This is a genomic window from Microbacterium insulae (assembly GCF_042677065.1).
Lineage (GTDB): Bacteria > Actinomycetota > Actinomycetes > Actinomycetales > Microbacteriaceae > Microbacterium > Microbacterium insulae.
Genome location: NZ_JBHTII010000001.1, coordinates 1,290,028 through 1,347,698, shown reverse-complemented (window position 1 = coordinate 1,347,698; position 57,671 = coordinate 1,290,028). Strand labels below are relative to the sequence as shown.

Below are 57,671 nucleotides of genomic sequence, written 5' to 3'. Positions count from 1 at the left end.
ACGGCGTGACCCTCACCGACGACCTCTCCGCGGTGCTCGACGACGCGACGTTCGCCGCCGGCTCCGCCGTGCTCGTCATCGACGGCGGGAGCCCGGCCGCCGTGCCCGACCCGGCCGGGACGACGTTGACAGCCGGTCCGTTCACGCTTCCCGCGGGGACGACGGCGACCCTCCGCTACGACGTCGTCGTCGACGACGACGCGTGGTCGAGGACGCTCACCAACGCGGTGACCGGTACCGCCGGTTCGCCCGGCGATCCCCTCGATCCCGAGCCCTGCACCGACGGGTGCACCACCACGCAGGTCACGCCGGCCGTGGTGCGCGTGCTCAAGGTCGGCGAGGACGCGAGCGGTGATGTCGTGCCGATGGACGGGTCGACGTGGGCCCTGTACGACGCGGCGGACGCCACCGTCCCGCTCATCGCCGCACTCGCACCCGCCACCGATGGCGGCTCTCCGCTCACGGGGCTCTTCGAGGACTCCACGCTCGCACCCGGCACGTACTGGCTGGAGGAGACCACCGCGCTCGACGGCTTCGCGCTCCTCGCCGACCGGGTCGAGTTCACCATCGCGACCGACGGCAGCCTCGCTCTTGCAGCCGGATCACCGAATGCGACCGTCACCGAGGTCGACGGCATCCCCACGATCCGCGTCGAAGACGTCCCCGCGCTCGACCTGCCCGAGGCGGGCGGGTCGGGCGCCACCCCGATCCTCCTCGCCGGCGGCGTCCTGCTGACGCTCGGCGCGCTGGCCGCCGCGCTGCGAGTGCTCACGCGGCGCCGGCGAGCGCGGAAGCTGCCCGGCGAGGACCTCCCCGCGGCGTGACCCCGCGCCGATACCGAACCCATCCACCGAGAACAGGAACACCATGAACACCCGAACCACCCGCCGACGCGTCGGCTCCCTCCTCACGGCCGGGCTTGCCGCCGCCGCGCTCGGGCTCGGGCTCGCCGCCCCCGCCCACGCCGCCCCCCTCGTCGACCCCGATGAGATCGGGTCGATCACCGTCCACAAGTTCGAGGCGCCCGACTCGCCCACCGGCCTGCCGAACAACGGCACCCAGGTCGACACGACCGGACTCACCCCGCTCGCGGGGGTCACCTTCGAGGTGCAGCAGGTCGTCGGAGTCGACCTGTCCACCAACGCAGGCTGGGTCGAGGCCGCCGATCTCGCCGACGCCTTCGATGCGGGCGACCCCGCGGGCTCGATCACGGGAGAGGGCTTCACGCTCGCGGCCGGCAGCTCGCTGGTGACGGATGCGGCCGGCGTCGCGGCGTTCACCGGGCTTCCCGTGGGCCTGTACCTCGTGCAGGAGACGGACTTCCCGGCGGGCGTCACCCCCTCCGCGCCGTTCCTGATCACGGTCCCGCTCACCGATCCCGACAACCGCGACGCGTGGCTCTACGACGTGCACGTGTACCCGAAGAACGCCGTCACGACGGCGACCAAGACGGTCGAGGATGCCGACGCCGTGCAGCTCGGCGACGAGGTGACCTTCACGATCACCGCCGACATCCCGAACACCGCCGTCATCGACGGCTACAAGATCGTCGACGTGCTCGACGAGAAGCTCGACTACGTCGCATCGACGGTCACCCTCGAGAACGGCGCGACCATCACCGAAGGCGTCGACTACACGATCACCCACGATGCGGCCACGAACGCCGTCACCGTCGAGTTCACCGCCGCTGGCCGGGCAATCCTCGCCGCCGAGAACACCACGCGGGTCGTCGTCGACATCATCACCACCGTCAACACCGTCGGTGAGATCGTCAACCAGGCCCTCGTCTACCCGAACCTGCCGAGCTTCGACATCGAACCCGGAGAGCCGGGAGGCCCCACCACGACTCCCGAGGTCGAGACGCGCTGGGGCGGCATCACCCTCGAGAAGGTCGGTCCCGACACCACCCCCCTCGTGGGCGCGGTCTTCCAGGTGTTCACGTCCGCCGCCGACGCCGCCGCGCAGACCAACCCGGTCTCGATCGAGGGCGTCACCGAGTTCGAAGTGGTCGCGGCCGACGGGACCCTGACGATCGAGGGCCTGCGCTACAGCGACTTCGCCAACGGCGCCGCCGTCGCTCCCGGGGACGCCGGCTACCTCCAGTACTACCTCGTCGAGATCGAGGCGCCGGACGGCTACGAGCTGCTCGCGGAGCCGATCGAGTTCGAGGTGACGGCCGCGACCAGCGCCGTCGGCATCGACCTGACGGTGACCAACGTGCCGCAGAACGCCGGATTCGAACTGCCCTTCACGGGCGGCTCCGGTCCGGGGCTGCTCTACCTGCTCGGCTTCGGTCTGATCGCCGGGGGCGTGGCCTTCGTGATCCTCACCCGTCGTCGCACAGCGCAGAGTCGCTGACCCGCCATGGGCGGCATCCCCAGTCCGCCCACCGCCAGGGATGGTCATTCCCCTGGCAGCGGATGAATCCCATGTCATCCGCACCGTGTCCGGGCCCGGTTCTCCCGCCGGGTCCGGACACACTTCTCTCCACGTCCTTCCTCCCGGAGCCGACATGACGTCCTCGATCGACACCGCCGGCCCCGCGTTGCGTCGGTGGGCGCCGCTGAACGTCGGCATCGCGCTCGTCATCGCGCTCGGCGCGAGCGTGATCGCCTACCCGTCGACGGCCGCCTGGATCACCGATCTCACCCACGCCGCCACGGTCTCGGGCTACGCGCGATCGACGTCGGAGCGGACCCCGTCCGAACGGGCCGCTCTCCTCGGCGAGGCGCGCACCTTCAACGAGGCGCTCCCGTACGGGCCGTTGCGCGATCCGTACGTCCTCAACGAGGAGGGCGGGTCCGAGGACCTCGGCGTCGCGCGGGACCGCTACGAGTCGCTCCTCGCGGAGCGGCCCGGCGGACCCCTCGCGCGAATCCGCATCCCCTCCATCGGCGTCGACCTGCCGGTGTACCACGGCACGAGCGAGGCGACCCTCGCTCGCGGCATCGGTCACCTCTTCGGCTCGGGGCTGCCGGTCGGCGGCGCGGGCACGCACTCCGTGCTCACGGGTCATTCGGGCTTCGTCGGCGCGACGCTCTTCACCCGGCTGAACGAACTCCAGCGCGGCGACACCTTCGTCGTCGAGGCGGCGGGTGAGAGCTTCGTCTATCGCGTCGACCAGATCGCCGTCGTGCGCCCGGACGAGGGCGACCTGCTCCGCCGCGATCCGGACAGGGACCTCGTGACCCTCCTCACCTGCACCCCGACCGGCGTGAACAGCCATCGGCTCCTGGTGCGCGGCGAGCGGGTCGTGTCGGCCGAGGACGCCGCCGAGCAGATCGCCCTGGCTGAGCGCGGTGCCGCGGCATCCGTTCCCTGGCTCGCCTTCGCGATCCTGCTGGCAGGCGCGTCACTCGCGGTAGGGACCGCGCGGATGCGGGTGGCCCGTCGGGTCAGCTGAACCCGAGGTCGCCCGGGCTGTCGTCCCGCAGCGGCCGCAGCGCGTCGCCGCCTCGGCTGCGCCCCACGCGGGAGAAGAACGCGACGCGATCCGACCTCAGGGCGACCGTCGAGAAGCACAGATGCTCACCGGCCTCGTCGTACATGACCTGCTCGAGGCTCAGCAGGGGCGTCATCGCCGGCACGCTCAACCGATGGGCGAGCGTCTCGTCCGCGGCCATCGCCCCGAGGAGGAACTCCGACGACGACAGGGACAGCCCGCCGTTGTGCAGGAACTGGTAAATGTTGTGCCCGAACGGCGCCGTCTCGAGGCTCGCCGCCTTCGGCAGCACGAAGTAGTTCGTCGACACCGCGCTCGCGAAGTCGGCGGGTGCGGCGAGGTACTCGACACGCAGCACCTCCGGTCCGACGCGCGGCATGCGCGCGCGCGCCACCGGCGGCGTGGGGATGACGGCGCGATCGACCATCCGCGGGTACGTCGACTGCTCGGGGATCACGTCGACGCCGTGGAACTCGTACAGGCCGAACACCGACCCGATGTCGGCGTGGGTGCCCACCCCCTGCTCGCGCGTGACGACGCCCGTGGCGGCCAGCTGCTGGAGCACATCGCGCACGACGCTGCGACTCGCGCCGTAGTCGCGCATCAGCTCGAACTCGCGTGGGAGCTTGCCGTCGGGGAAGTCCCCTCGCACGATCGCCGCGCGCAGCATCAGCGCGAGCCGTCGCCGGTCGGCATTGCCCGGCCGTTCAGCGAACCTCGACGAGGAGTCTCTCTGCACGGGGCTCAGCATAGCGGCGCCGCCGTCTGGGCTCTGGTGATCGCGCGGGCGCAAGGGCGAGTGGATGCCGCGGCCCCAACTAGACTGGCGAGGTCCGGCGTCCCTCGAATTCCTGGAGCTGAGCCGCGTGACCACCCCCTCCCCGAAGGCCCTGGCCGACACCGTCTCGCACGCCGAGGCCACGCCCGAGAAGGAGCAGCCGTACGCCGCTCTCGGACTCAAGCCCGACGAGTACGCGAGGATCCGCGAGATCCTCGGCCGCCGCCCCACCTCGGGCGAGCTGGCGATGTACTCCGTCATGTGGAGCGAGCACTGCTCCTACAAGTCGAGCAAGATCTACCTGCGCAAGTTCGGCGAGAAGGTGTCGGACGAGATGAAGACGCGCCTCATGGTGGGAATGGGGCAGAACGCCGGCGTCGTCGACATCGGCGAGGGATGGGCGGTGACCTTCAAGGTCGAGTCGCACAACCACCCGAGCTACATCGAGCCCTTCCAGGGGGCCGCGACCGGCGTCGGCGGCATCGTCCGCGACATCATCTCGATGGGCGCCCGCCCCGTGGCGGTCATGGACCAGCTGCGCTTCGGCGCCATCGACAACCCCGACACCGCCCGCGTCGTGCACGGCGTCGTGAGCGGCATCTCGTTCTATGGCAACTGCCTGGGCCTGCCCAACATCGGCGGCGAGACCGTGTTCGACGCGGTCTACCAGGGCAATCCGCTCGTGAACGCGCTCGCGGTCGGCGTGCTGCGCCACGAAGACCTGAAGCTCGCCAATGCCTCGGGAGCGGGCAACAAGGTCGTGCTGTTCGGCGCCCGCACCGGCGGCGACGGGATCGGCGGAGCATCCATTCTCGCCTCCGACTCCTTCGACAGCACCGGCCCGACCAAGCGCCCCGCGGTGCAGGTCGGCGACCCGTTCGCCGAGAAGGTGCTCATCGAGTGCTGCCTCGAGCTGTACCAGGGCGAACTCGTCGAGGCCATTCAAGACCTCGGCGCCGCCGGCATCTCGTGCGCGACGAGCGAGCTCGCCGCGAACGGCGGCTCGGGCATGCGCGTCGATCTCGAGAACGTGCTGCTGCGCGACCCCACGCTCACGCCCGAGGAGATCCTCATGAGCGAGAGCCAGGAGCGCATGATGGCGATCGTCGCCCCCGAGAAGCTCGACGCGTTCCTCGAGGTGACGAAGAAGTGGGATGTCGAGACCAGCGTGCTCGGAGAGGTGACCGGCGACGGCCGCCTGCAGATCTTCTGGCACGGCGAGGAGATCGTCAACGTCGACCCCTCGACGGTCGCCGTCGACGGTCCCGTGTACGAGCGGCCGGTCGCCTACCCCACCTGGATCGACGCCCTGCGTGACGACTCGGCCTCGGCCCTCCCGCGCGCGACCGACCCCGACACGCTGCGCCGCCAGTTCACGCAGCTCGTCGCGAGCCCGAACCTCGCCGACACGTCGTGGGTCACCAACCAGTACGACTACTACGTCATGGGCAACACCGCACTGTCGTTCCCCGACGATGCGGGCATGATCCGCGTCGACGAGGCCTCGGGGCTGGGTTTCGCCATCGCGACGGACTGCAACGGCCGGTACTGCCAACTCGACCCGTACCAGGGTGCGAAGCTCGCCCTCGCCGAGGCGTACCGCAACGTCGCCGTGACCGGCGCGGTGCCGACGGCGGTCACCGACTGCCTCAACTTCGGCAGCCCCGAGAACCCCGAGGTGATGTGGCAGTTCTCGCAGGCCGTGGACGGCCTGTCGGACGGATGCCTCGAGCTCGGCGTCCCCGTCACGGGCGGGAACGTGTCGTTCTACAACCAGACCGGCGACCAGCCGATCTTCCCCACCCCGGTCGTGGGCGTGCTCGGGATCATCGACGACGTCGCGCGCCGCATCCCTTCGGGGTGGCAGGACCCGGGCGAGAACATCTACCTGCTCGGCGTCACCTCGACCGAGCTGAGCGGCTCGCAGTGGGCCGGGACGATCCACGGTCACCTCGGCGGACGCCCGCCCGCCGTCGACCTCGCACAGGAGAAGAAGCTGGCCGAGCTGCTCCACGCGGCGTCGCAGCAGTCTCTCGTGTCGTCGGCGCACGACCTGTCGTCGGGCGGCCTCGCGCAGGCCCTCGCCGAGAGCGTCATGCGCTTCGGCGTCGGTGCGCGCGTGTGGCTCAACGAGATCCAGGAGCGCGACGGGGTGGATGCCGCCACCGCCCTCTTCTCGGAGTCCACGGGCCGCGTCATCGTGTCGGTGCCGCGCGAGGACGACGTGAAGTTCCGCGGTCTGTGCGAGGGGCGGGGCTACCCCGTGCTGCGGATCGGCGTGACGGATGCCGCGGCCGACGGCGACGCGCCTTCGCTCGAGGTGCAAGGGCTCTTCACCGTGCCGCTCGCCGAGCTGCGCGATCTGTCGACCTCGACGCTCCCCGACGCCTTCGGCCCGATCGTCGCCGAGCACACGGCATAGGATCGAACCATGGCGGCGGACGACGAAGAATACAGCGGGTTCAACGACACCAGGCAGAAGCGGATCAAGGTCGTCGCCTGGGTCACGATCATCGCCCTCATCCTCGTCGGTGGCGGCGCGACCGTCTTCGCCCTCCTCTTCGGCTGAGCTTTCTTCACGCGTCGATCGCAGAATCGCGCGAGATTCGCAGGTTTTCGGCGCGATCCTGCGAAGCGCGTGCGATTCTGCGAAGCAGATGAGCCGCGGGTGCCCAGCAGACTCCCCGGGACGCCGCGCGCGACCGCGGCTACGATGAACGAGTGGAGCCGATCCTCCTCGTCATCACAAGCTGGTGGTGGATCGCTCCGGCCACCGTGGCGGCCGGAGCCGGCGCGTACGGCGCACTGACCACCGGTCGTCGTCGCGCCCGCCGGCTCGAGCTCGATGCCGCGCGTCACGAGGAGGGCCAGGCGTACCGTGCTCTGGTCGCCGCGAAGGCACAGGTGCGCACCGCGCAGGCCGATGTGCTCGCCGCACGGGCCCGTGCGGGCACCCCCACGGCGCCGATCGAGGCGCGGCGCGCGCTGACCTCGGCCCGCGACGCGGAGAAGTCCGCGGCGTACCTGCTCAGGGCGAGCCGGGCGCGCGTGAGGGCCTCGTACGCGCAGTACCGCGCACGGAGCTCCGCGGAGCCGCTGCCGATCGAGCGGCTGTACGCGCTGCACGACGCGGTGAACGCGCGGTGGCTGTCGTACGAGACGGATGTCGACAAGGCCCTGGCCTATCCGTCGGTGACCGACCCGCAGCATCCGGCCACCGTCGCCTTCCTCCGCGCGCAGCGGGACGCGCAGTTCCTTCGTCCGACGGCCGGCCGGCGTGTGGCGCCCGCCCAGTTCGCGGCCTACCGCGCGGCGGTCGAGACGCTCGACGCAGCCCTCACCGAGGCGGAGCGTCAGGCCGGGGTGCCGGGTGCCCCCCGCGCGCCCCAGACCGGGATGGCCGGCGTGCTCGGCTCGGTGGCCGATGCCATCGACGCAGCGATCCCGGTGATCGAGGGTCTGCGGTCGGTGATCGTGCTCCCGCGCCGCTCGACGCCCAAGACGCCGGACTCGGCAGCGGACTGAACCCCCGACTTCCGAGCAGGCGGCGGCCGACACCGGCACGCGCACGACGGTTAGCATGACAGGGTGGAGCAGATCTTCGACTTCCTCCGCGACTACTGGTGGCTGATCTTCCCCGTCTTCGGACTGGCCAGTGCCATCGGCGGCGCGTGGGAGCGCGCAGCGCGCCGACGCCACAAGCGCCGGCTCGAGGTGCTGCACGCCAAGGCCGAGCTGAAGGCGGCCGCCCGGGGCACGGCCCCGATCCCGGTGGCGGGCTCCACGACGGGCGCGCAGCCCGTGACCGCGTCGCCGAAGACCTCGCCCGTCCCCACGGGCACCCAGCTCGAGCGCCTCTTCGCCGCGCACGACGCGGTCACCGCCCGCTGGCTGGAGTACGAGCTCGACGTCGCGAAGATCATCGCGTTCCCCGCCATGAGCGACGGACGGCAGCCCCTGACGGCGGCCTTCCTCAAGGCGAAGCGCATCGCCGACGGTCTGCGCCCGGCCTCGTCGAAGGCGCGCCTGTCGAAGGAGCAGCTCGCCGAGTACCGCAATGCCGTCGCCGACTACGAGGTCGCGTTCGACGTCGCCGAGCGCGACGCGCGCAGGCTCAAGGACTCGTCCTTCACCGACGTCGAGCGCAAGCGGCTCGACACCGCGAAGCAGCTGCTGACCGTCGCGATCGACCAGGCGGCGACCCCCGCCGAGCGTCAGCTGGCCTACCGGCGCGTCCGCGAGGAGCTCGACGGGCTCATCTCGCTCTCGGACGAGGCGATCGAGGTGCTCGAGACGAAGGTCGCGCTCGAGCTGCCCGCCGCCCCTACCCCGACGGCGACGGATGCCGCGCCCCCGCGCGCCTCGACGACCCCGCCTCCCGCGACCGACGCTGCGCGGCCGGCCGCCCGTCCGGATCCGTGGCCGGTGCCCGCACGCCCCCAGCCGGATCCCGCGCCGGGCCGCGTCATCCGCCCCAAGTCGCACCCCTGAGCTCGCGGGGCTCAGCCGCCGGAAACGCCGAGGGCGGGCACCCGGAGGCACCCGCCCTGAGCAGACCGGTCGACGTCAGCTGGTGAGGCCGTCGACGTACTCCTGGTTGTCGGAGATCCACTGCTCGACGATCGGGGCGTAGTCGTCGCCGTCGTACTGGTTGAACATGGCGTCCTCCAGCGAGTAGAGGAGGTCGCTGGGCATCTCGAAGTCCGAGACCCACTGATGCACCTCGGGGAAGTCGTCGGCGAACGACGTCGCCGCCACCGAGTGGATGCCCTCGGCGTCGCCGAGGAGACCCTGCGGGTCCTCGAGGTCCTTGATCGGGAAGGCGTTGTACGCCCAGTGCGGGCGCCACAGCGTCACGACGATGTTCTCGCCCGCGTCGGTGGCCGACTGCAGCTCGGCGAGCATCGCCGGGGTCGACGACTCGATGAGCGTCATGTCCTCGAGGCCGTAGCCCGGCACGACCTCGTCGCCCGTGATGCGCATGAGCCCGGAGCCGGGCTCGATCCCGACGATCTGGCCGCCGAACTCGTCGGCGTTGGCCGCGAGCTCCTCGAGCGAGTCGATCGGTGCGTCCTCGTTCACCGCGATGGTGAGCGAGGCCTCATCGTTCCACGCGCCGAGGTCTTCGAGGTCGTCGCCGTACTGCTCCATGTAGTCGGCGTGCGTGATCGGCAACCAGGTGTCCAGGACGAGGTCGAAGTCCCCGCCGGCGAGTCCGGCGTAGACCGGCGCCACGTCGGCGTAGGTGAGCTCGACCTCGTAGCCCTGATCGATGAGGATCTGCTGCCACAGGTGCGACGCGGCGATCCCCTCGTCCCAGCCGTTGAACACGGCCAGCTCGATGGCGCGGTCGGCGCCGCCCTCCGACGCACCGGTGTCGTCACCGGAGCCGGTGTCGCCCGACCCGGCGCAGCCCGTGAGCACGAGCGCCGAGACGCCGGCGAGCGCGAGGCCCGAGGCGAGGTGCTTCTTCTTGGTCATCATGTCGACTTCCTCTCCATCCGCGTTGCTGTCCGCGGATCGGTCTTGGTCACGACGCGGCGAATCTCGCGCGCCGCCGGCGGGTTGATGGACCCGCCCGGTCTCAGGGCGAGCGGATGCTGCGGCATCCGCTCGCGTGTTTCACACCGCCGGTGCGCGGCCCGGCGAGGCGGTCACCCGCTCGCGGCCGGCGTCGTCCGCCTTCGCGGCGGCGGGTGCGTCATCGCGGGATGACATGCTCGTCGTCACGACCCGGCGCCGCGGGCGGTCCGTGCTGGCGAACGCCGAGGTGATGCGGTCGAGGATCATGGCGATGATCACGATCGAGATGCCGGCTTCGAATCCCAGGCCGACGTTGATGCGGCCGATCGCCCGGGTGATCTCGCCGCCGAGTCCGCCGGCGCCGACGATGCCGGCGATGACGACCATCGACAGGCTCAGCATGATGATCTGGTTGACGCCGGCCATGATGCTGGGCATCGCGAGAGGCAGCTGGATCTGGCGCAGGATGCGTCCGGGTGTCGCGCCGAAGGCATGACCGGCCTCGACCACCTCCTTGTCGACGCCGCGGATGCCGAGCTCGGTGAGGCGAACACCGGGAGCCAGTGCGAACAGGATGGTGGCGATCATCCCGGGCACCGCGCCGACGCCGAAGAAGATGATCGCGGGGATGAGGTACACGAACGCGGGCATCGTCTGCAGGAAGTCGAGCACCGGACGCACCACGCGTGACACGTGCTCGTTGCGCGCCGCCCAGATGCCGACCGGGATTCCGATCGCGGTGGCCACGACGGAGGCGACGAGCACGAGCGCCAGAGTGTCCATGGCGTTGTCCCACTGGTCCAGCAGCACGATCACGAACAGGCCCAGTGCTGTGCCGACCGCCAGCTTCCAGCCCTTGACCCAGAACGCGAGAGCCGCGAACACGATGATGACCGCCCAGAACGGCGGGGTGACCAGCACCCAGTCGAGGCCGTCGTAGACGATGCCGAGGATGGTGGCGATCGCGTCGAACAGCCAGCCGAACACATCGCCCACGAAGTCGACGACGGCCTCGATCCACTCGCCGAGGGGGAGCCTGAGGTTCTCCATCACACGCCTCCTTCCGTCGCGGCCGTGTCAGGCGCCGCGGTTGTCGCGAGGGCTGCTCCGGCGCTGGCCTGCCCGGCGCTCGAGCCCGTCGCCTCGCCGACGGCGGCGAGGGTCTGGGCGAACTCGGCCGCCGCCACGGTGACGGGCGCTTCGATGATCGGGATCTCGGTGGTCTGCGGGGCGACGTTGCCGAGCGCCGCGAGGAGCGTGACGCGCGGGATCGTGCCGAGCAGCCGGTTCTCGTCGTCGACGACGGCGATCGGGATGGGGCTCTCGACCGAGCGCTCGACCACCTCGGTGAGCGGATCGTCGACCTTCACGACCGGCTGCGCCCGGCCGACGAGGGACTTGAGGTCGGTCGTGCCGGCCTTCACGGCACGAACGACGGCGCGGTCGGTGACCGAGCCGATGTAGCGGCGGCTCTCGAGCACCGCCACCGATCCGACCTGCAGATCGCGCATCACGCGGAGCGCTCCTCGCACGCCGGCGCTCACGGGCGTCGTCGCGACGGGCGGCGCCATGACCGAGCCCGCGGTGAGGACGCGGGCGCGGTCGACGTCCTGCACGAACTGCGCGACGTAGTCGTTGGCGGGATCGGTGAGGATCTCCTCGGGTGTGCCGTTCTGCACGATGCGCCCGTCCCGCATGACGGCGATGCGGTCGCCGAGGAACATCGCCTCGTTGAGATCGTGCGTGATGAAGATGATCGTGCGGCCGAGCTCCTGCTGCAGCTCGACGAGCTGCTCCTGCATCTCGCGCCGGATGAGCGGGTCGAGGGCGGAGAAGGCTTCGTCCATGAGCAGGATGTCGGTGCCGGCGGTGAGCGCCCGGGCGAGGCCCACCCGCTGGCGCATTCCTCCGGAGAGCTCGTCGGGCATCGCCTCCGCGCGGTCGCCGAGACCGACCTTGTCGAGGATCTCGCGCGCGCGGCGCCGCCTCTCGTCCCGACTGACGCCCTGGATCTCCAGCGCGTACGCGGCGTTGTCGAGCACTGTGCGGTGCGGGAGCAGCGCGAAGTGCTGGAACACCATCGAGATGGACGAACGACGGATGTCGCGCAGCTCCTTCGCCGATGCGCGGTCGATGCTGCGTCCTTGGACCAGCACGTCCCCTGCGCTGGGCTCCAGGAGGCCGTTGAGCATGCGGATGATCGTGGACTTGCCCGACCCGGACAGTCCCATGATCACGAAGATCTCACCTGGTTGGACGGTGAAGCTCGCGTCGATGACGGCGGCTGTCCCGGCGTCGGCGACGTCGGCTCGGGAGTCCCCCGCCTGCAGCCGGCGGACGGCGTCTCGCGGGTTGCGTCCGAAGACCTTGTAGAGATTGCGCGCCTCGAGGGCGGGTTCGACGGTCACGTGCTTCACCTCGGAGGGCGCGCGAACACGCCCGGCTCTGGTTACGCCCGGGTGGCGGACGCCCGGTGCCGCCCGGCGTCGCACACACGCGACACAGCAGCACTTCCAGCGATGAACGTCGGGTGCATCGCCCGGTCCGCCGACCATACGTCCGCCGCGCCGGAACCCCCAGGGTCACGGTCGCGCGGCGATCGCGGACTGGTCGTCAGTGGCCCGAAGGCCGCGACCCAGGCTAGCCATCCCCTCGGGTCACGCCAAACCGAGCGTCGGATGGTATTCCAATCGTTATCCGGAGAGCCGGTTGCGAAGCATCCGGTTCTGTGGTTACTTAGTTGAGTAAGTAACCGATATAGCGAGGTCGATGTGATCGAAGAAGGCCGGGCGCTGTTCCTCCAGATCGCCGAGAGCGTGGAGGACTCCATCGTCGACGGGAGTCTGGCCGAGGAGAGCCAGGCGCCGTCCACGAATGAGCTCGCCGCCTTCTACCGCATCAACCCCGCGACCGCTGCGAAGGGAATCGCCATGCTCGTCGAGAAGGACGTGCTCTACAAGCGCCGCGGGATCGGCATGTTCGTCGCCCCCGGCGCGCGGGAGCGGCTGCGGGCCGAACGCCGCGCGGCCTTCGCCGAGCGCTACATCGACCCGCTCGTCGCCGAGGCGCGCACACTCGGCCTCGGCACCGAGGACCTGACCGAACTCATCCGCGACCGGGCGCTCGCGCCGGCCGCCTCCCCCAGCGAAGGAGAAGCCCGATGACCGCCGTGATCGAGGTGAAGGGGCTCACCAAGCGCTACCGCGACACCCTCGCCGTGGACGACGTGAGCTTCACGATCGAGAAGGACACCATCTACGGACTGCTCGGCCGGAACGGCGCCGGCAAGACCACCGTCATGTCCATCCTCACCGCGCAGAACTTCGCCAGCCGCGGAGACGTGCGGGTGTTCGGTGAGAACCCCTACGAGAACGCACGGGTGCTCCGGCGGATGTGCTTCGTGCGCGAGAGCCAGAAGTACCCCGACGACGCCAAGCCGAAGCACGCGTTCACGATCGCGCGCCTGTTCTTCCCGAACTGGGACCAGAAGTTCGCTGACCGGCTGATCGCCGACTTCCAGCTGCCGATGAACCGCCGCATCAAGAAGCTCTCACGCGGCCAGCTGTCTGCGGTCGGGGTCATCATCGGCCTCGCGTCACGAGCCGAGATCACCTTCTTCGACGAGCCCTATCTCGGCCTCGACGCGGTCGCGCGTCAGATCTTCTACGACCGCCTCATCGAGGACTACGCCGAGCACCCCCGCACCGTCATCCTCTCCAGCCACCTGATCGACGAGGTCTCGAATCTGATCGAGCGCGTGCTCGTGATCGACCGCGGCCGGATCGTCATGGACGAAGAGACCGATGCCGTCCGCGGCCGCGCCGCGAACATCGTGGGCGATTCTGCCGCCGTCGAGGCGTTCGTGCAGGGTCGCGAGGTCATCCACCGCGAGAGCCTGGGCCGCGTGTCGTCGGTGACCGTCGTCGGGACCCTCACGCCCGCCGACCGTGAGCAGCTGGCCGCAGCCGGCCTCGAGGTCGGGCCGGTGTCGCTCCAGCAGCTCATCGTCCGCACCAGCCAGAACGCCACCGGGACCTCTGATGCGTCCCCGCTCGAAGAAGGAGCTCTGCGATGAGCCGCACGCTCAACGTCGTCCGCATGCAGCTGGTGAACCGGCAGACGTTCATCTGGGTGCCGCTCATCATCCTCGGCGGCGCCCTCATCGTGTCGCTCATGATCTGGTCGATGCTGCCTCCCGGAGCGAACAAGTACAGCGGCGGGTCCCAGGGGCCGCTCTGGTACTTCGTCGCGGTCGGGGTCATGTCCTTCGCGTACACGTTCCCGTTCTCGCAGGCGATGAGCGTCACCCGACGCGAGTACTTCCTGGGGACGCTGCTGACCGCGGCGCTGACGAGCGGCATCCTCGCGGTGATCTTCGTGATCGGCGGGGCGATCGAGCTCGCCACCGACGGCTGGGGCATGAACGGGCTCTTCTTCTACGTGCCTTGGGTGTGGGAAGCCGGCCCTGCCGCAGCGGGGCTCAGCTACTTCGTGCTCGCGATGCTGCTGTTCGTGCTCGGCATGTGGTGCGCGATCCTTTACAAGCGGTTCGGCACGGTCGTGCTCGTCACCATCCTCGTCGGCCTGGGCGTCCTGCTGGTCGGGGTGATGTGGATCATCGGACGCTTCAACGCGTGGGGAGCCGTCGGGCAGTGGATCGCCGGAAACGGCGCTCTGGGCCTCACCCTGTGGGCGACGGCGGTCGCGGCCGTGCTCGCCGTGATCTCGTACCTCACGCTTCGCCGGACCTCGCCCTGAGGCATCCGTCCCGGTCCCCCTTGCCGAGCGGGCGCGAACGACGAGATGCCTCGTCGGGATCCGGTGATCTGCGCCCTCTCGGCGAGGGGGGCGAGGGGGTTGCGTCGCTCAGAGGCTGTCGGCGGCCTCGGTGTGGTGGCGGATGACCTCGGCCACGACGAAGTTGAACCACTTCTCGGCGAAGGCGGGGTCGAGGTCGGCCTCTTCGGCGAGGCGGCGGAGCCGCGCGACCTGCTGCTCCTCGCGCGCGGGGTCGGATGCCGGCATCCCGTGCTCGGCCTTGAGCCGGCCGACCTGCTTCGTGGCCTTGAAGCGCTCGGCCAGCAAGTACACGAGCGAGGCGTCGATGTTGTCGATGCTGCTGCGCAGACGACGGAGCGTCGCGGTCGGATCCTCGGTCATGCGTGCCTCCTCGGCCTCCGACGATACCCGAGCGTCCGGATGACGCCGGGCGCGGCATCCCTCGCCCCGGCCGGGTGATATCTCCGCGCCTCTCTCGTGAGCCCGCGGCAGCCGGTCATAGAGTGTCTCGCATGACCGAAGCTGCCACCTCCTCGGGCGCGAGCGACGCCGAGACCCTCGCCCCCCTCGCGGTCGATCCGGCCGTCGGCACGGACGCCGCGCATGCGAGCGGAGACGCCGTGCCCGACGCCATCGCCGCCTCCTCGGGTGAGGCGCCCGCCTCCAAGACCTTCTGGGCGAACCTCAACAACCCGTTCAGCGTCGGCCTGCTGCTGACGCTCGGCGGTCTCGTGGCGGCACTGCTGGGCCTCGCGTTCTGGAATCTGTCCACGATCGTCATCTACATCGTGTTCGCGCTGTTCGTGGCGCTGGGCCTGGATCCCGTGGTCCGGTGGTTCGAGCGGCACCACGTCGGCCGGGCATGGGCGATCGTGATCGTCTACTCCGCGTTCGCCGTCGTGCTCGCCGGCGTGCTGCTGCTCGTCGTGCCCGCGCTGGTGCAGCAGATCAGCGCTTTCGTCACCGACCTCCCCGACCTCGTCACCGAGTTCCAGGCGTCGGACTTCTACGGGTGGCTGACCAGCACTTTCGGCGCGCAGGTCGGCGACATGGTGACGCAGTTCAAGACCTTCCTCTCGAACCCCGCGAACCTGGCGGCGATCGGCGGAGGCGTGCTGAACTTCGCCGTCGGCGTCGGCACGGCCATCTCGGGGCTCATCATCGTCGTGGTGCTGAGCCTCTACTTCCTCGCGGGCCTGCCGACGATGAAGAAGGCGTTCATGCAGTTCGCCCCGGCGCGCAACCGTCCGAAGGCGACCGCGATGACCAACCAGATCACCGACTCGATCGGCGCCTACCTCATGGGCATGGTCGTGCTGGCGTTCTGCAACTCGATCGTGGCGTTCCTGCTGCACCTGTTCCTCGGGCTGCCGTTCCCCGCGCTGATGGGTGTGCTGGCTTTCCTGATCACGCTGATCCCCCTGATCGGTTCGGTGCTCTACTGGATCACCGCAACGGTCATCGCCCTCTTTACGGGCTGGCTCCCCGCCCTGATCTTCGCGGTCATCTACCTCATCTACATGCAGCTCGAGGCGTACGTCCTCACGCCCCGCGTGATGAACAAGGCCATCTCGGTGCCCGGGGCGCTGGTCGTCATCGGAGCGATGGTCGGCGGCACCCTGCTCGGCCTGCTCGGCGCGCTCGTCGCGATCCCCGTGACCGCGTCGATCCTGCTCATCATCAAGCAGGTCTTCATCCCGAGGCAGGACGCCAAGCTCTAGCTCACGCGGGAGCGCGCCGCAGTCCCAGGCGGGGGAGCGGAGCGCTGGCCGCCGCGGCGCTGCACTTCCCGACATCCGCTACGTCGCGCGACGGCACGATCGTCGGGAACTGCAGCGCGGCGGCGAAGCACCGGTGCGCGGCGGCTCGGCGCCGAGGCTCAGCGCAGCGGCAGCAAGCAGGTGGGAGAGGGCGCTGAGGTGCGGTGACGCACGCGCCCCGGAACCCCGGTCCGCAGGTCGAGCGACATGGACACGACGTCGTCCGACCGCTGACCGGCGATGAGCAGCGTGTCGCGCACGACGAGGTGGTGGCGCGGCCAGTCCACGCCGGCGTCGACGAGCGCGACCGGGGCCAGGGCCTCGCCCGCGCCGCGCACCCGCAGGGTCGCGATCGTGTTGCTGCCGCGCACGCCCGCGTAGAGGAACTCGCCGTCCCGGGATGCCGCGAGCTCGGCCGCCGAGTCGCCCGGCAGGGTCCCCGCGCCCAGCGCGGTGCCGGCGACGAGCGTCCACGTGCCGTCTGCGGATTCGGCGAGCGCGAAGACCTCGCACGAGTACTCGGTCACGACGTAGACGTGGCCGCTGGGGTGGCGCACCATGTGGCGCGGACCGCTGCCCTTCGGCAGCGCGACCTGATCCACCTGCCGCAGCCCGCCGCGGCCGGCCCGCCAGAAGCGGACCAGGTCGTGGCCGAGGTCCGTCGTGGCCAGCATCCCTCCCGGAAGGAACAGCGTCTCGTGGACGCGGGAGGGGCGAGTGGATGCCTCGGCCTCCGGCTCCGCCACCACGTCGTGGTCGGGCACGAGGTGCGCGAACTCCGCGCCCGCCGCCGAGCGGAGGGCGCGTGCGGCCGCGGCGAGGTCGAGGTCGGGCTCACCGGCGGACGGAGCGTCGGGGCCGTAGGGATCGGCGGATGCCGGGGCGATCACGGGCGCGGACGGGCGGCCCGCGGCATCCAGCGACATGCGCACCACGCGGCCGTCGCCCCAGCACGCCGCGACCAGCGAACCCCCGTCGGGGGCGACGGCGACATGGCAGACCGCGTCACCGGCTTCGACGGGGTCGCCGAGAGGGACGAAGGATGCCTCGCCCGTCCGCGCGAAGGCCTGCACGACCCCCCGGTGCTCGAGTGCGGCGTAGAAGACGTCGAGCGACGGGTGGGCGGCGATCCAGGACGGCGAGTCGGCGGTCGCGACCGTTCCCGCGAAGCCCAGCGGACCGCCGGCGGAGGCCTCGTCGACCGCGCCCGCGTGCAGCATCCCGATTCCGGATGCCGATCCGTCGGCGTCGGCGGTGTACCCGCCCAGCAGGAGACGCACGTCAGTCGAGCAGGTCGTGGCGGACGATCACGGCGTCCCGCGCGGCGCCGACGCCGATGACCGAGATGCGGGTACCGCTCATCGCCTCGAGGGCGAGCACGTACTCCTGCGCCTCGACCGGCAGGTCGTCGAACGAGCGGGCAGTCGAGATGTCCTGCTTCCACCCGGGGAAATACTCGAGGATCGGGGTGGCGTGATGGAAGTCGGACTGGTTCACCGGCACCTCGTCGTACCGCTCCCCGTCGACCTCGTACGCCACGCACACGGGGATCTGGTCGAGACCGGTGAGGATGTCGAGCTTGGTGAGCACCAGATCCGTGATGCCGTTGATGCGGGTCGCGTAGCGCGTGATGGGCGCGTCGTACCAGCCCACCCGGCGCGGGCGGCCGGTCGTGGTGCCGAACTCGAAGCCGCGCGAGCGCAGGAAGTCGCCGTTCTCGTCGAACAGCTCGGTCGGGAACGGACCCGAGCCCACGCGCGTCGTGTAGGCCTTGACGATGCCGACGATCCGGTCGAGGCGGTTGGGCCCGACGCCGGCGCCGGTCGCCGCACCTCCCGCGGTCGCCGAGGAGGACGTCACGAACGGGTAGGTGCCGTGGTCGACGTCGAGCATCGTGGCCTGGCCGCCTTCGAACACGACGACGTCGCCGGCGTCGAGCGCGTCGTTGAGCAGGAGGCCGGTGTCGGCCACCAGCGGGCGCAGACGGTCGGCGTAGGAGAGGAGATCCTCGACGACCTCGTCACACGTGATCGCGCGGCGGTTGAACACCTTCACGAGGAGGTGGTTCTTCTGATCGAGCGCCCCCTCGACCTTCTGCCGGAGGATGTTCTCGTCGAAGAGGTCCTGCACACGGATGCCGACGCGGTTGATCTTGTCGGCGTAGGCCGGGCCGATGCCCCGGCCCGTCGTGCCGATCTGGCGCTTGCCGAGGAACCGCTCCGTCACCTTGTCGAGCGTTCGGTGGTATTGCGTGATGATGTGCGCGTTGGCGCTCACCTTCAGACGCGATGTGTCGACGCCTCGGGCGTGGAGAGCCTCGAGCTCGTAGAAGAGGACCTCGAGATCGACCACGACGCCGTTGCCGATGACGGCGTTCACGCCGGGCGACAGGATGCCGGAGGGCAGCAGGTGCAGAGCGTACTTCTCGTCGCCGATCACCACGGTGTGGCCGGCGTTGTTGCCGCCGTTGAACTTGACGACCCAGTCGGTGCGCTCACCCAGAAGATCGGTGGCCTTGCCCTTGCCCTCGTCTCCCCACTGGACTCCGACGATCACGATGCCTGGCATGGGCTACTCCCCCGTTATCGGACGGTTACACCCCATCCTATCGACGGCCCGCGATCGCCCGACGATATGGTGTCCCCATGCAGACGAAGGCATGGGCTCGCACCTGGTCGGTCATGCGGCTCGCGATGGCCGCACTCATCGTCGCGGCCGTCGTGGCGCAGCTCACCGCGTCGCTCACCACCGCCGCCGATCTCGGCCGCGACGTCGGGACGACCCTGGTCAACTTCTTCAGCTTCTTCACGATCCTCTCCAACACGCTCACCTCGGTCGTCCTCGCGTGGGCGGGGGTGTGGTTCTTCGCACGCGGCCGCCATGCCGTGGCCGAGCCCCCCGCGCTCGCGCTGGCGCTCGCGTGCGTCACGACGTACATGATCATCACGGGCCTGGTCTACAACTCGCTGCTGCGCGGGATCGAGCTGCCGCAGGGCAGCGAGCCGATCCCGTGGTCGAACGAGGTGCTCCACCTGATCGGGCCCCTGTTCCTTCTCGCCGATCTCTTCGTGGGGCCGATGCGCCGCGCGCTGCCGTGGCGCGCGATCTGGGGCGTCGTCGCTTTCCCGATCCTGTGGGTCGTCTACACCATGCTGCGCGGACCGCTGGTCACCAATCCGGTGTCGGGCGATCCGTTCTGGTACCCCTACCCGTTCCTCAACCCGAACAACGAAGGCGGATGGGGCGCAGTGATCTTCTGGATCCTCGTCATCGCGCTCACCTTCCTCGTCGTGGCGTCCCTCGTGGTCTGGTGGGGGCGTCGCGTCGGAGCCGAGCGCGAACTCGACCACCTCACCGGCGACCACGTCGAGGACGAGTGGGAAGAGGCGCGCGAGGCCGAGTCCGAGGACCGCTGAGGCTCGAGAGGCTCAGCTCCGCACGCCCTCCCGTCGCCGCCGGCCGGCGAGCGCGACTCCTGCGCCGATGAGGAGGATCGCGACCATCGCGGCGATCCACGCGGTCCGGGCGTCGAAGCCGGTCGGTGCCAGCGGCGGGTCGAATGTGTTCGTGACGACGACCTCCACGGTCGCCGTGCCCATCACCGTCGTCACCGTCGTCCCTGTGAGCGGCACGCCGTCGACGGTGATGGTCGTCTCGTCCGCCCCGCCGGTGTCGATCTCGGTGATCGTGCACTCGGCACCGGTCGGCAGCAGCGTGACGAGCGGGCCGATCGGACCGCCGATCTCGTACGTCCCGTCGCGCAGGAGCAGACCCGGCGCCGGGTGCGAGGCGTCGATGAGCACGCAGCGCACGTCGAACGTGAACGACCGTCCGCTGAAGTCCGCGGCATCCGCACCGTCGACGACCTTGGACACCACGATCGGCGGGTCGGCATACTCGTTGACGAGCGCGACCGAGGTCTGATCCGGCGCATCCACGCTGGGCAGCGGGTCGAGTGCGGCGACGGTGCCGTTGGCGGTGTCGCCCGTCGATCCGCCCTGGGTGATGGTGACGGTGGTGGCCGTGGCATCCATCGTGTTCGTTTCGGCGATCGAGCACTCCGCCCCCTCGGGGAGCTCGGTCCACGTCACCGTCTCACCGTCGCCGATGACCTGGGTCATCGGCTCTGCGGCGACGACGGGCTCGCCCTCCCACGTGCACGCGAGTTCGACGACGAAGGGGCCGTATTCGACGGGGTCGCCGTCGATGTCGACGGCCGTCGTCGGGGCGACCGTCTTCATCGCCGACACCTGTGCGAAGTTGAACGTGTTTTGCACCTCGAGCGCGGGCTGCGGCTGATCGTCGACGCTCAGGATCGTCTCGTCGGTGTCGACGGTGAATCGATACGGTTCGCCGTCGGATGCCACGACCTCGCCGTTCTCGTCGAGGATCTCCGTCGAGCCGGCACCGCCATCGTCGGTCTCGGTGAGACTGCACTGCGCACCGGTGGGCAGGCTCGTCCACGATGCCGTCGGCGTCGCGCCGCTGACGGTGCGCACCGTCCCGCCCGGGATGTCGACGACTTCGCCGTCGCGCAGGCAGATCAGCCGGAGGTCGAACTCGCCCGTGCCGTACATCTCGGCAGCGCCTCCTGCGAACGTCTTCGTCACCTCGAGCGACCCCGTGAGATACCAGTTCGTCGCCGTGATCGTGACGACTCCTCCCTCCGCCGGGACCACGATGAAGCCGGTCGTCGCGTCGCTCCCGTCGTTCGGTGCGATCACCACCGCGTCCGCGCCCTCGAGATCCGCCTCGACAACCGTGCACTCCGAGCCGGCCACGACCTCGGTCACCGAGGTCGTCCAGCCGTTCGCCGCGCTGAGCACGACCTCGCCTTCGAGCACCACCTCGCCCCCGAACGTGCAGGAGTAGGCGAAGGTGAACGCTTCGTCCGCGCCGAACTGATCCGCTCCTGCCCCCGCGAGTTCCTTCTGGAGGACGAGCGCGGACGTGTCGAAGAGGTTCGTGTAGGTGACGGTGTTGACGACGGCGGTGCTGTCGGGCTGGAGTTCGGGGATGACCACCGTCCGCGTCTCCTGGTCGACTTGGGGGGCGAGTTCTCCCGTCGTGCCCGGCGCATCGGCTTCGACGACGGTGTCGTCCGCGTCGCGGGCGTCGGTCTCGGTCACCGTGCACTCGGAGCGCGCCGGGATGTCGTTGATGAGCTCGGTCTCGTCGGCGTCCAGCGTGAACGTCTCATCGACGACCGTCTCGCCGTTGAACGTGCAGACGACGCTGAACTCGAACTGCGTCGGTATGAACGGCGAGTCCGACTCGACGAGCTTGCCGACCTCGAGCGACGCCCAGTCGTAGACGTTCTCGATCGTGAGTGCGAACGTCTCGCCTTCCGCCGTCACCGTGACCGATTCCGGGCTGACCGCGGCGTCGAGCTGTCCTGCGTCATCCTCTTCGACCGTGCACACCGAGCCGACGGGCACGTCGGGGACGACCACCGGGACCGCGTCGGCCACGATCGTCACGACGCCACCATCGGCGAGCGGCACGTCCGCACCCTGCCAGGTGCACGCCAGCGTCGCGGTGAACTCCTCCGGCACGGGGAAGCCGTCCGGTGCGTCCACGGTCTTCGCGATCGAAACCGCGCCGTTGGCGAACGTGTTGACGACGTCGACGATCACCGGATCGTCCGCCTCGTCGTCACCGATGACCACGGGTTGCGGGGTGCTGATGGTCGAGTCGGTGGCGAATCCGGCGTCGGTCTCGGTCACGGTGCACTCGGCCCCGGTCGGCAGGCCCGCGTATGTCGCCTGCCCGGCGCCGGTGATGATGCGCGTCGCCCCGCCGGGAATCGGTGAGACCTCGACGCTCTCTCCGTCGACCATGTAGCTGCACGCGAGGCTGACCGTGTAGGAGTCCTCTGTCGCGGGCGCGAGACCGGCCGCGGGTTCGCCCTCGAGCGCCTTCTGCACCACGAGAGATCCGACGGTGTACGTGTTCTCGACGGTGAACTGGCGCGAGACGTCCCCCTCTACCGTCCAGAATGTCACCGGGTCGCCGTTCTCATCGAGGATCTGGGACGAATTGGCCCCGCCTGTCACCGTCTCGCTCAGGACGCACAGCGCACCCGCCGGCAGGCGCTCATACGACGCGGTCCAGTCGGAGCCCGCTGTCACCGTCCGGGTCGGGCCGCCGGGGATGTCGACGATCAGCGACCCGCTCGACAGGTCCAAGCAGGTGATCGTGACCTCGTACGCGTCCGCCGCCCATTGCAGGTCGTCGCCGATGAAGGTCTTGACGACATCGACGCTGCCCTCGGCGAAGGTGTTCGTCACGGTGACCGCGGTGACCTCCCCTGACCCGACGGTGACCGGATTCGGGTCGATCGCGACATCCGTCGCCGATCCTGTCGTCGTCTCGTCGAACGTGCACGACGATCCGGCCGCGATGTCGTCGATCTGCGCGACGAGGTCGGTGTCGTCGTCGGGGCTGGCCGGATCGTCGACGTCCGCGGCGAAGGTGAGCTCGCCGTCCCATGTCGTGACATCCCCCGCCGCACAGGTCATGTGGACCACGTACGGCGGGTCGGCGAACGGCGTGTCCACGGGATCGACCACCTTCGTGATCGCGATCGAACCGACCTCGAACGTGTTCGCGACTGCCGCCGAGTTGGTGATCGCCGCCCCCACACCGGCGGTCAGCGTCACCGTGACACTGCCGTCGGGGTTCGGCTCGATCGGTCCATCGCCGTTCTCGGCCTCGATCACGACCGCGTCGGCGCCTCCGTCGTCCGTCTCGCTGATCGTGCACTCGGCGTTCGCGGGCAACCCGGTGAGAGAAACGGTCTCGCCGTCGTCGATCTCGACCACCATCGGGCTCGCGACGAATCCGTCGGCGAGGACGGTCTCGCCGACGAATGTGCAGTCGACGCTGACCTCGTAGGGACCGAAGTCGATCGGCTCGCCCGCCGCGTCGACGGCCTGCGAATCCACGGACTTCGAGATCTCGAGGTCGGCCAGCTCGTAGACGTTGTCAAGTGCAGCCTGGTCGAACGGCTCTTCGCTCACGACGACCCCGCCGGTCCCCGACGTGCTGACCTGGCCGTTGTCGCCCTCGACGAGCACGCAGTCGGCGCCCCAGGGGAGGTTGCCGACGGTCTCCACCTCGTCCGCGGTGAGCGTGAGCTCGATCGGATCGAGCTCCTCTTCGACGGGGGTACCGGCGGCGGAGGTGCAGGCGAGCTCGACAGCGAACTCGTCCGGGGCGAACTCCTGCCCCGGACCGGAGACGGTCTTCAGCACGTCGAGCGATCCGGTCGCCAGGGCCACGCCGGTCTTCGTCCCCTCGACCGGCGACATGTCGAAGCTCCCAGAGCTCTGCGGGTCGATCAGATGGGCACCAGTGGCCACGGTGTTCCAGGCGATGGGGTCGGGCTGATCCATGTTCGGCGCGGTGGCCGGTGTGTAAGTCTGGCCGTCGACGAGGAGCGCATCGCCCGGCGCGAGCTCGGATCCCGGGGCGAAGTCGACGGTGAAGCGCACGCCCGTGACCGACGCGAACTGCGATTCGTCGACCTCAGCCCGGTCGAGCCACGCGTCCGGAGGGCAATCGACACCCCCGGATCCGGTCGTGTCGTCGAGGTCGTCCGCACACACCTCGCCGAGGGAGAGCTCATAGCCCCACGTGGCACCCTCCGAGTGCGAGACCAGCTCGATTCCGCCCCCGAACACGGGCGACCACTGCGATCCCCGGGGGAGGTCGCTGATCGCACCGGTGTCCCCGGGAGTCGGGAGACGGTCCACCAGCACCAGGCGGTCCATCGGGATGTTCCCGATGTTGACGATGACCATGCGCCATTCCACGAGTCCGCCCGGCTTGGAGCGTGGCACGCAGGACGCCCAGGCGAATCCGAGATCGACGGTGTCCGCGATGTCGGGCGTATTCGGTGCGCAGTCCTCGTTCCCCGACAGGACGTCGAACGATCCGAGCTCGTCGTCGATCGCTCGCACGCCCTTGCCGGAGCGCACGGCGCCCGCTGCCACAACGGTGACCTCGGTCGCCGCAGAGCACTCGTCGACGGGCCCCTCGGCTCCGTTGCAGTCGTCGAGGGGACGATCGCCCGAGACGACGGCCGTGTTGCCGACGACTGTATTCCCCGGGAGACCGATGCTGAACCGCAGGTCGAGAGAGATCGTGTAGGTCTGTCCCGGCTCCAGCACGCTCCCGGCCGGGAACGTGAAGGTGAACGCGCCACCGGACTCGTCGACGGTCACGTCGCCGGGCTCGGTCGGCAGCGGCAGGCCGTTGGCCGGCTCGGGGGCCGCACCGACGAGCGCGTAGCGGTAGGTGCCGTCACCCTCGTCGTCGAACGGGTCGACGACGAGCTGCCCGTCCTCGGTCGGATCATCGACGATGACCGGATTCTCGATGGGCCAGTCTCCGGTGTTCGTGACCGAGATGGAATAGGGGATGACCTCGTCGGGTCCGTACGCGTTTCCCTCGGTCGGACTCTTCGTTATCTCGACGGCGGAAATCGCGTGCTCGTAGCGAATCTGATCGCCGGCGGTGTCGCTGGCCGAGCTGGGGTCGTCGGGACTGCAGACGTCGCCGAGGAACGGGCACACGGTGGTCGTCTGCGAGTTTGAGAACTCACCGGCAGCCGATTCACCGGGCGCCGGATCGAGGTCGGCGCGGTCGCTCGGCACCGCTCCGCCGGACCGCAGGTCGGGCCGACGCTGGACCAGCACGGGGACCTCCTGGAGCGGCGTGGTCGGGTTCTCCCATTGCTCGCCGTCCTCGCCGTCGCCGTCATCGTCGTCGAGGAAGTCGAAGCGCACGCCCTGCACCGTCGCCGGGTCGAGGCCGGGGAAGGGATCGCTCCGGAACGCGGTCTGCTGCAGCCACGGCCCGGCGGTCCAGGTTCCGCCGGTCACTTCGACGCCGGCCCCCGTGTCCGTGAACGTCCCGCCGGAGTACACCCACATCCGCACGAGGTTGATGGGGGCGGTGAGGGTGAACGACGGGTCGATCCCGGTGTAGTCGAACGCGTTCCAGAACGTGGGCGCGGAGTCCTCGATGCGCATGGCATACGTCCGCGCCGAACCCGTCGGCTGACCGCTGAGCATCATCGTGACGGGCGCGTCGTCGGGCTCCGTCTGCGTCGCCGGAGCGAACGACTTGTCCGCGACCACGGTGAGTTCGAGGTCCGTGATCTCGACCTCGGCCGCCGCATCGTCGGTCGCGGGATCGTCCGGGGATCCGGCATCCTGAACCGTCACCTCGGCGACGTTCGACACCGGGCTGTCATCCTGGTCGACCCGGGCCCCGCTCGCGTCGCGCACGAACTCGCGCAGCCGCAGATCCATCGTCACGACGGCGGTCGCCTCGGAGTCGATGCGTCCCTCGTGCGCGACGAGCACCCCGACGATGTTGACCATCGCCGATTCGTCCAGGGCGAGTGCCTCATCGATCGAGTAATCGGTCGACCCGTTCGCGATGCCGTCGCCGTCGGAGTCGAGTTGGAGCGTCACCACCGACTGGGCGGGGTCCGCACCTGCCGGCACCGTGATGGCCACGAAGCGTGCCAGGTTGAAGTACGAGAACGGATTCTCGGGAGCGCCGACCGCCGGGTCCTCGATCGCGAGCTGATCGACCTTCGCGGCGGTGACGTTCGTCGCGGTCAGCGTGACGCGTCCGGTCGGGAACTGTTCCTGCGGCGAGCCGTCCGGCGGGACGCCGAACGGGCTGTTGGACCAGGCCTTGTCCAGCGTGACGTTCATCGGGACGTCGACGATCGCGATCTGTGCGTCGTCCTGGGTCTCGGCGATCACCGAGCCGTCGACGACGCCGGCGGCCGAGGCGACATCTCTCACCGTTCCGATCTCGGGGTCCGCGTCGTCGACGTTGTAGTCGAGGTTGCCCATCGCCGGCGCTCCGTCCGAGCGACGGACGTCCCGCAGCTCGACGACGATCTGCACCTGGCGGTCGTTTCCCGACGAGCGGGCGACCCCACTGCCGACCGGGGGTGCGGTCGGCTCGCCGACGATCGTCGCGGCGCGCGTGGGGCTCTCCTCGAACAACAGGCGGATGCCCCAGGCCGCCGCGCGATCCTCGTCGGTCAGCACGACGCCGGGAAAGGTGCCGTCGCAGGCTGCCGGGCACGGGTCGTTCGCGAGTTCGACCCAGTCGGAGCCGTCCCATAGCTGCACCGCCGCCACCTGGTCGTAGATGAGATGCGGGTCCATCGCGGCCGTGATCTCGGGCAGCTCGACGATGTCGAAGGCGTCGTAGAACGATTGAGCGAGCGTCGCGCTCGAGGGCTCGACGGCCTCATCCTGGATCCGGACCTGATCGACGTTCGAGAACCCCTGCGTGGACCAATCGAGGACGATCCCCGCCTGCTGCTGAGAGCGGGAGGTGACGACCGGCTCAGTGATCGACTTCTCGATGAACTCGAGACCGCCGGGTCCGACGTCCGGCGGCAGAAGCGGGATGGTGTCGCAGGCCACCGCATCCGCAGTCTCGGTCGAGTTCACGTCGGGACTGGAGGCGGAACTCGATCCGCAGTTCTGGATCACCTCCGGGGCGCTCGTCTGGGTCGTCGTGTCCCGCTCGGTGGCCCGCTTCGCCACCGAGAAGTGGGGCTCGAACTCCGTGCCCGGTGGGAACGTCGCGCCGTCGTCGGCCGTGTAGACGAACTGCAGTCCGACGATGTCGTCCTGGAGGTCTTCAGGGATGTCCATCGAGAACTCGGGGGCGGTCGTCGGGCCCGCGATATCTTGAGCCCCCGGGAGGGGCACCCAGGCGTCGCCGTCCCAGTAGTTGATCGACAGCGAAGCGTCGGCGGGCACGCTCGTCTGCGTGATCTCGGTGGCGTCGAACTCGTCCCAGAACGTCCCGTCCACGTCGTAGGGCACCGTCTGCGGCTCCTGGATGACGACCTGCGTGGCGTCGGTCGTGGAACGCGGGAACGCGGCCACCTCGGCCGTCAGAGTGACGAGAGCCCATTCGCCGGGGCGATCCAGCAGCTCGTTCGGATAGATCGACTTGCCCGTGACCGTCTCGATATGCCGCTCGAAGACCGCGAGCTCGGCGTCGGCGGTCGCGCTGCTCTGCCCACCGATGGGACCGGTGCCCGTCACCGTGATCTGGTTGGGGATGAGAGCGGGATAGCCGGCCTGATCGGGATCGGTGGTGACGCCGAACGGGATGCTGGTCTGGGCCGTGGGCGCGATCTCGCCGGTGAACGCGATCTCGAAGCGCACGACCGTGCCGCTCGGTGCCGGAGGAGTGGTGCCGTCGGCGAACGGCTCGGTCCCGCTCGTCCCGTCGTCGTAGTAGTAGGTGACTGTGGCTCCGGTCGCGCCGGCCGGGTACTGGATGGGTGCGCTGAACCCGGTGAAGACGAGCGAGTCGTCGAACCCGCCCGCGAAGGGGTCGTCCCCCGTCTGCGTCGGCTCGGCGACGATGATCTCCGTGAGCGGGAACTCGCTGTCGTTGCCGACGGAGAGAGTGGCTGTCGATGAGCCGCCGGCGGGAACATCGGTCGGCGAGAACGATTTTCCGGCTGTGACCTCGACGTCCTCGGCCACGATCTGGTGCGTGGCCGAATCGTCGTCCGTCGCGGAGACGTCGCCGAGGGTCACTTCGCTGCCCGCGCTGTTCGTCACGGTGACGTTGTCGGGACTCGCCTGCACGTCGGGGCCGTGCTCCATGCCGATGACGATGCCCCCCTCGGCATCCTGAGAGATGCCGGACCCGTCGGTGTCGGTGAAGACGACCTGCACGCCCCGCACCAGGTCATCGGGAACGTCGGGCGGCGCGGGGCCGGCAGGGTTCGTCGCGACCGGGCCCGGAACCCAGGCGGTGCCGTCCCACAGCAGGATCTGGGCGGTGTCCGCACCGGCGGGATAGGTGACGGAACCGATGCCGGTGAAGGGGAGCGTCTCGAACGGGTTCGGAGAAGCCGTCGGGTCGACCGGATCCGTGATCACCATCTCGTCGACGTTCGCGTTCGCGTCGTTGGTGGCTGTGATGGTGCTCGTGACCGGAGTTCCGGGGTCGGCGACCGCGCTGGGCGGGTCGATGGTCTTGTCGACCGTGGTCGCGAGCTCGAGCGGCACGGTGGGGGTGACGTCGACCGAGTCCGACAGGGGTCCCGACTGCTGGGTGTCGGCATCGGTCGTGGCGGTGTTCGTGACGGGCACGCCGTCGGCCTCGTAGGGCAGGTCAGCGCGAGCGCGCACCTGGATCGTCACGACGCCGGCCGTCGCCGCAGGCAGTCCCGTCGTGCCGCCGACGATCGGCATGGTGAACACGACATCGACCGTCTGGCCGGTGATCGTCACGTCGCCCTGAAGGCCGGTTCCGACGGTCGCGCCCAGGACCTCGAACTCGCCGGGCACGGTGTCGGTGAGAGTCGCGTTGGTGCAGCCGGCGAGGATCGTCGTGCAGTTGACGGCGATCGTGTAGCTGAAGGTCTGGCCGGGCTGCACGGTCGTGACGCTCGCGGCCTTATCGACCAGTACGTCTCCATCGGCCGCGGCTGCGGGGGTCACACCGACCAGAACGGATGCCGCAGCCAGCGTTGCGACGACAGCCGCCGACATCAACCGGCGAAACCCGCGCCAACTCTCCAAGGATCCTCCTTGCAGCGCGTCGTCGTGACGAGGGAACGCGCGTTCCGTGCCAGCCTAGGGCGGCCGCCCACCGAGCACCACGGTGATCTCCGCCGTCCCGGGACGGCCCCGCTCGCTACGTCGCGGGGCTCGCCTCCTCACCGGGAACGGGCTCCTCCTCCGTGCGCGCGGGTTGCGAGGGGGCGGGCTCCGACCAGGCTGCGTCGTCCGGGGATCCCGCGGGCTCGACGGCTGGCTCGTCCGGGGATCCGGCTGCCTCTTCCGCGGGGCCGGGAGCGGCATCCGTCGGCTCGTCCTCGTCCTCGTGGTGGTTCCCGGTGCGCAGGTCGGCGCGGCGGACGAGGTCGGGCACCTGCCACGAGCCGTCGAGGAACTCGGGCCGCGGACGGTACAGGCGGACGAGGTAGTTCCAGCCCTCGGGCAGGGGGATGCTGTTGGGGAGCGTCGCCTCGCCCGGGGGCGTGAAGTGCACCGTGATCGAGCCGTCCTCGTCGCGGACGCCGGTCACGCTGTTGACCGTGTACTTGTTCTCGGCGTTGGGCTCGAAATAGCCGGAGGCGTTGTAGACCGAGATCGACCAGAAGGCGTCGACGGGGACGTCGCGCATCGTGAGGTCGTAGAACCCCACGGGCTGCTGCGGGTCGACGCCGACGTAGGACGCCTCGGTCATCGGCAATCCGCCCCATCCGGCGGCCGTGCCGATGAGGTGCCGCACCTCGTCGACCTCGTCGGGTGCGCCGAACGTGCGATCGAACCCTCGCAGCCCGGACGCGAGGCTCAGCAGCGCGGTGCGGGTGGCGTCGAGCGAGGCCGTGTCGTAGTCCGGCATCTCCCACGGCTTCGACGAGTGAGCGGTGAGCTCGATCTCGTCCTGCAGCCGGGCGACCTCGGCGATGTCGCCTTCGTCGGTCGGGTCCACGAGGGTGCGGACAGCGACGAGGACGTAGTCGGCGCCGGGCGCCAGAGCGGCGAGGTCGTGTGTGCCCGCACCGTGGAGCACGGCGCGGATGAAGTGGCCCTGGTCGACGATCATGACCGAGAGGTACCGCTCACCCGGGTCGGGCACCACGAGCGTGGCGCCTTCGGTGAGGTCGACCACGGCGAAGCTGTAGAGCGTGTCGCGATTGAGCCGGATGACGGTTTGAGCCTCGATCGAGGCGGGCTCGCGGTTGTGCCGGAACGTGTTCACTCCGCCGGCTTCGCGCTGGATGTCGGCGAACATGCGGTCGGTCTCCGCCCGCACGAAGTTGTCGACGTTCACGTGAATGCTCATGGGTACACTTTGGCCCACGCCCCGCCCGCGCGCCATTCGCCGTCCCGCGCCGGACAGCGGCTTCGCTTCCTGTCCTCCGCCGGAGGCCCGCGGGACGTCACACCGTGGGTGCGCCGGGACGGCTTGAATAGACTGGGCTCATGTCGAAGGTCCTCCAGTCCCTGCCCGTCGGCGAGCGCGTCGGCATCGCCTTCTCCGGGGGACTCGACACCTCGGTCGCCGTCGCCTGGATGCGCGACAAGGGCGCTGTCCCGTGCACGTACACCGGCGACCTCGGTCAGCCTGACGAGGACGACATCGCGTCGATCCCCGACCGTGCCCTCACCTACGGCGCCGAGGTCTCTCGCCTCGTCGACTGCAAGCCCGCCCTGGTCGAGGAGGGATTCGGTGCCCTCGCGTGCGGCGCGTTCCACATCCGCTCCGGCGGGCGCACCTACTTCAACACCACGCCGATCGGGCGCGCGGTGACCGGCACGCTTCTCGTGCGGGCCATGAAAGAGGACGGCGTCGACATCTGGGGCGACGGCTCCACCTACAAGGGCAACGACATCGAGCGGTTCTACCGCTACGGACTTCTCGCCAATCCCGCGCTCCGGATCTACAAGCCGTGGCTCGACGCCGACTTCGTGACCGAGCTCGGGGGACGCAAAGAGATGAGCGAGTGGCTCGTCGAGCACGGCTTCCCGTATCGCGACTCCGCCGAGAAGGCGTACTCGACCGACGCCAACATCTGGGGTGCCACCCACGAGGCGAAGACGCTCGAGCACCTGGACGTCTCGCTCGAGACCGTCGAGCCGATCATGGGGGTGAGGTTCTGGGACCCGGCGGTGGATATCGCCCCCGAGGACGTCACGGTCACCTTCGAGGGTGGGCGGCCCGTCGCCCTGAACGGCGTCGAGTACGCCGACCCGGTGGAGCTCGTGTTCGAGGCGAACCGCATCGGCGGGCGCCACGGCCTCGGGATGAGCGACCAGATCGAGAACCGCATCATCGAGGCGAAGTCGCGCGGCATCTACGAGGCGCCGGGCATGGCGCTGCTGTTCATCGCGTACGAGCGCCTGGTCAACGGCATCCTGAACGAGGACACTCTCGCGACGTACCACGAGCAGGGACGCCGCCTCGGCCGCCTCATGTACGAGGGCCGCTGGCTCGAGCCGCAGTCGCTCATGCTCCGCGAATCGATCCAGAAGTGGGTGGGCTCGACGATCACCGGCACGGTCACGCTCCGACTGCGCCGCGGCGAGGACTACACGATCCTCGACACGACCGGCCCGGCGCTTTCTTACCACCCCGAAAAGCTCTCGATGGAGCGCGTCGGAGACGCCGCCTTCGGGCCGACCGACCGCATCGGGCAGCTCACGATGCGCAACCTCGACATCGCCGACTCCCGTTCGCGCCTCGAGTTCTACGCCGGAGCCCGCATCATCGGCGGCGCTGCCGGCGAGCTCGTCGGCAGCGTCACCGCCGGGGAGTCCGACGAGATCACCGGGCGGGCGCAGGCGCCGGATGCCGCGACCGAAGCCCTCGACGAGGCGATCGAGGCGGCATCCGAGTCGGCCATGTACGACGCCGGCACGGACTGAGCCCTCCAACCCGCTTCACGTCCCTTCGCCTGGAGGGGGCATCTTCACTTCTCGAAGGCGAAGTCTGCGTTGCAGGCTATGAAGATCTCGAAGCCGTGCTCATCCGTGAACGGGAATGAGAGGGTAGGGGCGTCGTCGAGGTACTCCTCTTCTGTGTACGTCGTCGGGACTGCCCCGTTCCGCACCATGCACTCGGTGAGCAGCTGCGTCGCCGGAATGTTCTGCGGATTCGAGGTCTGCGAGCGATACAGGTGCCCGATCCAGGCCTCGCCGCTCTCCTGCTCGCACCCTCCCATCCGCTCATTGGCAATGCGACCGTCCATCTCACCCGCGTTGACTTCGTAGCTTCCGTCGGTGTTGTAGACGTCCAGGGAGATACCGCGCTCATCGAGGCACGTTTCGAGCAGCGTCAGCACCTTCGACCACTCGTGGTCGGTGATCCGCTCGTCCCTGAGGATCGCCTTCACTCCGGCGGTCGTGCTCTTCTCCCAGGCTTCGTGGTACTCGGCGGCGAAGCTCCCCCGGAAGAGGGGCCGATCGGCTCCGCGATCCGGTCCACCCGTCGAAGGTGAGGGAGCCGTGTGCGCGGCGGCGCACCCTGTCACGAGAGCTGCCGCCATCACTACGGTCAGAAGATAACCCTTCGTCATGCGCCGGATGCTCACCACATTCCTCCGATCCGGGTCCGTAGGACGAGTAGGGCTGCGAGCCTCGATTGCGTGCGCTTCTCCATCCGCGAATCTCCTCCATTGGAACCCTGGCGTGCAGTCTCTGGCATCCGAGTCAGCCCGATGCTGCGAGACGCGCGATCGTGCTCTCGAGCGCGCGGGCGTATCGAGCCTCGACAAGGTAGTGGCCTGCAGCGACGAGCAGGTTCAGCACGAGCAAGACGGTCGCGAGGGCCGCCGGATCGGACCACAGCAGGATCAGCGCGCCGAGCATGAGCGCTACGCCTCCGACGCGCAACGCCGTCATGGCCCGGCGCTTGTGCGCGAGCGGTGCCGGCACCGGCGCGCTCACTTGCGGCTAACGATCGCGTAGGTCACGGCGGCCGCGACGATGCCGCTCACGATCGCGATCGCACCGCGCGCGACGACGTGCAGGTCGGTCCACACGGCCAGCGCGAGGCTGAGCGCGAGGATCACGCCGAAGAGGGCGACGGATGCCGCGGCATCCGCTCGTCGGGTTCTGTTCGGTGTCATGAGGTCCTTCCGTTAGTGAGGATGAGTTCTCGGTGGTCTCAGGCGTCTCGTCGACCGAAGACGACACCGGCGAGCGCGGTGGCGGCGACCGCCCATGCGGCCAGACCGAGCTGCCCGCTCGCGACGCCGACGAATCCTTCGTTCGGCACGGTCGACACGGCAATCGCCTCGAGGAACAGCGCGGTCGGGGTAGAGTCCGCGACTACCTCCGCAACACTGGCCAGCGGCGCCGGCAGCATCGCGCCGACGAGAGCGAGCGCGAGGGGCAGGACCACCAGGAGGCCCGCGAGAACCAGGACCCCAACTCCCGGGCTGCGCACCAGCGTGCCGATGCCGAAGGCGAAGAGGACCAGGGACCCTGCGGCGACTCCGACCAGCATCACGCCGACCGCACCCCAGCCCGCCCCGGTCGCACCCGCGACAGCTGATCCGGCGACCGTGGCTGTGACCGCGACCACCACGCAGACGGCTGTGCCGGTGATCGCGAAAGCGGCGGCGCGCGCGATGTGCAGCATCCACCGTTTTGGAGCGAGAGTCAGCGCGATCGCGAGGTGACCGTTCGCGTCCCTCCCGACGAGGAACGTGGCCGCGAGCGCGACCCCGAGCGCGGAGACGAGCCCGCCCACCTCAAGCGGTGTGGTCACAACGACATGCGATGAAGAATCCGCGACCGAGGCGAGGACGGCGAGGGTCGTCATCGCCGAGAGGATGCCGATGCCGCTCGCGACGAAGATGCCGGCGATCATCCCCCCGCGTCGGCGCACGCGCCGCACCTCGGCGCGGATGACCTGTGTGGCGCGCTGCGGTCGGGTTCGACCGGTCCCGGCCGCGCGAAGTGACGCGGACGTTGCGAGACCGAGCGCGCTGCGACTCATGCCTGCACCCCCTGCTCGGTCGAAGTGAGAATCTCGAAGTAGGTGTCCTCGAGTGATCGACTGACGCGTTCCAGGTGAGTGACCCCCACTCCCGCGGTGTACGCGAGCCGACCGATCTCGAGCGGATCGGCGTCGGCGATCAGGAAGCCGCCGCGGTCGGGCCGCGCGTCATAGTTCTCGGCCTCCAGCGCGCGGCGGAACGACGCCGGGTCGGGAGAGACCGCGTACACATCCGACGATGTGCCGGCGACGACGTCTTCGATCGGTCCCTCGGTCACGACGCGGCCCTCGTTGAGCATGACCACGTGCTGGGCGACCAGCGCCAGCTCAGCCATGTGATGTGACGAGAGCAGGACGGTCGCGCCCGAGTCCGCCGCGTGTTTCAGGAACGAGCGGACCCACTGAATGCCGTCGGGGTCGAGACCGTTGACCGGCTCGTCGAGGAGCAGCACGCGCGGTCGGCCCAGCGTCGCCGCGGCGATCCCCAGCCGCTGACGCATGCCGAGTGAGAAAGACCGCACCCGCGAGCTCGCCACTCCAGCCAGCCCGACCAGCTCGAGCGCGTCGGATGCCCTCGATCGCGAGAATCCCTGGCTGTCGCAGGCGTACTCCAGGAATCCGCGTGCGGTCGCTGCCGCCGGAATCCCCTCGGCGGAGAGGAAGACGCCCATCGTCGCGGCGGGTCGCTCCGCACGGGTGAAGGGCGCTCCGAGAACGCGCACCGTTCCGGTGTCCGGCTCGCACAATCCCGCCGCGATCCGCATGACCGTGGACTTGCCGGCTCCGTTCGGGCCGACGAATCCGGTCACCCGTCCTCGCGGAGCGACGAACGACACGTCGTCGAGTGCTCGGCGGGAACCGTAGGACTTGGAAAGGCGTTCGACCTCGATCATCGCGGGGATCCTTCCGGAACGGGGGCCCGTCCAGGCGCGGGCATGGATGGGTGTTGCAGCAGTACATGGGCTCCCGCACGGAGGATGGGTTCTCTGGTGAATGCGGTGAGGGCGCGCGGGATCCCGGCGAAGTAGTGCGCCCGGACGAGAAAAGCCCCGCGCGAGGTGAGTCCCACTCGGGTGGCCACCTGCACGGCAGATCTCGGCAGGATGTCTTCGCGGTCGGCGAGGAACGCGCTGCGGCGGACGAGGTGGCCTGCGTTGGCACGAAGGCGAGCGCACCCGAGGCCCAGCAGGGAGAGAACGGCCAAGAGACCGGATGCTCCAAGGAGAAGTGCGATCCCCGGGCCGACTCCGAGCATGATCATCACGTAGACTCCGGCGACTCCTGCGCACCCGAACGCTGCGACTGCGGCGAGGATGCGGGCGATGGACACGCGGTCCGAGGTGGAGAGGATGGATGACTGGGCTGCGAAGTCGGGAAGATGCTCGGCCATGATGCCCGCGGCGATCGACCGCGGCAGGGAGGGAAGGATCACGTTCGACGCGACCCGTCGGGTGGTGTCGCGGGAGTGAAGTGAGACACGGACCCGGTCGAAGAGGATCTCGACGACGTTGCGTTCGATGCGCACTCCGACGACCGCCTCGGGATCCAGCGTCCGCTCGTACGAAGACAGCAAGCCGTAGGAGATGACGAGTCGACCCTCGGTGCGGCGCACCAGGAAGCCGTGATGACGGACGAGAGCGACGGCGAGACCCGTGACGATGACGACGGCGACCACCACGCTTATACCCAACGTCGGCGTCTCGCGCACAACGAGGACCACCGAATCCAAAAGGGGGGTGGCGTCCAGCAGGTCCGACGCCGCGGCGACGACGCCCGCCCCGAGGAGCGCGAACCGTCCGTACGCGGCCCCGGCGATCAGGGTCTCGCGAGCGGTGGCACGGTAGACCACGGCGGCCGGGGCGCTGCGTGATGAGGATTCCCGTCCACCGCGCTCCCGCAGTCGCTCCGCCAGGCGCGCTGCTGTCGAGCGGCGGATACCCGCGATCCGCAGGCTGCTGCCGTCGTCCCCACCCGGATGCAGCGAAAGAGCACCTAGTCCGAACAGCCGGTAGGCAAACGGCTCCTCCCAGTCGACTGCGGAAATCATCGCCCACGGCGTCGCCCTGACATGCCTGCTATATACGCCGGTTCGGACCGCCACCAGCTCCGGAGTCGCTTCGATGCGAACCGTTGCCCAGCTCGCGACGGGATGGAGCATGCGCACCGCCATCAGTCCGACGATCCCCACCCACGCCCACTGACCCGGCCACAGGTCAGGCTGCGTCACGTAGATCGCCGCGGCCGTTGCGAGCTCGATGATGCTGGGCGCGTGGTGCAGCCAGGACGCCGCGATGGAGGTGAACGGCAGGCGCAGAGTCTCAGTCTCACCGCGCATCCACGATCCGATCGTTCTGTGCGAGCGCCCGGGCGCGCAGCTCGGCGGCTGCGACCGGATGGCGCGCACTCGTCGGTCGCGGCGACGCCAGTTCGTCCAGGACGAGCCGCATCGCCGTGCGCGAGGCGAAGAGGTGTCCTGCGGACACCTCCCGCACCGCACGCACGAGCTCGCCGGGTTCGGCGTCCTTCGACACCACACCGCACGCACCGGCGGCGAACATCTGGGCGATGAGGCCGGGGTCGTCGTGGCGGACGAGGCTGATTACGCCGCGCACCGCCGACGGGATGCCCGCCGCCACCTCGCCCGTCGCCGACGCGTCATCACCGAGGTCGACGATCACGACATCCGGACCGACGTGATGGCACGCGCGGACCACCTCGGCAGACCCGCGGGCGCGCGCCGCCGACACAGCGATCGCCGCATCCTCAATCAGGAGGCGGGCGAGCGCGGAGCTCATGAGCGCGTCGTCGGACACAACGAGCGCGTTCACGTCTGTCGCCATCTTGCCTCCCAGCCTCGACCCCCTGACGGTAGCAGTGCGGAGGGAAAGAAACTGGAGTTCTTTTCCTTATGTGGACAACTTCCAGCGCCGGTGGAGCCGGCTGCCGCCCGCCGCGGCATCCCCGATTCCCGCTGTGATTACCCGGCCGATCCGGCGCGGGTTACGATGCCTGACAGTGCGTGCGCGATCCCGACGCGTGCGACCGGGGCTCGATGGGCTTGGTACCGAGTCCCACCCCCCTCAGAGCCCGAAAGACCTTCGATGCTGAAGACACCCACCGCGCCGGTCGAGACCACCGAAGCACCCCCGCGACGCGCCTCCGTGGGCCGACGGATCGGCATCACCCTGTTCGGCATCCTCGCCGGGGTGGTCGCCCTCGCCCTCGTCGCCGTCGGGTTCCTGGGGTACACGGTGCAGCGCTCCTTCCCTCAGGTCGACGGCGAGCTCGCCGTGGCCGGGCTGAGCGACCGGGTGACGGTGCAGCGCGACGTGCTCGGCATCCCGACCATCACCGCGTCCACCGACGCGGACCTCTTCTTCGCGCAGGGCTACGTCCACGCGCAGGACCGCTTCTGGGAGATGGACTTCCGCCGCCACGTCACGAGCGGGCGGCTCTCCGAGCTTTTCGGCGAGTCGCAGCTTCCGACGGATCGGTTCCTGCGCACGCTCGGCTGGCGCGTCATCGCCGAGCAGGAGGTCGAGCAGCTCGACGAGGCGACCCTCGGCTACTACGAGGCGTACGCCGAGGGCGTCAACGCCTACCTCGCAGATCACCAGGGTGCGGACGCGTCGTTCGAGTACGCCGTGCTCGGTCTCCAGAACCCGGACTACGAGATCGAGCCGTGGACTCCCGCCGACTCGGTGGCGTGGTTGAAGGCGATGGCCTGGGACCTCCGCTCGAACATCGAGGAGGAGACCGAGCGCGCCCTCATCGCGAAGGACTTCACCCCCGAGCAGATGCGCGAGCTGTACCCGGAGTACCCCTTCGACCAGAACCCGGTGATCGTGCCGTCGATCTCGTCCGTGCCCGCGGTGGGGACGGCGAGCGATCTCGCGCGCGACGAGCAGACCCAGGCGGCGACGGCGTCCATCGAATGGTCGGAGGTCGACGGGGTCGTCGAAGCCGTGAGCGCGCTCGTCGGCGGTGTCGGCGAGGGAATCGGCTCGAACTCGTGGGTCGTCTCCGGCAATCTGACCGACACCGGGATGCCGCTCCTCGCCAACGACCCGCACCTCGGCGCCTCGCTGCCCAGCGTCTGGCACCAGGTCGGCCTGAAGTGCCGCTCGGTCTCGGAGGAGTGCACGTTCGATGTCGCCGGCTTCGGGTTCTCGGGTGTCCCCGGAGTGATCATCGGCCACAACGACCGCATCGCGTGGGGATTCACGAACCTCACGACGGACGTCACCGACCTGTACCTCGAGAAGGTCGATGGCGACGGCTACTGGCGCGACGGCGAGCTCGTCCCGCTGGACGTGCGCACCGAGACCCTGAAGGTCGCGGGAGGCGAGGACGAGGAGCTCGTCATCCGCTCCACGGAGCACGGCCCGATCATCTCCGGGCTGACCGACGACTACACCGAGATCGCCGAAGAGCCCTGGACCGGCACGGGCGGCGAGTACGAGCAGCCGTCCGACGCGCCCGAGGGCGAGTGGGCCGTCAGCCTGAAGTGGACGGCGCTTACGCCCACGACGACCGCCACCGCGATCTTCACGCTCAACCAGGCGCAGGACTTCGACGACTTCCGGGCCGCGGCAGCGCAGTTCGCCGTGCCCGCGCAGAACCTCGTCTACGCCGACGTCGACGGCAACATCGGGTACCAGACGCCCGGCTCGCTCCCCATCCGCGGCGCGGGGGACGGGTCGATGCCGCAGCCCGGCTGGGATTCCGCGTACGACTGGCAGGGATTCATCCCGTTCGAGGAGCTCCCGGTCTCCTACAACCCCGACGAGGGCTACATCGTCACGGCGAACAACGCCATCGTCGACGAGGACTACCCCTACTTCCTCACGCGCGACTGGGACTACGGGTGGCGCGCCGCACGCATCGCGGAGCTCATCGAGCGCAAGGCGGCCAGCGGACCTCTGACGGCCGCCGACATGCTCGCGATCCAGGCCGACAGCGAGTTCCACGCCGGTATGCGTCTCGCGGGCGCTTATCAGGACATCGAGACGGGCGACGAGGGGACGGATGCCGCACTCGACCTGCTCCGCACGTGGGACGCGCAGAACACCGCCTCCTCCGCGGCCGCCGCGTACGCGAACGTGCTGTGGGACGAGCTCGCCGACAACCTCTTCGTCGACGGGCGGGAGCATCCTGTCCCGCTGACCGACCAAGCGCGCTTCTTCCTGGTCGTCGACGGCCTGCTGCGGGAGCCGCAGTCGGAGTGGTGGACCAACGAGTCGCTCGGCGTCGCGAGCCGGCAGGAGATGCTCGAGCGCACCGCGACCGACGCCTACGAGCGACTGGTCGCGCTGCAGGGCGACAACCCGTCGCGGTGGAACTGGGGTTCGCTCCACGCGCTCCCTCTCGTGAGCGACACCTTCGGCGCCTCCGGCATCGCACCGATCGAGTGGATGTTCAACCGCGGACCGTTCAGCACCGGCGGCGGGTCGTCGATCGTCAATGCGACCGGTTGGGTCATGGGCCAGGGCTTCTCGACTGTCACCGTTCCGTCGATGCGCATGGTCGTCGACCTGTCGGACTTCGACGCGAGCGGCTGGAACCACCTCACCGGCGCAAGCGGCCACGCCTTCCACGCGAACTACATCGACCAGACGCCCACATGGCAGGCGATGGAGCTGACGCCGTGGGCGTACTCGCGCGGTGCCGTCGACGCCGCGGCGACGAACACCCTGACCCTCGTCCCGGCCTCGTAGTCCTCGCGTCCCCCGCCCCGCCGGCCGCCCCCGCAAACCGTGGACGGACGGCTGGCGGTTCAGCCGCCGGCGGCGGGCGGAGTGCGGCGGGAGTCGCCGAGGTCGTCGACGTACAGACCGGGCTCGTCGATCGTGCCGTTGCGGTACGCCTGGCGGCCGATCATGTGCGCCGACAGCGGCGCCGTCGCGAGCTGGATGAGCACGATCGGGAGGAGGAACGCGACCACCTCCCACGAGCGCACCGACAGCGCGATCGCCAGGCAGATCAGGATCAGTCCCAGCACCTGCGGCTTCGTCGCGGCGTGGAGGCGGGTGGGCACGTCGCGGAAGCGCAGCAGCCCGATCGCCGCCGTGAGGCACAGCAGCGCCCCGATCAGGATGAGGATCAGCGCCGCGAGGTTGAGCCAGTCGTCGAGGGTCATCGGTCCGGGTTGTCCCTTCGTGCGACGAACCGCGCGATCGAGATCGACCCGAACACGCCGACCGCGGCGATGATCAGCAGCACCGGCAGCGAGCGCGTGTGCTGGTTGATCGCCATCTCGGCGCCGAGCACGCACATCACCTCGGTGAGGAGGACGTCGGATGCCACGGCCCGGTCGAGGATCGACGGCCCGATGACGATCCGCCACAGGGTCAGCAGCGCGGCGGCCGCGAACACGATGTAGATGGCGATGAGCAGGATGTTCATATCGCTCCTCGTGCCCGGCGAGCCGCGGCATCCGCCCGCACGGCCTCGACCTGCGCGCGCGAGCCCACCGCCATCACGATGCGGCGCTCCCATCGGCGCACGGCCTCGCGCTGCTGTTCGACATCGGCCGGCGATCGGACGCCGAGCACGTGCATGTACAGGATGCGGCGGTCGCGGTCGGTGTCGACGATGAGCGAGCCGGGAATGAGGGATGCCGTCACCGCCGTGTGCGTCATGATCAGGTCGTCGTCGGTGACCAGTGGCACGGCGATGATCGCGGCACCGGGCTGGCGGCGCAGGTCGAACACCTGCATCGTCACCGTGAGGGAGCCCCACACGAGCGCCGCGAGGAACTCGACGACGAAGCCCGCGCCGTACCAGACGTTCACCCGTCCGGAGAGCTCGACCGGTGGGAGCCGGAAGACCCGTGTCACGAAGACCGCGGCCACGACGCCGGTGAGGAAGGACGTCCACGTCAGCTGCCCCCACAGCAGCATCCACAGGGCGACGAGCCACAGGACGAAGGGCAGCTGGCGCCACAGCTGCGTGAGCAGGGTCCTCCTGCCGGCGGGTGGAGCCGAGGCGGGAGCCGGGAACGACTCGTCGACCGCGGTCACGGCTGCTCCTCCTCGAGGTCCTTGACGAAGTCCGAGCCGACGTCCTGCTGGATCTGGACCAGGGTGACCGGCTCGAGCAGGGCGGCACCGATCCGTGCGCAGACGTCGTACAACGGTCCGGCGAAGATCGTGAGCGCGACGGTGACCCCGACCATCCCCGCGGTGGAAGCGGTCATGATCCTCGGGATGACGCGGCGCTCGGTGTCGACACCGCCCGGCGCGGCGCCGAGGTACGAGATGCGCGCCTCGGTCTCGGCCGAGTCGTCCTCCTCGCGCCAGAACGACAGGTTCCAGGCGCGCATCAGGGCGTACAGCGTGAGCAGGCTGGTCACGATGCCCCCGACGATGAGCACCATCATGATGGGGGTCCCGACCTCGGCGGCGGCGTCGAAGAGCGCGAACTTGCCGATGAACCCCGAGAACGGCGGGAGGCCGCCGAGATTGACCGCAGGGATGAAGTACAGCACCGCGATGACGGGCGCCGCGCGCATCAATCCCTTCACGCGCAGGATCGACGTGCTTCCCGCGCGGCGCTCGACCAGGCCCACGGCGAGGAACAGCGTGGTCTGCACCACGATGTGGTGGACCATGTAGTAGATCGTCGCGCCGATGGCCGCCGGGGTCGCGATCGCGAGGCCGAAGATCATGTAGCCGATGTGGCTCACGAGCGTGAACGACAGGATGCGCTTGAGCTCGGCCTGTGCGACCGCACCCAGGACTCCCACGATCATCGTGGCCAGCGCGACGATCATGAGCAGGAAGTTGATGTCGTTGTAGAGGAACAGCTGCGTCTCGGTGCGGATGATCGCGTACACGCCGACCTTCGTCAGCAGACCCGCGAACACGGCGGTGACCGGTGCGGGAGCCGTCGGATAGGAGTCGGGCAGCCAGAACGACAGCGGGAAGACGGCGGCCTTGATGCTGAAGGCGATCAGCAGCATGAGGTGCAGCACGAGCTGCGTCTCCTGCGGGAGGTCGCCCATCCGCAGCGAGATCTGCGCCATGTTCACGGTGCCGAGCGCGCCGTAGATCAGGGCGATCGCGCTGAGGAAGAGGATCGACGACACCAGCGACACCACGATGTAGACGACGCCGGTGCGGATGCGCGATTCCGTGGACCCGAGCGTGATGAGGACGTACGACGCGACGAGCAGGATCTCGAAGCCGACGAAGAGGTTGAACAGGTCGCCCGCGATGAACGCGTTGAAGATGCCCGCCGCGAGGATCAGGTACGACGGGTGGAAGATCGTCACCGGTGTGTCGTCGTCGCCGTCGGCGGCGCCCTGGCCGACCGAGAAGAGGAGGACGGCGAGCAGCACGATGGCGGACACCATCACCAGGAGCGCCGCGAGACGGTCGACGTACAGCACGATGCCGAAGGGGACCGGCCAGGCGCCCACCGAGACGGCGACCGCCTCGTCGCCGGTGTCGACGACGTACAGCAGGACCGCCGAGATCGCGGTGACGACCGTGAGAGTGGTCACCGACACCACGACCTGGGTCTTCCGGTGTCGACCGGCGATGAGCGCGATCGCCGCACCGAGCAGGGGCAGCGTCACCAGCAGCGGCACGAGGGCGGGGGCGATCTCGGTCATCCGTCGTCACCGCCTCGGTCGGGCCGGTCGGCAGGGGTGTCCGTCGGAGCGTCGTCGCGCAGTCCGGCGTAATCGGAACTGCGGAGCACGGTGAGGGGGGTGCTGGCGAGCCCGACGAAGTCGGTGGTCGCGTCATCGTCCTCGTCCTCGATGCCCGTCTCCTCGTCCATCGTCTCGTCGACGTCCGCGGTCCGCTCGCGCACCGCGCGGTCGGCCTCGTCGTCCTCGACGGTGTCGGCCTGGCCGAGCTGCCAGGACCGGTAGATGAGCGCCAGCAGGAACGCTGAGACGGCGAAGGTGATCACGATCGCCGTGAGCGACAGCGCCTGCGGCAGCGGGTCGGACATCTCGTCGGGCGACGCCGAGCCGAAGAACGGCGCCACCCCGGGCTCGCCGATGACGATGAGCAGCAGGAGGTTGGCGGCGTTGCCGAGCAGCAGGAAGCCGATCAGCACCCGGGTGAGGCTGCGCTCGAGCATGGCGTAGACGCCGCACGCGAACAGCACCCCCATCACGACGATGAGCACGGTCGAGACGGTCATGCGACGATCACCCCCTGGGGGCGTCCTTTGCGCGCGTCCTGCGCCTGGCGGTCGACCTCGGCGCCGAGGCTGCGGAGCACGTCGAGCACGAGCCCGATCACCACCAGGTAGACGCCGACGTCGAACAGCGTCGACGTGACGAACTCGACGTGCCCGAGGATCGGCAGCTCCGCTTCGAACCAGGTGCTCGTGAGCGGGGGCGCACCGAAGAACAGGGGCACGATCGCGCAGGCGACGGCGATCGACATGCCGGCGCCCAGCAGGCGCCCGGCGTCGGTGGGGGTCGCCGCGCCGAGCTCGTACCGACCGCCCGCGACGTAGCGCATGACGAGCGCCATGCCGGCGACGAGCCCGCCGGCGAATCCGCCACCGGGCAGGTTGTGGCCGGCGAAGAGCAGATAGAGCGACACGATGATGATGGTGTGGAAGAGGATCCGCACGATCACCTCGAGCATGATCGACCGGTTCTCGGGACGGACGCGCTGGCCTCCCACCAGCCACGCCATCCGGCCGCCCTCCGCATCGCGCGGCTTCACGCCTTCCGCCGTCTCCACGAGCGGCCGGCGCGTGCGCCCGGCCGATTGGGGGAGCGGCGAGATGAACCGCGAGAGCGTGTCGGCTCGGTGCGTGACGAAGACGAGGGATGCCACACCCGTCGCCGCCAGGATGAGCACCGACAACTCGCCCATGGTGTCCCATCCGCGGAGGTCCACGAGGGCCACGTTCACCACATTCCTGCCGTGGCCGAGCTCGTACGCGAGCTCGGGGAAGCGCTCCGAGATGGGCTCGGCGGTGCGGGCGGCGGTGGCGATCATCGCGACCGCGGCCATGGTCGCGCCCACGGCGGCGGCGAGCACCGCCCGCGCCACGGGCCACACGGAGGCGTTGTGCTCGCCCATGCGCGCCGGGATGCGTCGGAGCACCAGGGCGAACGCGACGAGCGTGACGGTCTCGACCAGGATCTGCGTGAGCGCGAGGTCGGGGGCGCCGCTCGTCGCGAACAGCAGCGCCATGCCGAGCCCGGTGACCGACACGAGCACCACACCCGTGTAGCGCTTGCGTGCGCGTACGGCGATCAGTCCGGCGGCGATCATGATCGGCGCGACGACGAGCTGCATCGGCGTCTGGAACAGATCGAGCTGCGCGCGCCATTCGGGGCTCGCGAGCAGGGCCGTTCCCTCGGCTGCCACGAGCACGACGAAAATCGTGCCCACGTACACAGGGAGGGAGCCGCGCTGGGTGAAGCTCGTGGTGACGACCGAAAGACGGGCGATCACGCGGAGGGTGCCGTTGTAGACGTCTGCGGCGGTGAACGGCAGCAGGCGCTGCGACCAGGTCGCGCGGGCCGTCAGCCAGAACACCACGGCGCCGGCGGCGATCGTGCCCAGCGAGATCCACAGCGCCGGCTCGAAGCCGTGCCAGAGCGCGAGGTAGGCCGGATACTCGGATGCGCCGGGCGGGGCCTCGTCCGCGTATCCGGCGAGCGCGACATCCAGAGCGGGCGCCGCGAAGCCGCCGATCACGCTCAGCGCCGAGAGGAGCACCGGGGCCGCCAGGAACCCGATCGGCGGATCGGGCCACGCGGTCGCGGGGATGGGTCGGCGTTCGGGATCCTTCTTGGTCCAGAAGGCGCCCCACAGGAAGCGGATGCCGTAGCCCGCCGTGAGCACGGAACCCAGCACGACCCCGGTGAAGGCGACGATGCCCCACGGCGATCCGGCGACGGCTTCGTCGAGAAGAGCGGTCAGCGCGCCCTCCTTGGCGACGAAGCCGATCGTCGGGAAGATGCCGACCATGGACGCGACGGCGATGAACGAGAACGTCGCCATCACCGGTGCCTGACGGCCCACGCCGCTGAGTTCGGCGATGTCGCGCGTGGAGAGCTGGCGGTCGATCACGCCGACGACGAGGAACAGCGCCGACTTGAACAGGGCGTGGCTGAGCAGGAGCGCGGCTCCGGCGAGCGCGGCATCCCGAGTGCCGTACCCGAGCACGACCGACAGCAGGCCCAGCTGGCTGACGGTGCCGAACGCGAGGACGCGCTTGAGGTCGGTCTCGCGCAGGGCCTGGAACCCGCCGAGGAGCATCGTGAACACGCCGAGCGAGATGACGATCGGCCGCCACGTCGGCGCGGCGGCGAACACGGGCGCGAGGAGGGCGATCAGGTAGATGCCGGCCTTCACCATCGCCGCGGCGTGCAGGTACGCGCTCACCGGAGTGGGAGCCGCCATGGCGCCCGGAAGCCAGAAGTGGAACGGGAAGATCGCGGATTTGCTGAGCGCGCCGACGAGGAGCAGCGCCAGAGCGGCGTCGACGACCGGGCCGGTGGGCACATCGGCGAGGATCGTCGAGATGCTCGACGTCCCCGCCTCGACGACCACGAGCACGACGCCGATCAGCATGACGAGCCCGCCGAGGGTGGTCACCAGGAGCGCCTGCAGCGCGGCGCGCCGGCTGGCCGCTCGGCGGTTGTAATAGCCGATGAGCAGGTAGGAGAGGACGCTGGTGATCTCCCAGAACATGACGAGCACCACGAGGTCGTCGGTGAGCACGAGACCGTACATGGCTCCGGCGAACGCGAGCAGGACGGCGGCGAACTGGCCGAGTCCGACCTCCTTGCCGCCGAAGTACCAGCGGCAGTAGATCATCACGAGGGCGCCGACGCCCGTGACGATGAGGGTCATGAGCCACGACAGCGTGTTCATGCGCATCGACAGCTCGATGCCGAGCGGGGGAATCCAGTCGAACGACTCGAACGGGTCGGACCCGGCGAGCACGGCGGGCGTGAGGATGACGGCGTGGACGAAGGCCGCGATGGGCAGCAGGGCGGCGATGTAGAACGCGCGCGGCCCGATGCGCCCGATCAACCACGGCAACACCAGGGGGAGAATCGCGAACGCGCCGAGGAAGAGGAGCATGGGCGCCCTCCTCTTGGTCGTCGGCCGGGGGCTCACGCGCGCGACTCGGGCGATCAGGGTGTCGGGGAACAGTCTACCGGGGACACCGGTGCGACATGCCCGCGCGTGCCAGAGTGGAGGCCGTGACCGCCGCCCCCGCCGAGTCCCGTTCGCCCATCTGGGCGCGCGAGGCGATGGGCGCCGGTGCCGCTCTGGCGGTCGCCGTCGTGACGGCGGCTGTCGTGGCATCCACCCCCCGCGCCGAGCTCCTGCTCCGCGACGGCGACTCCCTCGCGACGACGCTGGTCGTGCGCTCGCTCGCCGCGGGGCAGCCGCAGGACTGGGCGATGTCGACGGTGCTCTTCGTGCCCGAGACCGCCATGGTCGGAGCGCTGTCGCTCCTCGGGCTCGGCGTCGAGGGGACGCTCCTCCTGGCCGCTGTCGCGAGCGTTCTCGCGCTGTACGGCGCCCTGCGCTTCGCGGCGGGCGCTCGCCGACCCGGCAGCGCGCCGGTCGGCGGGTCCCTGCTCGCGCTCACGGCTTTCGCCGTCTTCGCGATGACCGAGGCCTCGGCCGATCGGGACGCGCTCGAGCCGGCGTCGCTCCTGCTCACCACCACGTACTACAGCGCGACGGTCATCGCGATGGTTCTCGCCGTCGGACTGATCCGACGGGGACTGGATGCTCCGGCCCGGCGCCGGCACGCGTGGGCGATCGCGGCGGTGGCCGCGGCATCCGTCTTCACCAATCCGATGTTCCTCGCATGGGCGACCGTGCCGCTCTCGCTCGTCGTCGCCGCCACCGCCCTGGTGCGGAGGCGGACCGACGCGGGCCGCGCCGCGGCGATCCTGGTCGTGGCCCTGATCGCCGGCTCGGTCGCGGGGCTGATCGCGCGGATCCCGCTCGGACGCCTCATCGCGAACACGGGCGCCGGCTACGCCGACCCTTCGGCGTGGTGGGAGTCGCTCGGGTACTACGCGGGGCTCGCGGCGGATCGGGTGGCCGATCCCGCGGGTGCCGTCGCCGCTCTCGCGGGGCTGGCGCTGTGGCTGTGGTGCGTCCGGGCGAGCGTGGTGCTGGCGCGTCGCGACCGGATCGGGCCCGCCGTGGTCGCCGCGTGCGGGTGGATCGTCCCGGTCGTGGTGACCGTCGGCGCCATTGCGCTCGGCACGCACGCGGCCCGGTATCTCCAGCCGATCGCTTTCGCGCCGCTGCTCGGGCTCGTGGTGCTGCCCGACGTGGTCGCTCGACGGGTGCACCTCGGCCGCGTCGCCGTCATCGGCGCGACCACCGTGGCCCTCGTCGCCGCGGGAGTGTTCGGCATCCCGCGTCTCGTCAGTGCGGCGAGCACGCCCGACGCCGACCTCGCGTGCGTCGTGGAGTGGACCGACGCGTCGGGCCGGGCCGGCGCCGGCCAGTTCTGGACCGTGCGCCTGCCGAAAGCGCACGCCGCAGATCCTCGCTCACTCGTGCAGGTCGACCACGAGCTGCGCGGATACGCGTGGCTCGTGAACCGCGACGACTTCGCCGTCGGCGAGGTGAGCTTCCTGGTGGTCGACGACGAGAGCGTGCCGTTCCGTCTTCCTGGCGGTGTGACGGAGGCGGATGCCTCGGCCGTCGACTGCGGGCGCTACACGATCCTCGACTTCGGCGAGCCCACGCTGCCGCTCGGTCCGCAGCGGTCCTAGGCGGGGCGCGGCGCGGCGGTGGTGTTGCCCTCGCGGAATTCGCACGTGAAGCGGATGGACGCGGCATCCGACCCCTCGAGCATCGCGGCGACCGCCTGCCCCGCCGCGCGACCCTTGGCGGCGGCGGGCTGGACCAGGGTGGTGAGCTCGTACGGCGCGAGACCGTCCACGACGATGCCGTCGAAGCCGGTGACGCTCACGTCTTCGGGAACGCGCAGACCCGCCTCCTCGGCCGCACGGATCACTCCGGCCGCGAGGAGGTCGCTCTGCGCGATGACCGCGGTGGGGCGGTGGGACGGGTCGGCGAGCAGCACCCGCCCGGCCGCGAGACCTTCGTCGATGAAGCTTCCGGCAGCGGCGTAAACCGGGGCGTCCGGATAGACCTCGAGGGCGCCGGCGAGGCGCTCCCGCGTGACGTCGATCGTGACGGCCGTGCCGTCGAGCAGCCAGCCCGCCTGCCAGCCGGCGCGGGCGGGAAGGGTGAGCACAGCGACCCGGCGATGGCCCAGCGCCCGCAGATGGCTGGCGGCCTGTCGCTGCGCTTCGCGATTGTCGAGCACGATGCGCGGGATGTCGTCGCCCGCGTCGCCCTCGACGACGACGACCGGGATGCCGCGGGCCTTGACGGCGTCGAGAGACTCGCGGAGGTGCCCGCTGCAGCCGATGAGCACGGCGGCGTCGAGCGGGGCGGTGGTGAGCGAGGCGGCGGTTCCGCTCTCGGTCGGGTCGTGGTCGCGCAGCAGCAGCAGCCCCGCGCCGAGCGGGGAGACGGCCTCCGAGAGTCCGTCCATCATCAGTGTCTTGACCGGGTCGAGGAACGCCGTGCCGAGGTGCTCCTCGAAGACCACGCCGACGATGCCCGACCGCCCGCGGCGGAGCGAGGCGGCCCGGGGGTCGGGGCCGGTGTAGCCGAGGGCGGATGCGGCGTCGAGGACCCGGCGACGGGTGGCGTCGGTGACGGGCGTCTTGCCGCTGAAGACGACGGACGCCGTCGAGGGCGAGACTCCGGCCTCGCGCGCGACGTCGGAGATGGTGGCCCGGCGCGTGCTCATCACGGTCGATGGTACCTTGGCGGCCCGCCGGGCGTCGAATCGATTCGACACCGGCCCCGGCAGGGGCTACCTTGGTCGGGTGGACACGGCTCTCTCCCGCTCTCAGCTCGTCGGCTGGCGCACCGCGGTCTTCACGATCTTCTTCGTGACGGGCCTCGGCTTCGCGTCGTGGGCGTCGCGGCTGCCCGCGGTGAAGCGCGATCTCGGGATCAACGACCTTCAGATCGGCATCCTGCTGTTCCTCTCCGGTGCCGCGGCGATCGTGGGGCTCTCGCTCGCCAACGTGCTCGTCGTGCGCTGGGGTGCGCGGCGCGGCATGGTCGCGACGATCATCACCTTCTCGATCGGCGTCGTCGTCATCGGGCTGGGTGTGTCGTTCCTGGAGTCGTACGCCGTGACGGCCGTGGGTCTGGCGCTCATGGGCATGGGGATGAGCGCGACCGACGTCATGATGAACGTCGAGGCGGCGGCGGTCGAGCAGGCCTTCGGAAAGACCCTCATGCCGCTGTTCCACGCGTTCTTCAGCATCGGCACGGTCGCCGGCGCCGGGTTCGGCGTGCTCATGGCGGCGTGGAGCATCCCGGTCGCGTGGCATCTCTGGGTGGTCGGGCTGCTGGTTCTCGGTGCGGGGCTGCTCGCGCTGCGGGCCGTGCCGGCGCGCGAGACGATGCACGACGATCCCGCGACTCCGGCGAGCCGCCGCGAGCGCTTCGCGGAGACCCTCGCGGTGTGGCGGGATCCCCGCACGTACGCGATCGGCGCGATCATGCTCGGCATGGCGTTCGCCGAGGGAAGCGCGAACGACTGGCTCACGATCGCGATGGTCGACGGGCACGGCCAGACCGAGGCGGTGGGCGCGATCGCCCTCACTGTGTTCTCGGTCTCGATGACGGTGTTCCGCATCCTGGGCGGACCGATCGTCGACCGGATCGGCCGGGTGTGGACCCTCCGTGTCCTGTCGGTCGCGGCCGGCGTCGGCCTCATCCTGTTCATCCTCGCGCCGAACATGCCCGTCGCGTTCGTCGGCATCGCGCTGTGGGGCGCGGGCGCATCGCTCGGGTTCCCCCTCGGGATGTCGGCGGCGGCGGACGATCCGGCGAAGGCCGCGGCATCCGTCTCCGCGGCCGCGACGATCGGATACCTGGCCTTCCTCTGCGGACCGCCCGTCCTGGGGTGGATCAGCCACGAGATCGGCATCCTCCCGACGCTGTGGATCATCGTCGGCCTGATCGCGCTGTCGGGTCTGGCATCGGGTGCGGCCAAGCCGATCGCCGGGTCGAAGGTCGGCGTCGGGCACGCCCACCACTGACGCGGGGCTAGGCTCTTCGGGTGCGTCTCGTCATCGCCCGCTGCTCCGTGGACTACACCGGACGGCTCACCGCGCACCTTCCCCTTGCCACGCGTCTCCTCGTGCACAAGGGCGACGGGAGTCTGCTCGTGCATTCGGACGGCGGTTCGTACAAGCCGCTCAACTGGATGAGCCCGCCGTGCCGCCTCGACGTGGAGATCCCGGATGCCGATTCCGCCGCCGCGGGAGTGCTCGAGCAGTGGCGGGTGACGCACGCGAAGACCGGCGACGCCCTTCTGGTGCGGATCTACGAGGTGCTGCACGACACCTCGCACGAGCTCGGCATCGACCCCGGACTGCAGAAGGACGGAGTGGAGGCCGACCTCCAGCGCCTTCTCGCCGAGCAGGTCGACGTGATCGGCGAAGGCCTCACGCTGGTGCGGCGCGAGTTCCCGACCGCCATCGGGCCCGTCGATCTGCTGCTCCGCGATCCCGCCGGCGGGACGATCGCGGTCGAGGTGAAGCGGCGCGGCGACATCGACGGCGTCGAACAGCTGACGCGGTATCTCGAGCTCCTCGGACGCGACCCGCATCTCGCGCCGGTGACGGGCGTCTTCGCCGCCCAGGAGATCAAGCCGCAGGCCAAGGTCCTCGCCGCGGATCGGGGAATCCGGTGCGTGACGCTCGACTACGAGGGCATGAAGGGCACCGAGTCCGGTGCCCCCCGACTCTTCTGAGGTATCGCGCGCGGCGCGGTGTGTCGTTCGAGCGCTGGTGGGCTGGGGTGGATGCCGGGTGCCCGAGCGGCGACGCGAGCGGAAGCGTGAGCGTCGAGAACCGGGTCGCGCGGCAAGGGCACGAGAACCGCCGCGCGCCCGCGGCCCCGTAGGGTGGATTCATGCCGACCCGCTCGCCCTGGACCTGTGTGCTGTGGGACGTCGACGGCACGATCGTCGATGCGTCGGACGGCATCCTGCGGCGACTCACCACCGCTCTCGAGCACTTCGGCAAGCGCCCGCCGACCCGGGCGGAGCTCGTCCACTGGATCGGGCCGCCGATGTACGAGTCGTTCCAGGTGAACGTGGGCATGACGCCCGAGCAGGCGTCGGAGGCCGTCGCGTTCTACCGCGTCCTCGGCAAGCAGGACGGCTATACGACCGGGGCGCGGCTCTTCGACGGCGTCGGCGATCTGATCCGCGACATCGCCGCGGCCGGCATCCCGCAGGCGACGGCCAGCTCGAAGCCCGAGATCCAGGTCGCCGCCCTCATGGACCACTTCGACCTCTCGCCGTCGCTGACCGCGATCGTCGGCGCGACGCCCGACGAGAGGACGCTCAGCGCCAAGTCCGACATCGTCGCCGAAGCGCTGCGGCGCCTGCGCGCGGCCGGTGTCGACACGAGCCGTCCCGTCCTCGTGGGGGATCGCCATCACGACGTCGAGGGCGGCGCCGAGCAAGGCGTGCCCGTGATCTTCGTGCGCTGGGGATTCAGCTGGCCGCACGAGGCCGACGGCGCTCAGGCCGCGGTCGACGACACCGCCGCGCTCCGCCGCCTCCTGCTCTTCGAGGACAGCGATGCCTGAAGGCATCGGCGCGATCCTCGCGTGGCTCGTGCCCGCGGCGATCGTGTTCGGCGTCACGGCGATCGCGCTCGTCGCGATCGCGTGGGCTGTCCGTCGCGCACGGCGCTCCCCCCGTGCACGGGCCGCCGCCGACGCTGTGCGGAAGGATGCCGGCACCGCCCTCGTCCGGCTCGACGACGAGGTCGCCGAGCTCGACCTCGAGGTCGGACTCTCCGGCGCCCTCTACGGCGGTGGTGCACCGGTGTCCCTCCGCCGCGCGCGCCTGACCGCCCAGCACGTGCGGGACGAGGGCTTCGACGAGTACCGGCGCATCAGCGCGGCAGACGCGCTGCCCGCCGACATCCGCCGCGCGGCGACCCGCATCCAGCGCCGCGCACAGGAAGCCCTCGGACTCATCGCATCGGCACGCTCAGAGCACTCGGCGTGGGTGCTCTCGAACGTCGCCGCCACGACCCAGATCGCCGCCGCGCGTGCGCGGCTCGAACGACTCCGCGCCGAGATGGGCGACCCCGCCGCCCTCGTGTCGGAGCTCTCCGCCCGCTTCGCCGAAGACGAGTGGTCCGCGGCTGCGCGCGCCGCACACAACGCCCTCGCCGAAGCCGAGGAAGCCCGGCGTCACCTCGACGCGGCGCACGCCCAGGCGGCCGACCCCACGCGCAGCGCCCTGGCCGAGCTCGGCGCCGCTGAGCGGTCGCTGCGGCAGGCCGAGGCCGACGCTCGCATCCTCGAGGAGACGCACCGCGTCGTGATGCAGGCCGCCCAGGCCGTGCCCGACGAACTCGACGCGGCCCGCACCGCACTCCGTCACGCCGGCGTCACGCGCGAGCACCTCGAGCCGCCCGACGCCGATCGACTCGGGGCCGTGATCCACGAGGTGAGCGCCGAACTCGACGCCATCGAAGCGGATGCCGCGCGCCGCCCCTCCCGCGCGGTCGATCGGATCGCGCGCCTCCGTGACCGCCTCGACCTCGCCCTCGGCGACGCGCGCACCGCGCAGCAGCGCCTGCGCGGAGCACGCACCGCCCTTCCGGGCACACTCGCCGCCGCCCGTGCGGCGATCGCGCAGGCCGAGGCGTCCATCGCCCACGTCCGCACCGACGCGGACGCGCGCGCGCGGCTGATCTCCTCCCAGCGCGAGCTCGCCGCGGCCCGCCAGGCGCAGGATCCGGTGGCGGCTCTCGACGCCGCGCGGCGAGCGCTTCGCGACGCCGACGACGCCAAGGCGCTCGCGGATTTCGCGCGACTCGGCCGCACATGAGGGCATCGGCGTCGGTAGGGTGAGCCCATGACCGACGCCGCCACGCGATCGCGCCATCCCGTCGTGTCCTTCGTGGCGCGCATCCCCGTGTCTCTGACGCTGATCGCCGTCCTGCTGGCGACCGGCATCATCTGGGGCGGACTGTGGAGTCCGTTCGCCGACAACCCGCTGTTCGACTCCGTCGCGTACGGCCTCCCCGCCCTCCTCGAAGGGAGATGGTGGACCCCCGTCACCGGCACGTTCTTCGTCGACCATCCCCTGACGTACCCATTCGTCATCGCGAGCTTCGCCGGACTCGCGTTCCTGGAGTACCGCCGCGGCTCGGTCCTCGCGCTCGGATACTTCGGCATCGGCCAGCTCTTCGCGATCTTCGCCAGCGCCCTGTTCCTGTCGGTCGCCTCCCTGCTCCCCTGGCCGTGGGCGCAGGTCGAGGCGACGATGCTCGACGTCGGACCGTCCGGCGGGACGATGGCCGGCATCGCCGCCGCGGTCGGCCTCCTCGCCCCGCCGTGGCGCGTGCGGGGATGGCTCCTCGTGCTCGGCTTCGCGTTCGTGATGCTCTTCTTCTGGGGATCCCTCGCCGACCTCGAGCACGCGTTCGCCGTGCTCCTCGTGCTGTTCGTGGACCGTTCGCTGCGGGTGCAGCGCACGACCGTCCGGGAGCAGCGGCTCATCGCGTTCGTCGCGGTGCTCGTGATCCTCGCCGTCGAGCTCCTGACCCTGCTCCTGCCGACGGACGGGCCCTTCGGGCACACCGAAGCGGCCGGCGGCTCCTTCCTGGATGTCGCGATCGACGTCGTCATCATCGGCGCCCTTGCGACCGGCCTGCGCCGTGGCCGCCGGTGGGCCTGGTGGTGGACCGTCGTGCTCGCGACCGCCAACATCCTCACCGGCATCCTGCTCGTCGTGCTCGTCCTCATCGTCGGACCCGGCGCCGTCGACGACCAGGTCGGCGACTTCAACGTCGCCGTCGCGCAGTCCGCGATGTGGCTGCTGCTGCTCGTCTACCTGATCTGGGTGCGCCGCGCGTTCCGCGCGCGCCGGAAGTCCGCGGTGGGCGTCGCGCCGGCGCCGACCGTCGCCGATGTGAAGGAGGCGCTCCACGCCCACGGCGGCGGCACGCTGTCCTGGATGACGACGTGGGACGGCAACGACTACGCGCGGACCGCGGCCGGAGGCATCATCGCGTACCAGCGCCGGGCCGGCGTCGCGATCGCTCTCGCCGATCCGCTCGGGCCCGAGGCATCCCGCCCGGCCTCCGTCGCCGAGTTCATCGCATCGGCCGAGCACGCCGGCCTCGTCCCGTGCTTCTTCAGCGCCGGTGAGGCGACGCGGGACGCCGTGCCCGCTGGGTGGCGGAGTCTCGTCGTCGCCGACGACACGATCGTCGATCTTCCCGGCCTGCAGTTCACCGGCAAGCAGTGGAGTGCCGTGCGCACCTCATTGAACCGCGCCGGACGGGAGGAGATGACCTTCCGCATGACACGCCTCGCCGACGAGCCCTGGGGCATCAAGGCGCAGCTCCGTGCGATCTCGGAGATGTGGGTCGGAGACAAGGGCCTGCCCGAGATGGGGTTCACCCTCGGCACACTCGAGCAGGCCGAGGACCCGGAGGTCCGTCTGGCCCTGGCGATCTCACCCACGGGCGACGTCGACGGTTTCCTGTCGTGGCTTCCGGTCTACGGCGGGAACGGCGCGGTCCGCGGCTGGACGCTGGACCTCATGCGCCGACGGGACGGCGGCTTCGGCCCGGTCATGGAGTTCCTCATCGGATCGTCGGCACGGCACTTCGAAGGCGAGGGCGCCGAGATCATGTCGCTGTCGGGTGCGCCGCTGGCGCACGAGTACCCGCCGGATGCCGGAGCCATCGCCGCACTGTCCGACCGCCTCGCCGCAGCCCTCGAACCGGTCTACGGCTTTCAGTCGCTGCACCGGTTCAAGCAGAAGTTCCACCCGCGGTACGAGACGATGTATCTGCTCTTCCGCGACGAGAGCGACCTCACTCGCATCGGCGCCGGCCTCACGCGGGCCTTCCTCCCCGACGCGACGCTGCGTCAGTTCGCCGGCGCCGGCCTCGAGCTCGCCAAGGGCACGAGCGGCTGAGCCGGGCGAGGCGGCAACCACCGGAAACGCGAAAGCGCCCGGCCTCGGCCGGGCGCACACCGAGCCGCGGCATCCGCCCCCGACATTGTCGGCGGAAGCGATGATGCCGCGACGCGGCTTCGCGTGAACGGGCCTTTCGGCCCGGTGGGGCTCAGATGGGGCGGATGTTCTCCGCCTGCAGGCCCTTGGGGCCCTGGGCGATCTCGAACTCGACCCGCTGGTTCTCCTCGAGGGAGCGGTAGCCGCTCGCCGCGATGGCGGTGTAGTGCGCGAAAACGTCCGCGCCACCCTCATCGGGAGCGATGAAGCCGAAGCCCTTCTCCGAGTTGAACCACTTGACGGTGCCCTGCGTGCTCATTACTTGCCGTTCTTTGGGGATGCCCGCGCTCTTGCCACGAGTCCCCACCAACGTAACGTCCCCAGCGCGTCACGGCGAGGACGGTTTCGGATGGTGACAGAAATGTTGCACAGCAATGCGCAGGCCCATCGGACGCCCGGGCTGAGCGAGGCTCGAAGCCCGGGCGTCGACGGATCCCCCCGGATAGGCCACGCCAAGACGTGGCACCGTCATGCTACCGATATATCAGCGGCACGGCGAGAGGCCGATCCGGGTCGTACACTGGTCGCACACTCATGACGACCCCCCTCGCTCCCCTCGTCCCCAGCGGTGCGGTCCTCGGCGATGAGGTCTACGCCCGCCTGGGCGAGGCGATCCTCGACGGGACCCTCGCGCCCGGTGCTCGCCTGCGCGACCACGAGCTCGCCGAGTGGCTGGGCGTCTCACGCACTCCCGTGCGCGAAGCCCTCCAGCGGCTGGAGCGCGTCGGCCTCGTGGAGGTGTCGCCCCATCGGTACACGCGGGTGTCGACGCCCAACGACAAGGCGCAGGCCGACACCCTGGAGTTCGTCGCCTATCTGATGGGGAACGCCGCCCGGATGGCCGCGGCCGCGGCGACGGATGACGTGCTCGAGGATCTCGTCGCGGCACTTGATGCTGTCGTCACAGCCTCGCGCCTCGACGACTACGAGGCCCTCCTGGCTGCGAGTCACGTCTTCTTCGCGAAGCTCACCCGCGCGACCGGAAATGTCGCCGTCAGGCGGTTCATGCGAGAGGCCGAGCTCGCCATCCGCCGCAACGTCGTCTCCTGGCGACCGCTCATCGAATGCCCCATCCGGCGGACCGAGACCTTCGAGGGGCTGCGCGACGCGCTGCGCGCGCGAGACGGCGACCGCGCCGAGGTCCTCCTGCGCGAGCTGCACGGCCTCTGCTGACCGCGAGCGGCTCGTCGCGCGCGTCTTCGCTCGCTACGGTGGGCGTGTGAACCACATCGAGCTTCGCGACATGGATGACGACGACCTCGATGCCGTCTTCGAGATGATGCGCGACCCGGAGGGTGTCGCGATGGCCGCGTTCACCGCCGACGACGCCGACGACCGCGCCGCCTTCGACGCGTGGGCCTCGCGTCGCCGCACCGACGACGACGTGCTCTACCAGGTGGTCACCGAGAACGGCGGCTTCGCCGGCACCGCCGCGCTGTTCACCCTCGACGGCGACCGCGAGGTCAGCGTATGGATCGCGAGGCACGCCTGGAACCGGGGCGTCGCCACGGCCGCGCTGCGGCTCCTCGTCTCCCGCGAGCCCGTGCGGCCGCTGTTCGCCCGTGTCGCCGCACACAATGCCGCGGCGATCGCGGTGCTCGAGCACTCCGGCTTCACGGAGGTGTCGCGGGATGTCGCGTACGCACCGGGTCTGCGGCGCGAGACGGAAGAGGTCGTCTTCGCGCTCCTCCCTGCGCTCGACGGGGTGTGACGCGGCCGACCGGCTCTCGTCTCGCGCGAAAGCCCCGGGATCCGAGGATCGCCGGGGCTTCCGTGTGCGCTCTGTGCGCGAGGGGGGAGTTGAACCCCCACGCCCTTTCGGGCACTGGCACCTGAAGCCAGCGCGTCTGCCTATTCCGCCACTCGCGCGAGCCGCGGCATCCGAAGACCCCGCGAAACTCAACTTCCCGAGGATATCACGCACCGATCCGCCCGCCGAACGCAGGGGATCTGCCGGAATCAGGAGACAAGCCGCCGGAATCGACCTGACCCGGGCAGATCTCCTGAGCCGCGCAGCAGCCCGCAGTGCCCCGAATCCACCCGGCCCGTCACGCCGTCCACCGGCATTTCAGAGTGTGCAACTAGCATGTAGCAACCGGCACCCCCCGTCCGAGGAGCCCCGTGGGACTACTTGACAGCTTCGAGAAAGGTCTCGAGCGCGCAGTGAACAGCGCGTTCGCGAAGACCTTCCGCAGCGGCATCCAACCCGTCGAGATCGCCTCCGCGCTGCGCAGCGAGCTCGACAAGAAGGCCGCCGTCGTCAGCCGCGACCGCATCCTCGCGCCGAACACGTTCGTGGTGCGGCTGTCGCCGGCCGACGACGAGAAGATGAGCGCCATCGGCGACGCCCTCACCCACGAGCTCGACACGCTTGTGCACAAGCACGCCAAGAAGCAGGGGTACTCCTTCGCCGGCCCGGTCACGATCACCCTCCGGCGCGACGAGCAGGTGGCCACAGGAACGCTGCGGGTCGACTCCTCGACGGCCCAGGGCGGGCAGGTGACGTGGCGCGGAGTCGTCGACATCGCAGGCAAGAGGCATCCCCTCGCCAAGGGCCGCACCGTGATCGGCCGCGGCAGCGACGCGACCATCACGATCTCCGACGCAGGCACGAGCCGCAAGCACGTCGAGATCCTGTGGGACGGCGAGCGCGCCATGGTCCGCGACCTCGGTTCGACCAACGGCACGATGCTCGACGGCCGCAAGGTGACCGAGTCCGCGCTCCCGCCCGACTCGA

47 protein-coding genes and 1 tRNA gene (2 of these 48 only partly in view) are annotated in these 57,671 nt (G+C 70.0%); 23 read left to right on the top strand and 25 right to left on the bottom strand.

All coding sequences use genetic code 11. The features are described from left to right. From ACFQ0P_RS06405 to ACFQ0P_RS06395, 3 genes are all read left to right on the top strand, one after another. Positions 1 to 824 carry the final stretch of a DUF6923 family protein gene (locus tag ACFQ0P_RS06405; RefSeq protein WP_204981270.1) on the top strand. 2,428 nt of this gene lie to the left of the window's left edge, so 824 of the gene's 3,252 nt are visible here — the last part of the coding sequence; its start codon lies off the left edge, out of view; its stop codon occupies positions 822 to 824. A 43-nt stretch (positions 825 to 867) separates the two neighbouring features. Then, a complete protein-coding gene (locus ACFQ0P_RS06400) occupies positions 868 to 2,358 on the top strand; it encodes a SpaH/EbpB family LPXTG-anchored major pilin (RefSeq protein WP_204981269.1) in 1,491 nt (496 codons plus the stop codon). Positions 2,359 to 2,512: 154 nt separating this feature from the next. Then, positions 2,513 to 3,403 (top strand): class C sortase, encoded by an 891-nt coding sequence (locus ACFQ0P_RS06395; protein WP_204981268.1) that lies wholly within the window; start codon positions 2,513 to 2,515, stop codon positions 3,401 to 3,403. On the opposite strand, the gene ACFQ0P_RS06390 is transcribed toward ACFQ0P_RS06395, so the two are convergent. Continuing rightward, positions 3,396 to 4,181, bottom strand: coding sequence for a GntR family transcriptional regulator (locus ACFQ0P_RS06390; protein WP_204981267.1), 786 nt, complete (start codon positions 4,179 to 4,181; stop codon positions 3,396 to 3,398). The genes ACFQ0P_RS06395 and ACFQ0P_RS06390 overlap by 8 nt on opposite strands. A gap of 127 nt (positions 4,182 to 4,308) precedes the next feature. On the opposite strand from ACFQ0P_RS06390, the gene purL reads away from it, so the two are divergent. The 4 genes from purL to ACFQ0P_RS06370 all read left to right on the top strand — a co-directional run bounded on the left by purL (position 4,309) and on the right by ACFQ0P_RS06370 (position 8,711). Next, a complete protein-coding gene (gene purL / locus ACFQ0P_RS06385; protein ID WP_204981266.1) occupies positions 4,309 to 6,642 on the top strand; it encodes a phosphoribosylformylglycinamidine synthase subunit PurL in 2,334 nt (777 codons plus the stop codon). A 9-nt stretch (positions 6,643 to 6,651) separates the two neighbouring features. Then, positions 6,652 to 6,789: a hypothetical protein gene (locus ACFQ0P_RS06380; protein WP_204981265.1), complete on the top strand. Its 138-nt coding sequence runs from the start codon at positions 6,652 to 6,654 to the stop codon at positions 6,787 to 6,789. Between the two features lie 152 nt (positions 6,790 to 6,941). Next, positions 6,942 to 7,745 (top strand): hypothetical protein, encoded by an 804-nt coding sequence (locus ACFQ0P_RS06375; protein WP_204981264.1) that lies wholly within the window; start codon positions 6,942 to 6,944, stop codon positions 7,743 to 7,745. A 63-nt stretch (positions 7,746 to 7,808) separates the two neighbouring features. Beyond that, positions 7,809 to 8,711: a hypothetical protein gene (locus ACFQ0P_RS06370; protein ID WP_204981263.1), complete on the top strand. Its 903-nt coding sequence runs from the start codon at positions 7,809 to 7,811 to the stop codon at positions 8,709 to 8,711. A gap of 75 nt (positions 8,712 to 8,786) precedes the next feature. Here the strand turns inward: ACFQ0P_RS06370 and ACFQ0P_RS06365 are convergent, their stop codons facing one another. From ACFQ0P_RS06365 to ACFQ0P_RS06355, 3 genes are all read right to left on the bottom strand, one after another. Next, positions 8,787 to 9,704, bottom strand: coding sequence for a glycine betaine ABC transporter substrate-binding protein (locus ACFQ0P_RS06365; protein WP_204981262.1), 918 nt, complete (start codon positions 9,702 to 9,704; stop codon positions 8,787 to 8,789). A gap of 138 nt (positions 9,705 to 9,842) precedes the next feature. Then, positions 9,843 to 10,793: an ABC transporter permease gene (locus ACFQ0P_RS06360; protein ID WP_204981261.1), complete on the bottom strand. Its 951-nt coding sequence runs from the start codon at positions 10,791 to 10,793 to the stop codon at positions 9,843 to 9,845. Beyond that, complete coding sequence (locus ACFQ0P_RS06355) at positions 10,793 to 12,151, bottom strand: quaternary amine ABC transporter ATP-binding protein (RefSeq protein WP_378771667.1); 1,359 nt, start codon at positions 12,149 to 12,151, stop codon at positions 10,793 to 10,795. Before ACFQ0P_RS06355 ends, ACFQ0P_RS06360 begins: the two co-directional genes overlap by 1 nt. 363 nt (positions 12,152 to 12,514) lie before the next feature. Between ACFQ0P_RS06355 and ACFQ0P_RS06350 the strand changes: the two genes are divergently transcribed. The 3 genes from ACFQ0P_RS06350 to ACFQ0P_RS06340 are packed head-to-tail and all read left to right on the top strand — an operon-like array spanning position 12,515 to position 14,501. Beyond that, positions 12,515 to 12,907 (top strand): GntR family transcriptional regulator, encoded by a 393-nt coding sequence (locus ACFQ0P_RS06350; RefSeq protein WP_204981259.1) that lies wholly within the window; start codon positions 12,515 to 12,517, stop codon positions 12,905 to 12,907. Then, positions 12,904 to 13,818: an ABC transporter ATP-binding protein gene (locus ACFQ0P_RS06345; protein ID WP_204981258.1), complete on the top strand. Its 915-nt coding sequence runs from the start codon at positions 12,904 to 12,906 to the stop codon at positions 13,816 to 13,818. Before ACFQ0P_RS06350 ends, ACFQ0P_RS06345 begins: the two co-directional genes overlap by 4 nt. Next, complete coding sequence (locus ACFQ0P_RS06340) at positions 13,815 to 14,501, top strand: hypothetical protein (RefSeq protein ID WP_204981257.1); 687 nt, start codon at positions 13,815 to 13,817, stop codon at positions 14,499 to 14,501. Before ACFQ0P_RS06345 ends, ACFQ0P_RS06340 begins: the two co-directional genes overlap by 4 nt. Before the next feature lie 108 nt (positions 14,502 to 14,609). Here ACFQ0P_RS06340 and ACFQ0P_RS06335 read toward each other — a convergent pair whose 3' ends face one another. After that, entirely contained in the window at positions 14,610 to 14,903 is a 294-nt protein-coding gene (locus tag ACFQ0P_RS06335) for a chorismate mutase (protein WP_204981256.1), read from the bottom strand. 131 nt (positions 14,904 to 15,034) lie between these two features. On the opposite strand from ACFQ0P_RS06335, the gene ACFQ0P_RS06330 reads away from it, so the two are divergent. Beyond that, positions 15,035 to 16,243, top strand: coding sequence for an AI-2E family transporter (locus ACFQ0P_RS06330; RefSeq protein WP_204981255.1), 1,209 nt, complete (start codon positions 15,035 to 15,037; stop codon positions 16,241 to 16,243). Between the two features lie 158 nt (positions 16,244 to 16,401). Here ACFQ0P_RS06330 and ACFQ0P_RS06325 read toward each other — a convergent pair whose 3' ends face one another. After that, a complete protein-coding gene (locus tag ACFQ0P_RS06325) occupies positions 16,402 to 17,562 on the bottom strand; it encodes a lactonase family protein (RefSeq protein ID WP_204981254.1) in 1,161 nt (386 codons plus the stop codon). Position 17,563: 1 nt separating this feature from the next. Continuing rightward, positions 17,564 to 18,850 (bottom strand): adenylosuccinate synthase, encoded by a 1,287-nt coding sequence (locus ACFQ0P_RS06320; RefSeq protein ID WP_204981253.1) that lies wholly within the window; start codon positions 18,848 to 18,850, stop codon positions 17,564 to 17,566. A 77-nt stretch (positions 18,851 to 18,927) separates the two neighbouring features. Between ACFQ0P_RS06320 and ACFQ0P_RS06315 the strand changes: the two genes are divergently transcribed. Further along, positions 18,928 to 19,698 carry a Pr6Pr family membrane protein gene (locus tag ACFQ0P_RS06315; RefSeq protein ID WP_378771661.1) on the top strand — a complete coding sequence of 257 codons (771 nt, stop codon included), beginning with the start codon at positions 18,928 to 18,930 and terminating at the stop codon, positions 19,696 to 19,698. A gap of 12 nt (positions 19,699 to 19,710) precedes the next feature. Here ACFQ0P_RS06315 and ACFQ0P_RS06310 read toward each other — a convergent pair whose 3' ends face one another. Together ACFQ0P_RS06310 and ACFQ0P_RS06305 are read right to left on the bottom strand one after the other, a co-directional pair. Next, positions 19,711 to 28,875, bottom strand: coding sequence for a DUF5979 domain-containing protein (locus tag ACFQ0P_RS06310; protein ID WP_204981252.1), 9,165 nt, complete (start codon positions 28,873 to 28,875; stop codon positions 19,711 to 19,713). Positions 28,876 to 28,990: 115 nt separating this feature from the next. Further along, positions 28,991 to 30,148 (bottom strand): DUF1254 domain-containing protein, encoded by a 1,158-nt coding sequence (locus ACFQ0P_RS06305; RefSeq protein WP_204981251.1) that lies wholly within the window; start codon positions 30,146 to 30,148, stop codon positions 28,991 to 28,993. 140 nt (positions 30,149 to 30,288) lie between these two features. Here ACFQ0P_RS06305 and argG point away from each other — a divergent pair, with 140 nt between their 5' ends. Next, the gene (gene argG / locus ACFQ0P_RS06300; RefSeq protein WP_204981250.1) at positions 30,289 to 31,731 is read left to right on the top strand and encodes an argininosuccinate synthase; all 1,443 of its coding nucleotides are present in this window, start codon (positions 30,289 to 30,291) and stop codon (positions 31,729 to 31,731) included. A 44-nt stretch (positions 31,732 to 31,775) separates the two neighbouring features. On the opposite strand, the gene ACFQ0P_RS06295 is transcribed toward argG, so the two are convergent. From ACFQ0P_RS06295 to ACFQ0P_RS06265, 7 genes are all read right to left on the bottom strand, one after another. Continuing rightward, positions 31,776 to 32,381 (bottom strand): hypothetical protein, encoded by a 606-nt coding sequence (locus ACFQ0P_RS06295; RefSeq protein ID WP_204981249.1) that lies wholly within the window; start codon positions 32,379 to 32,381, stop codon positions 31,776 to 31,778. Positions 32,382 to 32,514: 133 nt separating this feature from the next. Beyond that, positions 32,515 to 32,751, bottom strand: coding sequence for a hypothetical protein (locus ACFQ0P_RS06290; protein ID WP_378771657.1), 237 nt, complete (start codon positions 32,749 to 32,751; stop codon positions 32,515 to 32,517). Then, complete coding sequence (locus tag ACFQ0P_RS06285; RefSeq protein WP_204981247.1) at positions 32,748 to 32,933, bottom strand: hypothetical protein; 186 nt, start codon at positions 32,931 to 32,933, stop codon at positions 32,748 to 32,750. The genes ACFQ0P_RS06290 and ACFQ0P_RS06285 overlap by 4 nt, the downstream gene beginning before the upstream one ends. Before the next feature lie 38 nt (positions 32,934 to 32,971). Further along, positions 32,972 to 33,697: a hypothetical protein gene (locus ACFQ0P_RS06280; protein ID WP_378771653.1), complete on the bottom strand. Its 726-nt coding sequence runs from the start codon at positions 33,695 to 33,697 to the stop codon at positions 32,972 to 32,974. 107 nt (positions 33,698 to 33,804) lie between these two features. Then, positions 33,805 to 34,701 (bottom strand): ATP-binding cassette domain-containing protein, encoded by an 897-nt coding sequence (locus ACFQ0P_RS06275; RefSeq protein ID WP_204981245.1) that lies wholly within the window; start codon positions 34,699 to 34,701, stop codon positions 33,805 to 33,807. Further along, positions 34,698 to 36,143, bottom strand: a complete 1,446-nt coding sequence (locus tag ACFQ0P_RS06270; RefSeq protein ID WP_204981244.1) for a PH domain-containing protein — start codon at positions 36,141 to 36,143, stop codon at positions 34,698 to 34,700. The genes ACFQ0P_RS06275 and ACFQ0P_RS06270 overlap by 4 nt, the downstream gene beginning before the upstream one ends. Beyond that, complete coding sequence (locus ACFQ0P_RS06265; RefSeq protein WP_204981243.1) at positions 36,133 to 36,648, bottom strand: response regulator transcription factor; 516 nt, start codon at positions 36,646 to 36,648, stop codon at positions 36,133 to 36,135. Before ACFQ0P_RS06265 ends, ACFQ0P_RS06270 begins: the two co-directional genes overlap by 11 nt. 261 nt (positions 36,649 to 36,909) lie before the next feature. On the opposite strand from ACFQ0P_RS06265, the gene ACFQ0P_RS06260 reads away from it, so the two are divergent. Beyond that, positions 36,910 to 39,525 (top strand): penicillin acylase family protein, encoded by a 2,616-nt coding sequence (locus ACFQ0P_RS06260; protein WP_204981242.1) that lies wholly within the window; start codon positions 36,910 to 36,912, stop codon positions 39,523 to 39,525. 59 nt (positions 39,526 to 39,584) lie between these two features. Here ACFQ0P_RS06260 and mnhG read toward each other — a convergent pair whose 3' ends face one another. The 6 genes from mnhG to ACFQ0P_RS06230 are packed head-to-tail and all read right to left on the bottom strand — an operon-like array spanning position 39,585 to position 45,885. Next, entirely contained in the window at positions 39,585 to 39,947 is a 363-nt protein-coding gene (gene mnhG, locus ACFQ0P_RS06255; protein ID WP_204981241.1) for a monovalent cation/H(+) antiporter subunit G, read from the bottom strand. Next, positions 39,944 to 40,213 carry a monovalent cation/H+ antiporter complex subunit F gene (locus tag ACFQ0P_RS06250; protein ID WP_204981240.1) on the bottom strand — a complete coding sequence of 90 codons (270 nt, stop codon included), beginning with the start codon at positions 40,211 to 40,213 and terminating at the stop codon, positions 39,944 to 39,946. Before ACFQ0P_RS06250 ends, mnhG begins: the two co-directional genes overlap by 4 nt. After that, on the bottom strand, positions 40,210 to 40,767 hold the full coding sequence (locus tag ACFQ0P_RS06245) for a Na+/H+ antiporter subunit E (protein WP_204981555.1): 558 nt from the start codon (positions 40,765 to 40,767) through the stop codon (positions 40,210 to 40,212). The genes ACFQ0P_RS06250 and ACFQ0P_RS06245 overlap by 4 nt, the downstream gene beginning before the upstream one ends. A gap of 59 nt (positions 40,768 to 40,826) precedes the next feature. Next, entirely contained in the window at positions 40,827 to 42,425 is a 1,599-nt protein-coding gene (locus ACFQ0P_RS06240) for a Na+/H+ antiporter subunit D (protein WP_204981239.1), read from the bottom strand. Further along, complete coding sequence (locus ACFQ0P_RS06235) at positions 42,422 to 42,967, bottom strand: Na(+)/H(+) antiporter subunit C (RefSeq protein ID WP_204981238.1); 546 nt, start codon at positions 42,965 to 42,967, stop codon at positions 42,422 to 42,424. The genes ACFQ0P_RS06240 and ACFQ0P_RS06235 overlap by 4 nt, the downstream gene beginning before the upstream one ends. Further along, complete coding sequence (locus tag ACFQ0P_RS06230; RefSeq protein ID WP_204981237.1) at positions 42,964 to 45,885, bottom strand: Na+/H+ antiporter subunit A; 2,922 nt, start codon at positions 45,883 to 45,885, stop codon at positions 42,964 to 42,966. The genes ACFQ0P_RS06235 and ACFQ0P_RS06230 overlap by 4 nt, the downstream gene beginning before the upstream one ends. A 122-nt stretch (positions 45,886 to 46,007) precedes the next feature. On the opposite strand from ACFQ0P_RS06230, the gene ACFQ0P_RS06225 reads away from it, so the two are divergent. Beyond that, complete coding sequence (locus ACFQ0P_RS06225) at positions 46,008 to 47,552, top strand: hypothetical protein (protein WP_378771647.1); 1,545 nt, start codon at positions 46,008 to 46,010, stop codon at positions 47,550 to 47,552. Here ACFQ0P_RS06225 and ACFQ0P_RS06220 read toward each other — a convergent pair. Beyond that, positions 47,549 to 48,604 carry a LacI family DNA-binding transcriptional regulator gene (locus ACFQ0P_RS06220; RefSeq protein ID WP_204981236.1) on the bottom strand — a complete coding sequence of 352 codons (1,056 nt, stop codon included), beginning with the start codon at positions 48,602 to 48,604 and terminating at the stop codon, positions 47,549 to 47,551. The genes ACFQ0P_RS06225 and ACFQ0P_RS06220 overlap by 4 nt on opposite strands. 79 nt (positions 48,605 to 48,683) lie before the next feature. Here ACFQ0P_RS06220 and ACFQ0P_RS06215 point away from each other — a divergent pair, with 79 nt between their 5' ends. The 5 genes from ACFQ0P_RS06215 (at position 48,684) to ACFQ0P_RS06195 (ending at position 54,835) form a co-directional block, all read left to right on the top strand. After that, a complete protein-coding gene (locus tag ACFQ0P_RS06215) occupies positions 48,684 to 49,913 on the top strand; it encodes an MFS transporter (protein WP_204981235.1) in 1,230 nt (409 codons plus the stop codon). A 20-nt stretch (positions 49,914 to 49,933) separates the two neighbouring features. Next, on the top strand, positions 49,934 to 50,629 hold the full coding sequence (gene nucS, locus ACFQ0P_RS06210) for an endonuclease NucS (protein ID WP_204981234.1): 696 nt from the start codon (positions 49,934 to 49,936) through the stop codon (positions 50,627 to 50,629). A gap of 161 nt (positions 50,630 to 50,790) precedes the next feature. Continuing rightward, a complete protein-coding gene (locus tag ACFQ0P_RS06205) occupies positions 50,791 to 51,474 on the top strand; it encodes an HAD hydrolase-like protein (RefSeq protein ID WP_204981233.1) in 684 nt (227 codons plus the stop codon). Then, positions 51,467 to 52,732, top strand: a complete 1,266-nt coding sequence (locus ACFQ0P_RS06200; protein ID WP_204981232.1) for a hypothetical protein — start codon at positions 51,467 to 51,469, stop codon at positions 52,730 to 52,732. The genes ACFQ0P_RS06205 and ACFQ0P_RS06200 overlap by 8 nt, the downstream gene beginning before the upstream one ends. A gap of 27 nt (positions 52,733 to 52,759) precedes the next feature. Continuing rightward, positions 52,760 to 54,835: a bifunctional lysylphosphatidylglycerol flippase/synthetase MprF gene (locus tag ACFQ0P_RS06195; protein WP_204981231.1), complete on the top strand. Its 2,076-nt coding sequence runs from the start codon at positions 52,760 to 52,762 to the stop codon at positions 54,833 to 54,835. A 151-nt stretch (positions 54,836 to 54,986) separates the two neighbouring features. Here ACFQ0P_RS06195 and ACFQ0P_RS06190 read toward each other — a convergent pair whose 3' ends face one another. Beyond that, positions 54,987 to 55,193, bottom strand: coding sequence for a cold-shock protein (locus ACFQ0P_RS06190; protein WP_191765018.1), 207 nt, complete (start codon positions 55,191 to 55,193; stop codon positions 54,987 to 54,989). Positions 55,194 to 55,468: 275 nt separating this feature from the next. On the opposite strand from ACFQ0P_RS06190, the gene ACFQ0P_RS06185 reads away from it, so the two are divergent. Beyond that, positions 55,469 to 56,107: a GntR family transcriptional regulator gene (locus tag ACFQ0P_RS06185; RefSeq protein WP_204981230.1), complete on the top strand. Its 639-nt coding sequence runs from the start codon at positions 55,469 to 55,471 to the stop codon at positions 56,105 to 56,107. 46 nt (positions 56,108 to 56,153) lie between these two features. After that, the gene (locus tag ACFQ0P_RS06180; RefSeq protein WP_204981229.1) at positions 56,154 to 56,645 is read left to right on the top strand and encodes a GNAT family N-acetyltransferase; all 492 of its coding nucleotides are present in this window, start codon (positions 56,154 to 56,156) and stop codon (positions 56,643 to 56,645) included. A gap of 74 nt (positions 56,646 to 56,719) precedes the next feature. Here ACFQ0P_RS06180 and ACFQ0P_RS06175 read toward each other — a convergent pair. Then, positions 56,720 to 56,803: transfer RNA gene (locus tag ACFQ0P_RS06175), tRNA-Leu, on the bottom strand. A gap of 252 nt (positions 56,804 to 57,055) precedes the next feature. Here ACFQ0P_RS06175 and ACFQ0P_RS06170 point away from each other — a divergent pair. Further along, a protein-coding gene (locus ACFQ0P_RS06170) for an FhaA domain-containing protein (protein WP_204981228.1) crosses the window boundary here: on the top strand, positions 57,056 to 57,671 show its 5' portion. Its footprint extends 131 nt past the window's final position; only the first 616 of its 747 coding nucleotides appear in the window; its start codon is at positions 57,056 to 57,058; its stop codon lies off the right edge, out of view.

Bases quoted from the DNA above. Each gene is read 5' to 3' on its own strand.
- ACFQ0P_RS06400 (WP_204981269.1), top strand. From the start codon at position 868: ATGAACACCCGAACCACCCGCCGACGCGTCGGCTCCCTCCTCACGGCC.
- ACFQ0P_RS06395 (WP_204981268.1), top strand. From the start codon at position 2,513: ATGACGTCCTCGATCGACACCGCCGGCCCCGCGTTGCGTCGGTGGGCG.
- ACFQ0P_RS06380 (WP_204981265.1), top strand. From the start codon at position 6,652: ATGGCGGCGGACGACGAAGAATACAGCGGGTTCAACGACACCAGGCAG.
- ACFQ0P_RS06365 (WP_204981262.1), bottom strand. From the start codon at position 9,704: ATGATGACCAAGAAGAAGCACCTCGCCTCGGGCCTCGCGCTCGCCGGC.
- ACFQ0P_RS06360 (WP_204981261.1), bottom strand. From the start codon at position 10,793: ATGGAGAACCTCAGGCTCCCCCTCGGCGAGTGGATCGAGGCCGTCGTC.
- ACFQ0P_RS06345 (WP_204981258.1), top strand. From the start codon at position 12,904: ATGACCGCCGTGATCGAGGTGAAGGGGCTCACCAAGCGCTACCGCGAC.
- ACFQ0P_RS06340 (WP_204981257.1), top strand. From the start codon at position 13,815: ATGAGCCGCACGCTCAACGTCGTCCGCATGCAGCTGGTGAACCGGCAG.
- ACFQ0P_RS06335 (WP_204981256.1), bottom strand. From the start codon at position 14,903: ATGACCGAGGATCCGACCGCGACGCTCCGTCGTCTGCGCAGCAGCATC.
- ACFQ0P_RS06330 (WP_204981255.1), top strand. From the start codon at position 15,035: ATGACCGAAGCTGCCACCTCCTCGGGCGCGAGCGACGCCGAGACCCTC.
- ACFQ0P_RS06320 (WP_204981253.1), bottom strand. From the start codon at position 18,850: ATGCCAGGCATCGTGATCGTCGGAGTCCAGTGGGGAGACGAGGGCAAG.
- ACFQ0P_RS06315 (WP_378771661.1), top strand. From the start codon at position 18,928: ATGCAGACGAAGGCATGGGCTCGCACCTGGTCGGTCATGCGGCTCGCG.
- ACFQ0P_RS06305 (WP_204981251.1), bottom strand. From the start codon at position 30,148: ATGAGCATTCACGTGAACGTCGACAACTTCGTGCGGGCGGAGACCGAC.
- argG (WP_204981250.1), top strand. From the start codon at position 30,289: ATGTCGAAGGTCCTCCAGTCCCTGCCCGTCGGCGAGCGCGTCGGCATC.
- ACFQ0P_RS06295 (WP_204981249.1), bottom strand. From the start codon at position 32,381: ATGACGAAGGGTTATCTTCTGACCGTAGTGATGGCGGCAGCTCTCGTG.
- ACFQ0P_RS06285 (WP_204981247.1), bottom strand. From the start codon at position 32,933: ATGACACCGAACAGAACCCGACGAGCGGATGCCGCGGCATCCGTCGCC.
- ACFQ0P_RS06275 (WP_204981245.1), bottom strand. From the start codon at position 34,701: ATGATCGAGGTCGAACGCCTTTCCAAGTCCTACGGTTCCCGCCGAGCA.
- ACFQ0P_RS06270 (WP_204981244.1), bottom strand. From the start codon at position 36,143: ATGCGCGGTGAGACTGAGACTCTGCGCCTGCCGTTCACCTCCATCGCG.
- ACFQ0P_RS06265 (WP_204981243.1), bottom strand. From the start codon at position 36,648: ATGGCGACAGACGTGAACGCGCTCGTTGTGTCCGACGACGCGCTCATG.
- ACFQ0P_RS06260 (WP_204981242.1), top strand. From the start codon at position 36,910: ATGCTGAAGACACCCACCGCGCCGGTCGAGACCACCGAAGCACCCCCG.
- mnhG (WP_204981241.1), bottom strand. From the start codon at position 39,947: ATGACCCTCGACGACTGGCTCAACCTCGCGGCGCTGATCCTCATCCTG.
- ACFQ0P_RS06250 (WP_204981240.1), bottom strand. From the start codon at position 40,213: ATGAACATCCTGCTCATCGCCATCTACATCGTGTTCGCGGCCGCCGCG.
- ACFQ0P_RS06240 (WP_204981239.1), bottom strand. From the start codon at position 42,425: ATGACCGAGATCGCCCCCGCCCTCGTGCCGCTGCTGGTGACGCTGCCC.
- ACFQ0P_RS06235 (WP_204981238.1), bottom strand. From the start codon at position 42,967: ATGACCGTCTCGACCGTGCTCATCGTCGTGATGGGGGTGCTGTTCGCG.
- ACFQ0P_RS06230 (WP_204981237.1), bottom strand. From the start codon at position 45,885: ATGCTCCTCTTCCTCGGCGCGTTCGCGATTCTCCCCCTGGTGTTGCCG.
- ACFQ0P_RS06220 (WP_204981236.1), bottom strand. From the start codon at position 48,604: ATGAGCACGCGCCGGGCCACCATCTCCGACGTCGCGCGCGAGGCCGGA.
- ACFQ0P_RS06205 (WP_204981233.1), top strand. From the start codon at position 50,791: ATGCCGACCCGCTCGCCCTGGACCTGTGTGCTGTGGGACGTCGACGGC.
- ACFQ0P_RS06200 (WP_204981232.1), top strand. From the start codon at position 51,467: ATGCCTGAAGGCATCGGCGCGATCCTCGCGTGGCTCGTGCCCGCGGCG.
- ACFQ0P_RS06195 (WP_204981231.1), top strand. From the start codon at position 52,760: ATGACCGACGCCGCCACGCGATCGCGCCATCCCGTCGTGTCCTTCGTG.
- ACFQ0P_RS06190 (WP_191765018.1), bottom strand. From the start codon at position 55,193: ATGAGCACGCAGGGCACCGTCAAGTGGTTCAACTCGGAGAAGGGCTTC.
- ACFQ0P_RS06185 (WP_204981230.1), top strand. From the start codon at position 55,469: ATGACGACCCCCCTCGCTCCCCTCGTCCCCAGCGGTGCGGTCCTCGGC.